The organism is Devosia ureilytica (assembly GCF_024273195.1).
Taxonomy (GTDB): Bacteria; Pseudomonadota; Alphaproteobacteria; order Rhizobiales; family Devosiaceae; genus Devosia; species Devosia ureilytica.
In genome coordinates this window covers 110,537-165,656 of the sequence record NZ_JAMZCU010000002.1, presented here as the reverse complement: position 1 = coordinate 165,656, position 55,120 = coordinate 110,537, and the positions used below count along the sequence as shown (strand labels likewise).

At 62.8% G+C, this 55,120-nt stretch carries 56 protein-coding genes and 1 tRNA gene (2 of these 57 cut by a window edge); 22 read left to right on the top strand and 35 right to left on the bottom strand.

What is annotated here, in order from left to right:
* A protein-coding gene (locus tag NIM87_RS04715; RefSeq protein WP_254673486.1) for a Gfo/Idh/MocA family protein crosses the window boundary here: on the bottom strand, positions 1 to 398 show its 5' portion. The gene continues 607 nt to the left of window position 1, outside the view; 398 of the gene's 1,005 nt are visible here — the first part of the coding sequence; the start codon lies at positions 396 to 398; its stop codon lies off the left edge, out of view.
* A 186-nt stretch (positions 399 to 584) separates the two neighbouring features.
* Between NIM87_RS04715 and NIM87_RS04710 the strand changes: the two genes are divergently transcribed.
* The 3 genes from NIM87_RS04710 to NIM87_RS04700 all read left to right on the top strand — a co-directional run bounded on the left by NIM87_RS04710 (position 585) and on the right by NIM87_RS04700 (position 3,316).
* Positions 585 to 1,922 carry a hypothetical protein gene (locus tag NIM87_RS04710; protein ID WP_254673485.1) on the top strand — a complete coding sequence of 446 codons (1,338 nt, stop codon included), beginning with the start codon at positions 585 to 587 and terminating at the stop codon, positions 1,920 to 1,922.
* A 172-nt stretch (positions 1,923 to 2,094) separates the two neighbouring features.
* A complete protein-coding gene (locus NIM87_RS04705) occupies positions 2,095 to 2,913 on the top strand; it encodes a COG3904 family protein (protein ID WP_254673484.1) in 819 nt (272 codons plus the stop codon).
* Between the two features lie 124 nt (positions 2,914 to 3,037).
* Positions 3,038 to 3,316 (top strand): hypothetical protein, encoded by a 279-nt coding sequence (locus NIM87_RS04700; RefSeq protein WP_254673483.1) that lies wholly within the window; start codon positions 3,038 to 3,040, stop codon positions 3,314 to 3,316.
* On the opposite strand, the gene NIM87_RS04695 is transcribed toward NIM87_RS04700, so the two are convergent.
* Positions 3,317 to 4,510: a GGDEF domain-containing protein gene (locus NIM87_RS04695; protein WP_254673482.1), complete on the bottom strand. Its 1,194-nt coding sequence runs from the start codon at positions 4,508 to 4,510 to the stop codon at positions 3,317 to 3,319.
* Positions 4,511 to 4,567: 57 nt separating this feature from the next.
* Positions 4,568 to 5,608 carry an LLM class flavin-dependent oxidoreductase gene (locus NIM87_RS04690; protein WP_254673481.1) on the bottom strand — a complete coding sequence of 347 codons (1,041 nt, stop codon included), beginning with the start codon at positions 5,606 to 5,608 and terminating at the stop codon, positions 4,568 to 4,570.
* Between the two features lie 221 nt (positions 5,609 to 5,829).
* Between NIM87_RS04690 and NIM87_RS04685 the strand changes: the two genes are divergently transcribed.
* Positions 5,830 to 6,390 (top strand): acyloxyacyl hydrolase, encoded by a 561-nt coding sequence (locus NIM87_RS04685; protein WP_254673480.1) that lies wholly within the window; start codon positions 5,830 to 5,832, stop codon positions 6,388 to 6,390.
* A gap of 202 nt (positions 6,391 to 6,592) precedes the next feature.
* On the opposite strand, the gene NIM87_RS04680 is transcribed toward NIM87_RS04685, so the two are convergent.
* Positions 6,593 to 7,783, bottom strand: coding sequence for a BaiN/RdsA family NAD(P)/FAD-dependent oxidoreductase (locus NIM87_RS04680; protein ID WP_254673479.1), 1,191 nt, complete (start codon positions 7,781 to 7,783; stop codon positions 6,593 to 6,595).
* Positions 7,784 to 8,212: 429 nt separating this feature from the next.
* Here NIM87_RS04680 and NIM87_RS04675 point away from each other — a divergent pair, with 429 nt between their 5' ends.
* Together NIM87_RS04675 and NIM87_RS04670 are read left to right on the top strand one after the other, a co-directional pair.
* On the top strand, positions 8,213 to 9,256 hold the full coding sequence (locus NIM87_RS04675; protein ID WP_254673478.1) for an aspartate-semialdehyde dehydrogenase: 1,044 nt from the start codon (positions 8,213 to 8,215) through the stop codon (positions 9,254 to 9,256).
* 188 nt (positions 9,257 to 9,444) lie between these two features.
* On the top strand, positions 9,445 to 10,326 hold the full coding sequence (locus NIM87_RS04670) for an EamA family transporter (protein WP_254673477.1): 882 nt from the start codon (positions 9,445 to 9,447) through the stop codon (positions 10,324 to 10,326).
* Positions 10,327 to 10,394: 68 nt separating this feature from the next.
* Here NIM87_RS04670 and NIM87_RS04665 read toward each other — a convergent pair whose 3' ends face one another.
* The 3 genes from NIM87_RS04665 to NIM87_RS04655 all read right to left on the bottom strand — a co-directional run bounded on the left by NIM87_RS04665 (position 10,395) and on the right by NIM87_RS04655 (position 12,152).
* Entirely contained in the window at positions 10,395 to 10,733 is a 339-nt protein-coding gene (locus NIM87_RS04665; protein WP_254673476.1) for an EF-hand domain-containing protein, read from the bottom strand.
* A gap of 166 nt (positions 10,734 to 10,899) precedes the next feature.
* A complete protein-coding gene (locus tag NIM87_RS04660) occupies positions 10,900 to 11,151 on the bottom strand; it encodes an EF-hand domain-containing protein (protein WP_254673475.1) in 252 nt (83 codons plus the stop codon).
* A gap of 362 nt (positions 11,152 to 11,513) precedes the next feature.
* Positions 11,514 to 12,152, bottom strand: coding sequence for a carbonic anhydrase (locus tag NIM87_RS04655; protein ID WP_254673474.1), 639 nt, complete (start codon positions 12,150 to 12,152; stop codon positions 11,514 to 11,516).
* Between the two features lie 72 nt (positions 12,153 to 12,224).
* Between NIM87_RS04655 and NIM87_RS04650 the strand changes: the two genes are divergently transcribed.
* Positions 12,225 to 12,431 carry a DUF1737 domain-containing protein gene (locus NIM87_RS04650; protein ID WP_254673473.1) on the top strand — a complete coding sequence of 69 codons (207 nt, stop codon included), beginning with the start codon at positions 12,225 to 12,227 and terminating at the stop codon, positions 12,429 to 12,431.
* A gap of 42 nt (positions 12,432 to 12,473) precedes the next feature.
* On the opposite strand, the gene NIM87_RS04645 is transcribed toward NIM87_RS04650, so the two are convergent.
* Positions 12,474 to 13,064 carry an NUDIX domain-containing protein gene (locus NIM87_RS04645; protein ID WP_254673472.1) on the bottom strand — a complete coding sequence of 197 codons (591 nt, stop codon included), beginning with the start codon at positions 13,062 to 13,064 and terminating at the stop codon, positions 12,474 to 12,476.
* 93 nt (positions 13,065 to 13,157) lie between these two features.
* A complete protein-coding gene (locus tag NIM87_RS04640; RefSeq protein WP_254673471.1) occupies positions 13,158 to 15,188 on the bottom strand; it encodes a methyl-accepting chemotaxis protein in 2,031 nt (676 codons plus the stop codon).
* A 285-nt stretch (positions 15,189 to 15,473) separates the two neighbouring features.
* On the opposite strand from NIM87_RS04640, the gene sdhC reads away from it, so the two are divergent.
* The 6 genes from sdhC (at position 15,474) to NIM87_RS04610 (ending at position 19,798) form a co-directional block, all read left to right on the top strand.
* On the top strand, positions 15,474 to 15,860 hold the full coding sequence (gene sdhC / locus NIM87_RS04635; protein ID WP_254673470.1) for a succinate dehydrogenase, cytochrome b556 subunit: 387 nt from the start codon (positions 15,474 to 15,476) through the stop codon (positions 15,858 to 15,860).
* Between the two features lies 1 nt (position 15,861).
* Entirely contained in the window at positions 15,862 to 16,254 is a 393-nt protein-coding gene (sdhD, locus tag NIM87_RS04630) for a succinate dehydrogenase, hydrophobic membrane anchor protein (RefSeq protein ID WP_254673469.1), read from the top strand.
* A 5-nt stretch (positions 16,255 to 16,259) separates the two neighbouring features.
* Positions 16,260 to 18,071, top strand: coding sequence for a succinate dehydrogenase flavoprotein subunit (sdhA, locus tag NIM87_RS04625; protein ID WP_254673468.1), 1,812 nt, complete (start codon positions 16,260 to 16,262; stop codon positions 18,069 to 18,071).
* 228 nt (positions 18,072 to 18,299) lie between these two features.
* Positions 18,300 to 18,611 carry a hypothetical protein gene (locus NIM87_RS04620; protein ID WP_254673467.1) on the top strand — a complete coding sequence of 104 codons (312 nt, stop codon included), beginning with the start codon at positions 18,300 to 18,302 and terminating at the stop codon, positions 18,609 to 18,611.
* 50 nt (positions 18,612 to 18,661) lie between these two features.
* The gene (locus NIM87_RS04615; protein ID WP_254673466.1) at positions 18,662 to 18,952 is read left to right on the top strand and encodes a hypothetical protein; all 291 of its coding nucleotides are present in this window, start codon (positions 18,662 to 18,664) and stop codon (positions 18,950 to 18,952) included.
* A gap of 63 nt (positions 18,953 to 19,015) precedes the next feature.
* Positions 19,016 to 19,798 (top strand): succinate dehydrogenase iron-sulfur subunit, encoded by a 783-nt coding sequence (locus tag NIM87_RS04610; RefSeq protein ID WP_254673465.1) that lies wholly within the window; start codon positions 19,016 to 19,018, stop codon positions 19,796 to 19,798.
* Between the two features lie 84 nt (positions 19,799 to 19,882).
* On the opposite strand, the gene NIM87_RS04605 is transcribed toward NIM87_RS04610, so the two are convergent.
* From NIM87_RS04605 to NIM87_RS04595, 3 genes are all read right to left on the bottom strand, one after another.
* Positions 19,883 to 21,181, bottom strand: a complete 1,299-nt coding sequence (locus NIM87_RS04605) for a hypothetical protein (RefSeq protein ID WP_254673464.1) — start codon at positions 21,179 to 21,181, stop codon at positions 19,883 to 19,885.
* 81 nt (positions 21,182 to 21,262) lie between these two features.
* The gene (locus NIM87_RS04600; RefSeq protein WP_254673463.1) at positions 21,263 to 22,201 is read right to left on the bottom strand and encodes a DMT family transporter; all 939 of its coding nucleotides are present in this window, start codon (positions 22,199 to 22,201) and stop codon (positions 21,263 to 21,265) included.
* An 87-nt stretch (positions 22,202 to 22,288) separates the two neighbouring features.
* Entirely contained in the window at positions 22,289 to 23,218 is a 930-nt protein-coding gene (locus NIM87_RS04595) for a tyrosine recombinase XerC (RefSeq protein ID WP_254673462.1), read from the bottom strand.
* 119 nt (positions 23,219 to 23,337) lie between these two features.
* On the opposite strand from NIM87_RS04595, the gene NIM87_RS04590 reads away from it, so the two are divergent.
* The 7 genes from NIM87_RS04590 to NIM87_RS04560 all read left to right on the top strand — a co-directional run bounded on the left by NIM87_RS04590 (position 23,338) and on the right by NIM87_RS04560 (position 33,239).
* Entirely contained in the window at positions 23,338 to 25,506 is a 2,169-nt protein-coding gene (locus NIM87_RS04590; RefSeq protein WP_254673461.1) for a primosomal protein N', read from the top strand.
* A gap of 379 nt (positions 25,507 to 25,885) precedes the next feature.
* Positions 25,886 to 26,446: a F0F1 ATP synthase subunit delta gene (locus tag NIM87_RS04585; protein WP_254673460.1), complete on the top strand. Its 561-nt coding sequence runs from the start codon at positions 25,886 to 25,888 to the stop codon at positions 26,444 to 26,446.
* Positions 26,446 to 27,981, top strand: coding sequence for a F0F1 ATP synthase subunit alpha (gene atpA, locus NIM87_RS04580; RefSeq protein WP_254673459.1), 1,536 nt, complete (start codon positions 26,446 to 26,448; stop codon positions 27,979 to 27,981). Before NIM87_RS04585 ends, atpA begins: the two co-directional genes overlap by 1 nt.
* 24 nt (positions 27,982 to 28,005) lie before the next feature.
* Positions 28,006 to 28,893: a F0F1 ATP synthase subunit gamma gene (locus NIM87_RS04575; RefSeq protein WP_254673458.1), complete on the top strand. Its 888-nt coding sequence runs from the start codon at positions 28,006 to 28,008 to the stop codon at positions 28,891 to 28,893.
* A gap of 24 nt (positions 28,894 to 28,917) precedes the next feature.
* Positions 28,918 to 30,357, top strand: coding sequence for a F0F1 ATP synthase subunit beta (gene atpD / locus NIM87_RS04570; protein ID WP_254673457.1), 1,440 nt, complete (start codon positions 28,918 to 28,920; stop codon positions 30,355 to 30,357).
* 85 nt (positions 30,358 to 30,442) lie between these two features.
* Entirely contained in the window at positions 30,443 to 30,865 is a 423-nt protein-coding gene (locus tag NIM87_RS04565; RefSeq protein WP_254673456.1) for a F0F1 ATP synthase subunit epsilon, read from the top strand.
* 208 nt (positions 30,866 to 31,073) lie between these two features.
* Positions 31,074 to 33,239, top strand: coding sequence for a methyl-accepting chemotaxis protein (locus tag NIM87_RS04560; protein ID WP_254673455.1), 2,166 nt, complete (start codon positions 31,074 to 31,076; stop codon positions 33,237 to 33,239).
* A gap of 15 nt (positions 33,240 to 33,254) precedes the next feature.
* On the opposite strand, the gene NIM87_RS04555 is transcribed toward NIM87_RS04560, so the two are convergent.
* From NIM87_RS04555 to NIM87_RS04470, 18 genes are all read right to left on the bottom strand, one after another.
* Positions 33,255 to 33,941 carry an aspartate/glutamate racemase family protein gene (locus NIM87_RS04555; RefSeq protein WP_254673454.1) on the bottom strand — a complete coding sequence of 229 codons (687 nt, stop codon included), beginning with the start codon at positions 33,939 to 33,941 and terminating at the stop codon, positions 33,255 to 33,257.
* A gap of 7 nt (positions 33,942 to 33,948) precedes the next feature.
* Complete coding sequence (locus NIM87_RS04550; protein ID WP_254673453.1) at positions 33,949 to 34,488, bottom strand: RNA pyrophosphohydrolase; 540 nt, start codon at positions 34,486 to 34,488, stop codon at positions 33,949 to 33,951.
* An 11-nt stretch (positions 34,489 to 34,499) separates the two neighbouring features.
* The gene (locus NIM87_RS04545; protein ID WP_254673452.1) at positions 34,500 to 35,639 is read right to left on the bottom strand and encodes a divergent polysaccharide deacetylase family protein; all 1,140 of its coding nucleotides are present in this window, start codon (positions 35,637 to 35,639) and stop codon (positions 34,500 to 34,502) included.
* A gap of 87 nt (positions 35,640 to 35,726) precedes the next feature.
* Positions 35,727 to 37,148, bottom strand: a complete 1,422-nt coding sequence (locus tag NIM87_RS04540; RefSeq protein WP_254673451.1) for a S41 family peptidase — start codon at positions 37,146 to 37,148, stop codon at positions 35,727 to 35,729.
* A gap of 7 nt (positions 37,149 to 37,155) precedes the next feature.
* On the bottom strand, positions 37,156 to 38,553 hold the full coding sequence (locus tag NIM87_RS04535; protein ID WP_254673450.1) for a murein hydrolase activator EnvC family protein: 1,398 nt from the start codon (positions 38,551 to 38,553) through the stop codon (positions 37,156 to 37,158).
* 97 nt (positions 38,554 to 38,650) lie between these two features.
* Entirely contained in the window at positions 38,651 to 39,133 is a 483-nt protein-coding gene (gene rlmH, locus NIM87_RS04530; RefSeq protein WP_254673449.1) for a 23S rRNA (pseudouridine(1915)-N(3))-methyltransferase RlmH, read from the bottom strand.
* Between the two features lie 18 nt (positions 39,134 to 39,151).
* Complete coding sequence (gene rsfS / locus NIM87_RS04525) at positions 39,152 to 39,544, bottom strand: ribosome silencing factor (RefSeq protein WP_254673448.1); 393 nt, start codon at positions 39,542 to 39,544, stop codon at positions 39,152 to 39,154.
* A 190-nt stretch (positions 39,545 to 39,734) separates the two neighbouring features.
* The gene (locus NIM87_RS04520; protein ID WP_254673447.1) at positions 39,735 to 40,367 is read right to left on the bottom strand and encodes a nicotinate-nucleotide adenylyltransferase; all 633 of its coding nucleotides are present in this window, start codon (positions 40,365 to 40,367) and stop codon (positions 39,735 to 39,737) included.
* A 64-nt stretch (positions 40,368 to 40,431) separates the two neighbouring features.
* A complete protein-coding gene (locus NIM87_RS04515) occupies positions 40,432 to 41,715 on the bottom strand; it encodes a glutamate-5-semialdehyde dehydrogenase (RefSeq protein ID WP_254673446.1) in 1,284 nt (427 codons plus the stop codon).
* Positions 41,702 to 42,865: a glutamate 5-kinase gene (gene proB, locus NIM87_RS04510; protein WP_254673445.1), complete on the bottom strand. Its 1,164-nt coding sequence runs from the start codon at positions 42,863 to 42,865 to the stop codon at positions 41,702 to 41,704. The genes NIM87_RS04515 and proB overlap by 14 nt, the downstream gene beginning before the upstream one ends.
* Before the next feature lie 148 nt (positions 42,866 to 43,013).
* Positions 43,014 to 44,057, bottom strand: coding sequence for a GTPase ObgE (gene obgE / locus NIM87_RS04505; protein WP_254673444.1), 1,044 nt, complete (start codon positions 44,055 to 44,057; stop codon positions 43,014 to 43,016).
* Positions 44,054 to 44,590: a GNAT family N-acetyltransferase gene (locus NIM87_RS04500; protein ID WP_254673443.1), complete on the bottom strand. Its 537-nt coding sequence runs from the start codon at positions 44,588 to 44,590 to the stop codon at positions 44,054 to 44,056. The genes obgE and NIM87_RS04500 overlap by 4 nt, the downstream gene beginning before the upstream one ends.
* A 136-nt stretch (positions 44,591 to 44,726) precedes the next feature.
* Positions 44,727 to 45,248 carry a GNAT family N-acetyltransferase gene (locus NIM87_RS04495; RefSeq protein WP_254673442.1) on the bottom strand — a complete coding sequence of 174 codons (522 nt, stop codon included), beginning with the start codon at positions 45,246 to 45,248 and terminating at the stop codon, positions 44,727 to 44,729.
* Entirely contained in the window at positions 45,239 to 45,766 is a 528-nt protein-coding gene (locus NIM87_RS04490) for a GNAT family N-acetyltransferase (protein ID WP_254673441.1), read from the bottom strand. The genes NIM87_RS04495 and NIM87_RS04490 overlap by 10 nt, the downstream gene beginning before the upstream one ends.
* On the bottom strand, positions 45,763 to 46,305 hold the full coding sequence (locus NIM87_RS04485; protein ID WP_254673440.1) for a GNAT family N-acetyltransferase: 543 nt from the start codon (positions 46,303 to 46,305) through the stop codon (positions 45,763 to 45,765). The genes NIM87_RS04490 and NIM87_RS04485 overlap by 4 nt, the downstream gene beginning before the upstream one ends.
* Positions 46,306 to 46,423: 118 nt before the next feature.
* Complete coding sequence (gene rpmA / locus NIM87_RS04480) at positions 46,424 to 46,690, bottom strand: 50S ribosomal protein L27 (RefSeq protein ID WP_254673439.1); 267 nt, start codon at positions 46,688 to 46,690, stop codon at positions 46,424 to 46,426.
* Between the two features lie 11 nt (positions 46,691 to 46,701).
* A complete protein-coding gene (rplU, locus tag NIM87_RS04475) occupies positions 46,702 to 47,241 on the bottom strand; it encodes a 50S ribosomal protein L21 (protein WP_254673438.1) in 540 nt (179 codons plus the stop codon).
* A 235-nt stretch (positions 47,242 to 47,476) separates the two neighbouring features.
* Entirely contained in the window at positions 47,477 to 48,250 is a 774-nt protein-coding gene (locus NIM87_RS04470; protein ID WP_254673437.1) for an MBL fold metallo-hydrolase, read from the bottom strand.
* Between the two features lie 204 nt (positions 48,251 to 48,454).
* Between NIM87_RS04470 and NIM87_RS04465 the strand changes: the two genes are divergently transcribed.
* A tRNA-Ser gene (locus tag NIM87_RS04465) sits at positions 48,455 to 48,544 on the top strand.
* A gap of 205 nt (positions 48,545 to 48,749) precedes the next feature.
* Here NIM87_RS04465 and NIM87_RS04460 read toward each other — a convergent pair.
* From NIM87_RS04460 to NIM87_RS04450, 3 genes are all read right to left on the bottom strand, one after another.
* A complete protein-coding gene (locus NIM87_RS04460; protein ID WP_254673436.1) occupies positions 48,750 to 49,397 on the bottom strand; it encodes a hypothetical protein in 648 nt (215 codons plus the stop codon).
* Positions 49,398 to 49,595: 198 nt separating this feature from the next.
* Positions 49,596 to 50,393 (bottom strand): hypothetical protein, encoded by a 798-nt coding sequence (locus tag NIM87_RS04455; protein WP_254673435.1) that lies wholly within the window; start codon positions 50,391 to 50,393, stop codon positions 49,596 to 49,598.
* A 287-nt stretch (positions 50,394 to 50,680) separates the two neighbouring features.
* The gene (locus NIM87_RS04450; RefSeq protein WP_254673434.1) at positions 50,681 to 51,316 is read right to left on the bottom strand and encodes a helix-turn-helix domain-containing protein; all 636 of its coding nucleotides are present in this window, start codon (positions 51,314 to 51,316) and stop codon (positions 50,681 to 50,683) included.
* Between the two features lie 595 nt (positions 51,317 to 51,911).
* Between NIM87_RS04450 and NIM87_RS04445 the strand changes: the two genes are divergently transcribed.
* Positions 51,912 to 53,669: a tetratricopeptide repeat protein gene (locus tag NIM87_RS04445; RefSeq protein ID WP_254673433.1), complete on the top strand. Its 1,758-nt coding sequence runs from the start codon at positions 51,912 to 51,914 to the stop codon at positions 53,667 to 53,669.
* Between the two features lie 168 nt (positions 53,670 to 53,837).
* Here the strand turns inward: NIM87_RS04445 and NIM87_RS04440 are convergent, their stop codons facing one another.
* Both NIM87_RS04440 and NIM87_RS04435 read right to left on the bottom strand, forming a co-directional pair.
* Positions 53,838 to 54,743, bottom strand: a complete 906-nt coding sequence (locus tag NIM87_RS04440; RefSeq protein WP_254673432.1) for a TolB family protein — start codon at positions 54,741 to 54,743, stop codon at positions 53,838 to 53,840.
* Positions 54,744 to 54,792: 49 nt separating this feature from the next.
* Positions 54,793 to 55,120, bottom strand: partial view of a cupin domain-containing protein gene (locus NIM87_RS04435; protein WP_254673431.1) — the 3' portion only. It continues 236 nt past the right edge of the window; only the last 328 of its 564 coding nucleotides appear in the window; its start codon lies off the right edge, out of view — the gene reads right to left on this strand; the stop codon is at positions 54,793 to 54,795.

The window sequence follows — 55,120 nt, the reverse complement described above, 5'->3', positions numbered from 1 at the left end:
TGCCATTGCGGGTGAAAGCGCACCATGAAGGCTTCCATGAAGACCACGCCCTTGGGGATGTCGCGCAGCTGCTCGGCCTCGGCGGCGCTGAGCGCTATGGGCTTTTCGCACAGCACATGCTTGCCCGCCCGGGCAGCGGCCAGCGTCATGGGTACATGCAGGTGATTGGGCAGGGGATTGTAGATGGCGTCGATATCGGGATCGGCGAACAATTGTTCGTAGGAGCCATAGGCCTTTTCGATGCCCAGCCGGTCGGCGGCGGCGCGCGCCTTGGCGCCATCACGCGAGGCAATGGCGGACACCACCGAGCTGGGGGACTTCTGGATGGCGGGGGTGACCTTCTGCATGCCGATATTGGCAGTGGACAGAATGCCCCAGCGGATTTTTGGCGATGTCATGGCGTGTTCCCTCCTAACGCTTGGCTGTTTGGGTAGCCCTGCGGGGCGTGTCGGCGCAAGAGGGTGTTCACCCAGATGTCATCGCCAGCCCGTTAACCCTGCCACATGCTGCCTCGGTTCTGCCGATTTGACTGTGTTAACGTGCCGTTAAGGCCCGGTGGCGGGCCATGCTTTCCGGGGCACATCATGCAGCTCAAGCCGAATGCCTTTCGCCTGCACGAAACCGCGCGCGGCGTTGAAACCATGAGTCGTTTCGCCCTGGCGGTGCTGGCGCTGGCCTCGGGTGTCTATACCTATCTGGGGGTGCGCGGACTGCTCGATGGGTCGGCCAGTTTCGTGTTCTTTGCCGCCATCATCTATTCGGCCGCAGTGTCAGTCGCGATCTATGCCTTCTGGACCTATATGATGCGCTTTATTCCGCTGGTGATCAGCGGCGTGCAGCGCCTATCCCTTTTTGCCACCATGCTGATCGGCTGCGTCATGATCGTGGCGATGAGCTCCTGGCTCAATGCGGCGGCGCTGGCCGGGTCGGCGGCACTGGAACAGCATATGGCGGTGACGCTGCAGGGCTATGCCGAAGACCTCGACAATGCCCATGCCAATGCCCTGGCGAGCCAGAGCCTGCTTCCAGACGTCGAGCGCGCCGCGGCGCGGTTTGCCGCCCTGGCGCAGGACGAACGCGAGAGTGGGGCGCTGACCGGCACGCAGGGCTCGGGGAGCGTCGTGCAATTGCTCAGCCAGATGAGCACCCAGATGACGCAATTGGCCGGAACCATTTCGGGCTCGCGCGAAGAGGCGGCGGCGCTGTTTGCGGACGGTTCGGACCGCCTCGCCACAATGCGTGAGCTGGTGTCGACGCCGGGCCAGATCGAGCCGCGCGCAGACGCCTTTCAGGCCGAGGCGGTGCAGCTTTCGGCGGTGATTGCGGCGCTGGAACAGACCGATATTGCCGCGTCGGTGAAGCGCGCCGCGACCGATCTCTCGGCCGGGTTCATTGCCCCGGTGGCCGATGGCCGGGTGGGTGACCTGGCGGTGCGGCAGAACCAGGTGATGGAGACGGTGCGCTCCTCGGTCGATGCGCAATCCATGGCGCTGGTGGCGGCGGCGGATGAAATCCTGGCCTCGCCCAGTGTCGAGCAGCGCCGCTTCGTGCCCCTGTCATCGGCCGAGGCGGTCATTCGCTATTGGAGCGATTTCATTCCCTCCTGGGCCGGGGCGATTTCCATCGACCTGTTGCCGGTGGTGCTGGTGCTGGTGTTGATGATTGTCAACGATGCCATGCGGCGTGAGGCGGAGACGCTCAAGGAGGCCGAGACGATCACCGCCGCCGAGATGCTGCGGGCCATGGCGCTCTACCGGCGCATGGAGGCAGAGGGCGCGGCTGAGGCTGCGGCGGCGCTTGGCCCGGCAATTGATGACCATGAAAAGCCTGCCTCCGAGGAAAAGACCGTCGCCGAGGACGGGACGGTAACCCCGATTGACGCGGCGCAGCGCAAGCGCGGCGACGGACCGCGTCCGGCATGAAAGCTAGTTTGACAGGACGCACCCTCGTGCGCGCAGCCCACCCCACCCTCATACCCTCCCCATCATGGGGAGGGATGCGCAGGGCCGAGCGGCCGGCGTTCATCGTCGCCGTGCCGCCTGTGGCGGAGCAAGGCTGCCGGTCCAATAAAGGCACTCCGGCGAGGCAATCCGCATGAAATCCGATGCCAATGCCAGGACCCATACCGATGAAGGGCCGTTTTATCGGCATGCGGTTGCGGCGCTGGCGCGGATCGAGGATGGCTCGATTTTGCGCTTTGCCTTTTTCGCGCTGCTGGCTGGCACGATCGGGGTGCTCTATGTCGATTATCGGGAGCTCAGTGCCAATGCCTCCGCAGCACTGACCTATACGCCCCAGCCCATCCTGCCGCCGGCGACCACCGAGGATGGTGGCGGGCGGGCACGCCCCGCATTGACCACAGCCCCCGAAATTCTCGATGAACCGCTGCGGATCGAACTGGGCAGCAATGGCACCTTGCAGCTGACCGGGACCATTGATCCGGGCGCGGCGCAACGCTTTGCCGACGAGATCGCCGCCCGCGGCGAATATGTGTCAACCGTGCTGCTGGATTCCCCCGGCGGGTCGGTGGACGATGCGCTGGAAATCGGGCGGCTGATTCTTGAAAAAGGCCTGTCGACCCAGGTGCGGGACGGCCAGCTATGTGCCTCCTCCTGCCCCCTCATCTTTGCCTCGGGGGCGGAGCGGCTTGCGGGGCGCGATGCGGCCATCGGGGTGCATCAGATCTACGCGGCGGCGCTGAGCGCTTCACCGGTGGATGCGCTCAGCGTAGCGGGCGTGGCGATGGCCGATGCGCAGAATGTTACGGCGCTGATCACGCGCTATCTGGGTGAGGCGGGGGTGGATGCGGCCTTGTGGCTGCATGCACTCGAGACACCGCCGGACAGGCTCTATTATTTTTCGCCCGAGGAGATGGAGCGTTATCGGCTCGTCACCGAGTGGTTGGATAGTTGATCGGGGGAAACGGAACCGGCGGAGGACCGGCCCGTTTTTCCAGATGGTGAGAAAAAGTCGCGTTTTTCAAAAAGCGAAGCGTTGCGACTTTGCTGGAAACGCAACCAGAGGCGAGGAGGCCAAAATGACGCAATCCCATTTGCTGACCCGGCATCGCGATATCCAGAACTGGGTCAATGATCGGCGGGGACGCCCGGCCATTGCCCGGGTTCGGAACCGGTTCGGTGATGAACGGGCCCAGCTCAAGCTGCGGTTTTCCCATAATGCGGAGGGCCGCGAGGACTTGGGAATGAGCCCGTGTTCCTGGACGGCCTGGCTGGCTGAACTGGACAGGCAGCAATTGGCGCTGCGGGTCGATCCAACCGGCGATTGTGCGCTGGTGTCCCGTCAGGTCATGAACTGATTACTGCTCTGACGACCCCCGGCGGCCCGATGAAAGCGGGTGTGCCGGGGCGCTCATGGCAAGGCGTACGCAGTCGCGGCCACTGGTCTTGGCCTGGTAGAGCGCAGCGTCCGCGCGGCGCAGCAGTTCGGACAATGGGTCAAAGGGCATGAGCTGGGCAACACCGAAGGACGCGGTGGCCGGCTCACTTGTATCGACATCAAGCGAGCGGAAAACATTGCGAACCGTCTCGGCATAAAGCTTGCCGGTGGTCAGGTTGGCACCGGGCAGGAAGGCGGCAAATTCTTCGCCGCCCAGTCGGCCGAGTACGGCATAGGCGGGCGCACTGTCGCGCATCACGGCGGCAAAACTGGCGATGACCTGATCGCCCACCGCATGGCCAAAGCGATCGTTGATCTGCTTGAAGTGATCAAGGTCGGCCACGATCATTACCGCGGGCACGCCCGAACGGGCCGCTAGCGCCAGGGCCTTGCCACCCCGATCCTCAAAGCCGCGCCGGTTGAGCAATTGCGAGAGTGTGTCGGTTTCGGAGCGGGCCGTCATATCGGCCATCACGTCGCGCATGATGACCAGCAGCATCATCAAGCCATTGGCGATGAGCAGCACGGCGCCCAACGTCTGCGAGACGGCAGCATAATTGGAGGCCATATAGCCCTGTGGTGCGGCGCCGGAACCGATGGCCATGGCGAGAAACGGCTTGGCCAGGAAATGCAGGGCCGAGAGCACGAACAGGGCCAGAAGCGCCATATCGAGGGTCCGCTTGCGTCGATTGGCGAGGACCACGCCCATGGCAATGATCTGCACCAGGGCATAGGGCGCCTGGTACAGCATATTGCGGGTGAAACTGGCCCGCTCCATGTCCAGGATGGCAATGTTGACCAAGAGCGATGCGATCACCACCGCAGCGAGGATGCGCCAGGGCGGTTGGAGCCGGTAGTGGTGTGCGAGCCCGACCACGCACAAGGCAACCGCGAAAAGAAACGCGGCGAAAATGCCGAAGCTGACCAGCCGGTGATCCTCCTGGAAGGGGAGGATGAATTCGAGCACCACATTGAAGACGCCAAAGCTATAGGCAATTGCCAGCCAGCGGGCGCCCATGGCCGAGCGCTGATAGGCCGCCACGACACCAAACGCGGTGGCAAAAATGCCGGCGACAAAAAGGTTGATGGCGAGCACATAGGCTGCGGCGCTCATGGAACCGGTCCGTTCTTCAGATGCGCCCGATCCTAGCCGCCACGGCAAAACGAGACGTTAATGGCGGGGCGGGATTCCCAGGGCATCTGCCAGCAGCGCAAAGGAGCGTCGGCGCAGGGCATAGGAATGGATGGTGGTGGTGATCATCACCTCGTCGGCCCCGGCAGCCTTGGCCTTTTCGCTGATGGTCTCAGCCATTTGTTCGGGGCTTCCGACCAGCCACAGGCTCGACTGGTGCTCGATGACCTGTTGCTGCTGCGGCGAAAGAACGCGGGCAGCGGCCTCATCGGGCGGCATCAGATGGCGCTGTTCGCCGGTGACAAACAGCGCCCAGCTCACCGCCTGTGAGGTGGCGAGATATTTGGCCTCTTCCTCGCTGGGTGCGCAGATGGCGGAGAGGCAGAGAATGGTCTTGGGTTCGGGAAAGTCGGCCGAGGGCTGAAAGGCCTGGCGATAAGCGGCAAAGGCGGGTGCTGCCGGGGTGTGGCTGAAATGGGCGGCAAAGGCATAGCCAAAGCCGAGCTGGCCGGCGGCCTGGGCACTGGCGCCGGAGGAGCCGAGGAGCCATTTGGGCGGCAGGGATACGCCGCCGGGCGAGACCGGCACGCGCGCATAGGGGTGGTCGGGCGGAAAACTCGCTTCGTCAAAGGCCATCAGCTCGGCCAGATAGGCCGAAAACTCCTCGCCGCCGCCGCTTCGCAAGGCACGCATGGCATAGCCATCGCCACCTGGGGCCCGGCCGATACCAAGGTCGATGCGGCCCGGATGGAGGGCCGCAAGGGTGCGATAGGCCTCGGCAATGCGGAGCGGCGCGTGGTTGAGCAGCATGACGCCGCCCGAACCGATGCGGATGTCCCTGGTAGCCGCCGCCGCGCTGCCGATCAGGATTTCGGGCACGGATGAGGCAATGGAGGGCATGCCGTGGTGCTCTGCATACCACAAGCGCTCATAGCCCAGCCGGTCGGCTTCCTGGGCCAGCAGCACGGTTTCCGCCAGCGCTTCGGGGGTGGAGCTGCCCTGGGCAATGGGGGCCAGATCCTGGAGCGAAAGGGCGAAGGGTGCGGGCATGACAATGGCTTTCGGGAACAAGAATTTCATCGTTAAATCACGATGAAGTGGCAAAAGGTCAAGTCCGGGCGGCTAAATTATGCGCCAGGCGGGTCGTTAAGGACCCATTGACGATGGAGCTGTGCTGGCGTGCAACACCGCGGGTGCGTTCGGCCTATGTTGGTGAGGCGACGCAAGAATTAGACTTGACCAAGTGGGGGCCGGTGCATGCTAGATGCGCCAATGGCATGGGGTTGGATGTGATGGCGCGGATGCAAAAGACGGTTTGGGCGCTGGCGCTCCTCGGCGCGACGGTGCTGGCACAAGGGGCGCAGGCGCAGGATTTCGGCATATCCGAAGTGCGCGGCGGCGTCTTTGCGCATAGCGTCGATGAGCCCGGCGCGTTTTTTGGCGTGTTCAACACCTCCCGCGTGCAGGACCTCAATGTCGAGATGCTGTTTGAGGTGCCGAGCCTGACCCAATGGGTGAGCTGGGGCGTGGTACGGCCGCATCTGGGCGCCACGGTCAATTTCGGCGGGCTGGAAAGCATGGTCTATGGCGGCGTCAGCTGGACGGTGCCGGTGTTTGATAGCCCGGTCTTTGTCGAAGCCAGCTTTGGCGGTGCGGTTCACAATGGCGCGGCTCTGGGCGCGGCGGCCCCGGCGCGCAACCTGGGCTGTTCGGTGCTGTTCCGCGAATCGGCCAGTGTTGGCGTCATGGTCAACGAGAACGCCTCGATCATGGCGACGATCGAACACGCGTCGAATGCAAATTTGTGCGCCGATAATCGCGGGATGACCAATATGGGCATCCGCTTCGGCTGGACGTTCTAGACGTCTCCTGCCAACAGAACGCGCGCCTTCGCTCCCTCGCTCGTCCAATTGCCTGAAGCCCCGCGCTTGATCCTTCTTCCCTCAGGGAGGAAGATGGTGGAAACTGCCACTCGGCCTTGCGCCTCCCTCCGCTTGATGGGGAGGGCTTGAGGGTGGGGTGGGCCGCGCACGGAAAGCGGGCCCTTGCGCCACAGGCGAAGCCTCAGGCCGCCTGGCCGGCGGCCCAGCCCGATGCCCAGGCCCACTGGAAATTGTAGCCGCCCAGCCAGCCGGTGACATCGACCGCTTCGCCAACAAAGAACAGCCCGGGCACGTCGCGGGCCACAAGGGTCTTGGCCTCGAGCCCGGTGGTGTCGATGCCCCCCAAGGTCACCTCGGCGGTGCGATAGCCTTCCGAACCCACCGGCTTGAGGCTCCAGCGTGCCACATGCTCGGCGGCGGCTGTCAGCTTCTTGTCCGAGAAATCGCCGATCATGCCGGGCTGGTCGATGAGGTCACCGACCAATTGGGCAAGGCGCTTGGGCAGCTTTTCGGCCAGAACCGTCTGCAGGTGCAGGCGCGGCGTCGCCTTGCGTGCGGCGCGGAAGAACTCCAGTGCATCCTCGCCGGGCAGCAGATCGACGCTGATGGCGTCGCCTTCGCGCCAATAGGATGAGATCTGCAGGATCGCCGGGCCGGAGAGGCCGCGATGGGTAAACAGCAGGGCTTCCTCAAAACGGGTCTTGCCGTGGCTGACCACGGCATTGGTCGAAACCCCGGCCAGAGGCGTGAGTTGCTCAAGGGCGCGGGGCTCGAAGGTGAGCGGCACCAGGGCGGGCCGGGTGTCGGTCACCTTGAGGCCGAACTGGCGGGCGATTTCATAGGCAAAGCCGGTGGCGCCCATCTTGGGAATGGATTTGCCGCCGGTGGCGACCACAAGGCTCGAACAGGTGACGCGCCCATCCCCGACCATGACGTCGAAACCGTCTGCGGTCTTTTCGATGCTGCCCAGTGTCCGCCCGGTCCAGATGGCGGCGCCGGCGGCCCGCAGGTCATTGGTCAGCATGGTGACGATCTGGGTGGCCGGGCCATCGCAGAACAGCTGCCCGAGGGTCTTTTCGTGAAAGGCTATGCCCTGCTTTTGCACGCGGGCGATGAACATTTCGGGGGTGTAGCGCGAGAGCGCGGAGAGGGCGAAACGCGGATTGCTGGACAGGAAGCGCTCGCGGCCCAGCTGATGGGTGGCGTTCACATTGGTGAAATTGCAGCGCCCGCCGCCGGAAATGCGGATCTTTTCGCCGGGGTCGCGGGCATGATCGACCACGAGAACCTTGCGCCCGCGCTTGCCGGCCTCAATGCCGGCCATCATGCCGGCGGCGCCGGCTCCCAGAACGATCACGTCAAAATCGGGCATTTGTTTTCCTTCTGGTGGTCCAGAGCGGACCTGGACACCGCGCCGACCCGGATTTGATCGGGGGCTCATCTGCATGCGGTATGCGCTGCAAGTGGTGCCCGGATCAAGTCAGAGGATGGGCGGGGGGCTATGAGTGCGAGCGGTGAATGCACCTCATTGACTAATTCCTATATGGGAGTATGAGAACTCCTGCTTTTTGTAGGAAGCGAAGTTTCGTCATGCACCGCCACCGCAGCTTTATCGCCGCTCTTGCCACCACCCGGCTTCTCGCCGGGGGCATGCTGGCCATGACCACGTCCACCAAAACCACCAAAACCGCCTGACGCTTTTCCCCGGGTCGCTCTCCCGACGGGGAGAGGCTCAAAAGCAAGACCGCGATGGCCAGCCCATCGCGCGGGGGCGGAAATGGTAACGGACCGGAGTTCCAAAATGGGTTATCGCGTCGCTGTCGTCGGGGCCACAGGCAATGTGGGCCGCGAAGTTCTCAACATTCTGGCCGAACGCAAGTTCCCGGCCGACGAGGTCTTTGCGCTGGCCTCTTCCAAGTCCATCGGGCGGGAGTTGTCCTATGGCGATAAGATCCTCAAGTGCCGGGACCTGCAGCATTTCGATTTTTCCCAGGTCGACTTCGCCATCATGTCTGCGGGCGGTTCGATTTCCAAGGAATGGGCGCCCCGCATCGCAGCAGCCGGCGTCGTGGTCATCGATAACTCGTCCTATTGGCGCTACCATTCGGATGTGCCGCTGATTGTGCCGGAAGTGAACGGGCATGTGCTCGATCGCTGGCTGGCCGACCCCAAGCGCACCAATATCATTGCCAATCCCAATTGCTCGACGGCCCAGCTGGTGGTGGCGCTCAAGCCGCTGCACGATGCGGCCAAGATCACCCGCGCGGTGGTCTCGACCTATCAGTCGGTGTCGGGTGCGGGCAAGGAAGGCGTCGACGAGCTCTGGAACCAGACCAAGGGCATTTTCGTCAATGACAGCCCGACCCCGGGCAAGTTCCCCAAGCAGATCGCCTTCAACGTCATCCCGCATATCGATGTGTTCATGGAAGACGGCTACACCAAGGAAGAGTGGAAGGTGCTGGCCGAAACCAAGAAGATCCTCGATCCCAAGATCAAGGTGACCTGCACGGCGGTGCGCGTGCCGGTGTTCGTGGGCCATTCCGAGGCGGTCAATCTCGAATTCGCCAATCCGATTTCGGCCGACGAGGCACGCGATATCCTGCGCGAAGCGCCCGGCATCTCGGTGCTCGACAAGCGTGAGCCCGGTGGCTACGCGACTCCGGTGGAATGCGTGGGCGAATACGACACCTTCGTGTCGCGTATTCGCGAGGACACGACAGTGGAAAATGGCCTCGTGCTCTGGGTAGTCAGCGACAATTTGCGCAAGGGCGCAGCGCTCAACACGGTGCAGATCGCCGAGACGTTGATCGAAAAGGGTTTCAAGGCCCGCACCCTGGCGGCCTGATCCTGCCTCTTCTTCTCCCTCTCGGGGAGAAGGTGGCGCGTAGCGCCGGATGAGGGGGATGCTTCCACAGGCACCAGCTTTGTGGTGACGTCCCCCTCATCGGTTCGGCTGTGCCGAGCCACCTCTCCCCGCGAGGGAGAGGAACAAGGCATCCGGCGCCGCAAGGCGGCCGCTTGAAAGTTTCGTGCATGCCGCTCCGCCACATCCTTCTTGCCCTTCTGGTCGTTGCCATCTGGGGCTTTAATTTTGTCGTCATCAAACTGAGCGTGGAAGCCATGCCGCCTATTCTGGCGGCGGCACTGCGCTTTGCCGCGGCGGCGTTTCCGGCGGTGCTGTTCGTGCGCCCACCCAAGGCGCCGGCCTGGATCGTGATCGCCTTCGGGCTTTCCCTTGGCGTGGCGCTCTATGGGTTTCTCAACCTGGGGCTGGCCTGGGGCATGCCGGCGGGCCTCAGCTCGCTGGTGCTGCAAACCCAGGCCTTTTTCACCATGGTGATGGCCTTTGTGCTGCTGGGCGAACGGCCCAGCCGTTATCAGGTGATCGGGGCCGCCATCGCCTTTGGCGGCATCGCCGTGATCGCCTCGGAGCGATTGGAAATGACCAGTCTGCTGCCGCTCGGGCTGGTGATTCTGGCGGCGATCAGCTGGGGGCTGGCCAATGTGCTGACCAAGAAGGCCGGCAAGGTCAACGCTGTCTCGTTCACCGTCTGGGGCGCGCTGGCGGCACCCTTGCCTCTCTTGGGCCTGTCGCTGCTGACCGAGGGCTGGCCGGCCATATCCATGGCATTGACACAATTCTCATGGAGCGATGCGGGGCTCATCGCCTTTCTGGCCTATCCGGCGACGCTTTTGGGCGGCGGCATCTGGAGCTGGCTCCTGGGACGGCATCCGGCGTCGGTGGTCGCGCCGTTCACCCTGCTCGTGCCGATCACCGGGCTGGCGTCGGGCTATCTGGTGCTGGGGGAGCTGATCACCCGGATCGAGGTTTTTGGCGCTCTCCTGGTGATTTGCGGGCTGATCGTCACGCTGCGCAAGGCCAGAAAAAGCGAGCCGCCGATCCGCTTCGACTAGGCCATTTCGCCCCGTCTCTGAGCGTTCCCGGCGGGAGCCGCCCCCGGCGTGGGAGCGGCCAGGACGGATCAATCACTGGAGTCGAGCAGCGATTCACCGGTGTCGGGCGCTGGCGCTGGTGCCGCCTCATCCAGGGGCGTCGGCACGGACATGGCATCACCCATGGGGGCCGGCATGGTGCTGGGCTGGAGGGCATTGAGCTCGTCGGCATTGAGGCCGCCACTCAGGTCGAGATCGACAGCGTTGAATTCGTCCTCGGTCAGGTCCGGCCAGACGGCCTGCAGTTCGAGGAAGCTGAGCTCGCCGCTGGCGTCGGTATCGACATCGGCAAAGGTCATCGGGGTCTGGGCCAGAGCGGGAGCGGCGGCCAGCGAAAGGGCGACTAGGCCCAGGGCAAATTTACGCATGGAATAACTTTCGTGTGGGGTGTCTTCACCCCGATTGGTGATGAAACAGGCCGCAGCCACCCCGGGGGAGTGGGGTGGCTGGCTGGTCTGCCCCCAGGGGGAGTTGAGCCAGGCCTTGTCGGGCTAGGGACCCAAAAGGCCGGGATCTGAGGGGCAGAAAGCTGGCTTACTGAGCAGCCGGGGCTTCGGACGCGGCGACAAAGGCGTCGTATTCCTCAGCCGAAAGCTCACCATTGCCGTCGGTGTCGGCGGCGGTGAAGGCCTCTTCGGTCAGATCCGGCCACGCCACCTGGGCCTCGACCAGCGAAACGCCACCGTTGACATCGGTATCGACCGAGGCAAAGTCGGTAGCGGCCTGGGCCATTGCGGCACCAGACAGACCAAGAGCGAACAGGCTGGTCAGGACGATCTTCTTCATGGGGTTTCTCCATGTTGACTTGGGAGGAAACAGAAGCGGCACGTGCCGCTGCCGACGGGTCGCTCTGTGGCGGCCCGTGACCAGAAGATCACCGGGGAATGTGGCTGGTGATGGCCCACAGATGGGCGCGGCTGGACCAATGTCGCGGCGTTTTCCGGGCGCCTCGAAGCCCTTGCGATCCGGGTGGTTGCAAATCACACCGGTTCACGGGCCGCGTTGGCCCAAGAATTGATCGCGTTTTAGTGATCACGATTGCGGCCGGCCCGGTACAAATTTGCGGCCAAAAGCGGGACGAGTGATCACGGGATAGTGATCAGAACCGGATCGGCCGGCTGGAGCCGCAAAAGGATTGTCAGGCGGCCCTAGAGCGCGGGGCGAATGAAGTCGCCATGGACGTCCATGACCCAGAGTTCGCCATTGGAAATATCGAACCAGGCGCCATGGACCGCCAGCTTGCCGTCGGTTTCCAGCGCCGCGACATAAGGGAAGGTCCGCAGGTTGCGGATGGAGTTGCGAATGGAGATGCGCTCCAGCGCCGTCTGCCGCTCCGCCGGGGTCATCAGGTCGTTCTGGCCCAATTGGGCGGGCAGGCCGCCCAGCATGCTCATCCATTTGCCGATGAAATCACCGCTATCAAGCGGCTTGCTATTGGGATCGAGCGCCGCCTGGATGCCGCCGCAGCGGCCGTGGCCCATCACCACGATATTGGAAATGCCCAGGCCCTTGATGGCAAATTCGATGGCCGCCGAGGTGCCGTGCTGGCCGCCATCGGGCTGGTAGGTCGGCACCAGGTTGGCGACGTTGCGCAATACGAACAGTTCGCCCGGCCCGGCGTCGAAAATCATCTCGGGGGCCGCGCGGCTGTCGCAGCAGGCGATGATCAGGGTCGAGGGGGTCTGGCCGGCCTCTGCCAGATCGCGAATGCGCTCTTTCTCCCGGGAATAGCGCCCGGACATGAAATTGGCGTGGCCATCGAGGAGATGCTGAGGAAAACTGTGCATGTCATGTCGATTAGCTGTAAGACGCGACAAGATCAATCACCGGCGTTGCGCGCCGGCACATGGGGGATATGCATGCTGATCTATCGCTTCCTCTCCGGCGAGGACGACAGCGCCTTCTGCCACAAGGTCACCAAGGCCCTTTCCGAGGGTTGGCAACTGCATGGGGCGCCGACCTATGCCTATGACGCGGTGAGCAAGAAGATGCGCTGCGGGCAGGCGGTGACGCGAACGGTCAAGGACCAGCCCTACGACCCCGACAAGAAGCTCGTCGACTACTGACTTCGATGGCGCTCTGCGCAGCAGGTGAGAAGGCCGCGGCAGCTATGCTGGCGTGGCGAGCCCGACCTTCTCAAGCGCCAGGTGCTGGAGCAGGATGATGGTCTTGGCGTCGGTGATGCGGCCATCGCCGATCATGGCGAATGCGGCGTCAAAGCCGAGTTCCACCAGCTCGATCTCCTCGCCCTCGTCCACGATGCCGCCGCCGGCATGGCGCAGGGTGGTCTCGTCATATTCACCCAGGAACAGGCTGACCTTTTCGGTGAGCGAGCCCGGGCTCATATAGGCGTCGCAGATGTGGCGGATGGCGCGGGCAGCGTGTCCGGTTTCCTCGAATGCCTCGCGCGCGGCCGCTTCGGCCGGTGGGTCGTCATCGAGGAGGCCGGCGCAGACTTCGAGCAGGTCGGGCTTGTCGCCATTGAGCATGAGCGGATAGCGGAACTGACGCACCAGGAGCACCGTGTCGCGCGCCGGATCGTGCAGCAGCATGGCGGCCGCATTGCCATGGTCATAGACCTCGCGGTCCAGGCGCTGCACGTTGCCATTCGCACGGCGGTAGTCGAGCGTGGTCTTGGTCAATCGTCCCCAATTGTCCGCCAGAATGCTGGTGGCGACGATTTTTATGCGGTCCGTCATGCTGGCCCCTTTGTGCTGGGCCCGGACATAGACCGGAGCGGCCCTGAGGGAAAGGGCCGCCCAGCAAAGGCTGCGTGATCGGTGGGGCCGGCGCTAGAACTCGTTCCAGTCTTCGGCTGCCGCCCCGCCGAAATAGGCCTTGGCGGCTTTTTTCACCTTGCCCATCAGGGCGCGGGCGCCCGGCTCGGCCGGCGCCTGAACGGGCGTCCTGGCCGAGCGGGCCGGACGCGAGGCTGCGGCGGCTTGCTGGTCGGCCAGGGTGAAGGTTTCGACAATGGTGTCGAGTGTGCCGGCCTGGCTTTCAGTCTGCTCGATGGAGGCATTCATCTGTTCGACCAGGGCGGCATTGTGCTGGGTCATCTCGTCCATCTGGCGGACGGCGACATTGACCTCGCTAAAGCCCGAGGCCTGGGCCTGGCTATCGCTGGCAATGGTTTCCATGACCGAGGCGGTCTGGCGGACACCCTCGATGATTTCACCCAGGCGCCCGGCGACGTCGGAGACAAGCTTTGTGCCATTGCGCACTTCGCTGGCACTCTGCTCGATCAGCACCTTGACCTCGGAGGAGGCCTGCGCGGCGCTTTGGGCCAGGCGCCGCACTTCCACGGCCACCACGGCAAAGCCCTTGCCCGCTTCACCGGCCCGCGCCGCTTCCACCGAAGCATTGAGCGCCAGCAGATTGGTCTGGAAGGCGATATCGTCGATCAGCCCGATGATGTTGGAAATCTTGGCCGAGGAGGTCTCGATGGCGGTCATGGCGCTGGTCGCCTCGTCCATGACGGCGCTGCTGGCCTCGACCACACGGGTCACCTTGTCAGTGCTGCCGCTGGCGGTTTTGGCGCGTTCGGCGTTGAGCGCAACCGTCGAGGCCATCTGCTCCATGGCCGCCGACGTTTCTTCGATGGTTGCCGCCTGGCGGGTGGTGCGTTCCGAAAGGTCGTTGGCCCCGGCAAGAATTTCAGCGGTCGCAGTCTTGAGGGCGCGCGAGGTCTGACGCAATTCGCCCACCATTTCGGCCAGCTTGTCGGCCACATTATTGGTGGAGGTCTTGAGGCGGTCGAAGGCCCCGGCATAATTGCCGCGCATGCGCTCGCGCAGGTCGGCCTGTGCCATGGCGCCCAATACGGTTTCGGCTTCGCCCAGCGCCGTCTCGACCGAGACCAGCATGGCGTTGAGGTTGTCGGCGATGCGGTCGATTTCGGGGTCGCCCTGATTGGGATCGAGGCGGGCCGAGAAATCGCCCTTCATGGCGCCGGCAATGACGGTGTCGAAGGCGGCCTGGAAGCGCGCCATCAGTTCGGCCCGGGCCTGGGCGCTGGAATCGCGGGCCAGTTTTTCGACTTCGGCCTGCGCCACCTGGCGGCCATTGTCGCGGAAGGTCTCGAGGGCCCTTGCCATGTCGCCCAGTTCGTTGCGGACGTCGGTGCCGGCGATGGCCACGTCATAATTGCCCTGCGAAAGGGCGCGCATGGTCGCCGTCAGCCCGACAATGGCGCTGCCCAGCCAGCGAGCGGTGATGGCAGCCAGGGCGATGCCGGCGATGAGACCGATCAGGCCGACCGTTGCGATGATATAGAACTGAAGGCGCTGCTGATCGACGATCTGCGGACCAAGCGCGTTCTGGGTTTGCTTGGCGCGGTCGCTCATGGCGTTATAGAGTTCGCTCATGCTCAGGCCCAGGGCGCGGATCTCGGCAGTTTCGGGAGCGGAATCGGCGGCCGTGCCGGCAGCGATGGCTGCCATCAGCTTGGTGAAGGCGGCGTCATACTGCTGGGATTGCAGAGTGACCGTTTCGATGGCTTCGAGCGAAACCGGATCGTGCAGGAAAAACGCCATGCCGTCGGCGTCGGTCGTGCCGACATCGAGGATCATTTCGCGGACGCGGGCGCCCTTGCGGGCATCGGGTGCCTGCAGGTAGTCGGCGAAATCCTGGCGCAGCGTTTCAACGTCGCGCACATAGTCGTTGATTTCCAGCGATTGCCGCGCCGCCTGCCGGTATTGGGCAAACAGGGTTTCGGCTGAATACATCATGCCGATGGCCGTGGCGGCCACCACCAGGATGATGGCTGCAACGCCGGCGAAGGCGGCGTAAATGCGGGCTTTGACGCTGGAAAGGCGCTTCATGGTAAATCTCCGTACGAATCATAACTTCGGCGGAGGAAGCTAATTTTTGTTTACTATGCTCAATATTTGCGCATGAAGCCGCGTTCGTGGGCGCTGATGGCCCCCACGACCTGTCGCCACCCGAACAGTCTGTGCGCTATACGAACAAAGTGCGGAATGCGCCGAAAGTTCGAGGCCCGTAGCGCCCGGGGGCTTTGATTTCGTAACCATTGGGCGCTAAAGACTCGAACCATTCCAAACTGGACGTGGCACCACGCCGCATCAGGAAAGGCCCCGGATAGCCCCATGTCGGTCAGAGCCCGCCCCACATCTCCCCATCTGCAGATCTATCGCTGGACCATCACCATGGCCATGTCGATCATCCATCGCGCAACCGGCATCGCCAATTATGCCGGCATGGCGCTGCTGGTGATCTGGCTGGGCGCCGCCGCCTTTGGGCAGGATGCGCTGACCAGCGTCAATTTTATCTATGGCAGCTGGTTCGGCCAGCTGGTGCTGTTCGGCTTCACCTGGAGCCTTGCGCACCACATGCTCGGGGGGCTCCGGCACTTCGTGTGGGATTTTGCCGTGATGATGGAGCCGGGCCAGCGCGAGGCGCTCGCCTGGGCCAATCTGGCCGCTTCGGTCGTCATCACCCTTCTGATCTGGACCCTGTTCGTGTGGATGGTCTGATATGCGCGATACCGTGATCACCAAGGACATGATTGCCAATCCCACGTCTCACTATGGAAACGCCAAGGCCTCGACCCGCCATTTCATCACCCAGCGTGTAACCGGCGCGATCAATATCGTGTTCCTCGGCTTCCTGCTGTTCATCGTGGTGCGGCTGGCCGGGCAGGACCGTGCGGATATTGTCGGCGTGCTCGGCGCCTGGTGGGTGGGCGTGCCGTTCGCCGTGCTGATCGGTGTCGTCGCCGTGCATATGCGCAATGGCATGCGCGATACGCTTGAGGACTATATGCACGGCTCGGTCTATCGGCTCGCCATGCTGCTCAACACATTGTTCTGTCTTCTCATTGCCCTCGCCGGTGCCGGCGCGGTTCTGAAAATCGTCTTCTGGGGTTGATCAAGATGGCTGAATACGAACTGATCGACCACGAATTCGACGTGGTGGTTGTCGGCGCCGGTGGCGCTGGTCTGCGCGCCACCCTGGGCATGGCCGAGCAGGGGTTCAACACCGCCTGCATCACCAAGGTGTTCCCGACCCGCAGCCATACTGTTGCAGCGCAGGGCGGCATTGCCGCTTCGCTCCAGAACATGGGTCCCGACAGCTGGCAGTGGCACATGTACGACACCGTCAAGGGGTCGGACTGGTTGGGTGACAATGACGCCATGGAATATCTGGCACGCGAGGCCCCGGCGGCGATCTATGAGCTGGAGCACTATGGCGTGCCGTTCAGCCGCACCAATGAGGGCAAGATCTACCAGCGCCCCTTTGGCGGCCATATGACCGAATTTGGCGATGGCCCGCCGGTGCAGCGCACCTGCGCCGCGGCCGACCGCACCGGCCACGCGATCCTGCATACGCTTTATGGCCAGAGCCTGCGCAACAACGCCCAGTTCTATATCGAATACTTCGCCCTCGACCTGATCATGGGCGAGAACGGCGAATGCCAGGGCGTCATCGCCTGGAAGCTTGACGACGGCACGCTGCACCGTTTCCGTGCCAAAATGGTGGTGCTGGCCACAGGTGGCTATGGCCGATCCTATTTCTCGGCCACTTCGGCCCATACCTGCACGGGCGACGGCAATGGCATGGTGGCGCGCGCCGGCCTGCCGCTCCAGGATATGGAATTTGTGCAGTTCCACCCCACCGGCATTTATGGCGCAGGCGTTCTCATCACCGAGGGTGCGCGCGGCGAAGGCGGGTATCTGACCAATTCGGAAGGCGAGCGCTTCATGGAGCGCTATGCCCCCAATGCCAAGGACCTGGCCTCGCGCGACGTGGTCAGCCGCTGCATGACGCTTGAAATTCGCGAGGGGCGCGGCGTTGGTCCCAAGAAGGATCATATCTACCTGCACCTGGATCACCTTGACCCCAAAGTGCTGCATGAGCGCCTGCCGGGCATTACCGAGAGCGCCAAGATTTTCGCCGGTGTGGACCTGACGCGCGAGCCGATCCCGGTGCTGCCGACGGTGCACTATAATATGGGCGGCATCCCCGCCAATTATCATGGCGAAGTGCTGAACCCGACCGCCGAGGATCCGACCCGCATCGTGCCGGGCCTGATGGCTGTGGGCGAAGCGGCCTGTGCCTCGGTGCATGGCGCCAATCGCCTGGGTTCCAATTCGCTGACCGACCTTGTGGTGTTCGGCCGTGCGGCAGCGCTGCGCGCCGGCAAGGTGATGGACAAGGCTGCGCCGGTGCCCGGCATCAATGCGGCCCAGGATGCAAAGATCCTGGCCCGCTTCGATCGGCTTCGTAACGCCAACGGCTCCCAGCCGACCGCCAAGCTGCGTGACGAGATGCAGCAGACCATGCAGGCCGAAGCGGCGGTGTTCCGCACCGATGCCTCGCTCAAGAATGGCGTCAAGGCGATGAGCGAAATCTACAAGCGCCTGCCCGACGTCAAGGTCACCGACCGCTCGCTGATCTGGAATTCGGATCTGGTGGAAACGCTCGAGCTTGAAAACCTGATGACCTGCGCCATCGCCACGGTGGTGTCCGCAGAGGCGCGGCATGAAAGCCGCGGCGCCCATGCGCATGAGGATTTCCCCAATCGCGACGACCAGGAATGGCGCAAGCACACGCTGGCGAGCGTCAATGTCGATACGGGCAGTGTGGCGCTGAGCTATCGCCCGGTGATTGTTGACCCGCTGACGCCGCAGGACCAGGGGGGCATTGACCTCAAGAAGATCGCGCCCAAGGCGCGCGTCTACTAGGACAGAAGCGATGTGCCACCTTTGCGAAGAGCGCAGTTACGACGGGTTTCGGGCCCATGCCCCGGCGGCGCTGGTTCCGCCCAAAGGCGGTACGCAACAGTCAGCCAGCGCCAGTCCGGCAATGGAAATCGAGCTTTCTGGCAGCAACCAGAGTGATAGGGTGCCGGGGACGGACAAAAGTCCGCCACGTTAGTTTGGACCGTCAATCAAGGCTTGGGAGATACCCATATGAAGACCGTGATTTCGACTACCTTTCTTGCAGCCGTGCTTTGCGCATCCGCCGCGCTGCCCGCTTTTGCGGGCCCGGTCGGCGATGCATACGACAAGTGGACCATTTATTCCGACGAGACTGTTGCGTGCATCGAGGCTGATTCGATGAAACTGAGCGCCGGCCAGCAGGCCTATCTCGTCTCCATCCTCGACAATAAATTCGCCAATGAGCCGGCAACGCGGGCAGCGGCGGGGCTGGGCCTTGACGATATCGTCAAGGTGCATGGCTTTGTCTGGGCCGCCGGCCCGAGCTGCGCGCTCAAGAGCTGATATTCATCGGCCGGACGGGATAACCGCCCGGCCTCATCCCGGAGCCGATCATGCGCAGACTTGTTGTTGTTCTGAGTGTCCTTGCAGCAAGCGCCGCCCCCGTGCTGGCCGCTGCGCCGACAGCGGCCCAGAAGGACGAGTTTTACCAGGTGTGCATGGGCATTGCCCAAAATGCCACGCTGTGCGGCTGCAAGGCGGACGCGGCGATGAGCCTGATCGACGAGCGCTTCATGGGCGTGGTCATTGCCTCGATGAAGGGCGGGTCGCCCGCCGCCGGGGACTATGACGCCTACAATACCTACGTCGCCAAATCGAACCAGGTCTGCAAGCCGGACTATTGATCGGGCGAGAACACAATTGCCTTGGGGCTGCAGGCCCCGATGTTGAGAAGGAAAGAGCGAAACATGGCCGAACTGACTTTGCGCAAGGCCGACCAGCCGCAAAAGGGCAAGACCTGGCCCAAGCCGGAAGGCGCCACCCGCCTGCGCGAGTTCCACATCTATCGCTATGACCCGGACAAGGCCGATAATCCGCGCATCGACACCTATTTCGTCGATCTCGACGATTGCGGCCCGATGGTGCTTGATGCCCTGCTCTATATCAAGAACCGGACCGACCCGACCCTGACGCTGCGCCGAAGCTGTCGCGAGGGCATCTGTGGCTCGTGCTCGATGAATATCAACGGGCTCAATACGCTGGCCTGCACCAAGGGCATGGACGAGAGCGCCGGGCCGATCAAGATCTATCCGCTGCCGCATATGCCGGTGGTCAAGGATCTGGTGCCGGACCTCACCAATTTCTACGCCCAGCATCGGGCCATCGAGCCCTGGCTCAAGACCACTTCGCCCACCCCGGCCAAGGAATGGACGCAGTCGGTGGAAAGCCGCGCCAAGCTCGACGGGCTCTATGAGTGTATCCTTTGCGCCTGCTGCTCGACCTCGTGCCCGTCCTATTGGTGGAATGGCGAAAAGTACCTGGGTCCGGCGGCGCTGCTGCAGGCCTATCGCTGGCTGATCGACAGCCGCGACGAGACCCAGACCGAGCGCCTCGACAATCTCGAGGACCCGTTCAAGCTCTACCGCTGCCACACTATCATGAACTGCACCAAGGTCTGCCCCAAGGGGCTGAACCCGGCCAAGGCCATCGCGCAGATCAAGAAGATGATGGTGGAGCGCAAGGCCGCCTGATCGGTCCACAATCGCGGGAAACGATAGAACGGCGGAACCTCGATTCCGCCGTTCACTTTTGAGACCCTGGACCCGGTCCCGGCGTTAGCGCAGGGTGATCTTGCCCTGTTCGTAAAGTGCCTGGCAGTCCACTGCGTCCTTCTCAAGATCACTATCGAGCAAGGTCGTGGCGGAGCCGGGGCCCTCGAAACGCGGGTCGTCGCAGATGTTGTCATTGGCGTAAGACGATGAATTGTCACCGAAATAAACGCCGGAAGCATCATAGGGCGCGCCCAGAATGTGCTCGGGCAGATAGACTGGCTTGATCGAAATTTCGCCCGTCGATTCAAGGGCTTGGCAGTCGCTGGCATCGCCCATGACATCAACGCTGGAGAGCTTCTTGGCCATGCCCGCGCCGGTAAAGCGCCAATCATCGCACTGCCCGTCATTGGCCCATTCGGAGGTGTCGCCGCCATAGTCGAAGACGCCACCCAGGTCGGAGGCCGACTTGAGCGAGGCCTCGCCGGCAAGGAAAGCGGCGCGACAATCGCTGGCGTCCTTGAGCCGATCAGTATCAGAAGGATCCGAGGCCACGCCCGGGCCGACGAAATCGGGATCATCGCATTCATTGTCATTGGGCCAGCCGCCGCTGTCGTCACCAAAGTCAATGCGTGCGGCGAGGGCTTGGAGAACCGAGCTTGAAACCGTGCTTATTCCGGGATCTTGTGGGCTGTCCTGGGCCAGGGAGATCGTGCCGTCCTCGAAGGCCTGGCGACAATCGCTGGCGTCGCGCATGATATTGGCATCCTCAAGCTCGCTGGCCATGGCGGACCCGGCAAAGCGTGGGTCATCGCATTCCTGGTCCTTGGCCCATTCGGAGGTGTCATCGCCAAAGTCGATGTCCGCAAGGGTTGACGGGTCGCTGTCGCCCACAAGGGTGATTGTACCGGCCTCGTAGGCGGTACGGCAATCGGTGGCGTCGCGGGCGGTGTCGATGTCTTCCAGCTCGGCGGCCATGGTGGCGCCGGCAAAGCGTGGATCATCGCACTCGCCATCATTGGCCCAATTGGAGGTGTCGTCGCCGAAGTCGATCTCGGTAGAAGGGGCCGCCGCAACCGGCGGCGTTGCTTCCGTGGTTGCACTTTCGGCCAGGGTGATGTTGCCCGCTTCAAAAGCTGTGCGGCAATCGGTGGCGTCGTGGCTGATGTCAACATCCTCCAGTTCGGCCGCCATGCTCGCGCCGGTGAAACGCGGATCATCGCATTCGCCGTCATTGGCCCACTCGGAAGTGTCGTCGCCAAAATCCACCGCAGCGCTGTCCTGAGCGAATGCCGGCATGGTCAGGCCCGCCGCCAGGATCAGGACCAGGCCGGTTGCACCCAGCCGCCTGTTGAATGCACGCATCTCTTGTTCTCCCTCAACTTGGATGTCGCCCCACGCGGTCACCACCTTACAGCGGCTTTATGGCGGCCAGAAGTGGGAAAGCTAAGAGGGCTCGGCGCGGGATGCTGACTCGCGGTGGGCGAACAGCCAGGATCCAAGCAGCACCATGGCGGTGCCAACGGCATGGAACAGGGTGAAGTCCTCGCCCAGGATAAGCACGGCCAGAGTGATGGTGATGATTGGTCCGAAGGAGGCGGTGGACGAGGTGCCACGTGGCCCGATGCGGGCAATGGCGGTGTTGAGCAGGAACGATGGCAGCACGGTGCAGAAAATGCCCAGTGTCAGGCCGATCAGCCAGACTGATGGGCTAAAGCCGGCATAGGCCTGGGGACCATCGACGATCAGGCTCTGGGCAATGGCGAGGGCCGCGGCGGTGGACATGCCGATGCAGGTAAAGAGTGCGGAACCCAAGATTAGCATCTGTCGCCGCGCCAGGTGCTGGTAAAAGGCGAAGGTGATGGCCGAGCCGAGCACCAGGGCGGTGCCGATGAACAGCCCTTGGGGGCGGATGCTCATATTCCAGGTGAAGATGACAAGCAGCCCCCCATAGCTGATGAACATGGCCGGGAGCAGCCGCCAGTTCATCCGGTCGCCGAAAAACCAGACGCCAAACAGCAGCACGAAAAACGGATAGGTAAAGAGCACCAGCCGTTCGTACTGGGCCGAAACGAAGGCCAGGCCGGCAAAATCGAGATAGCTTGAGACATAATAGCCAAGAATGCCGACCCCCATGGTTGCGAGCACCTTGCTGGGGGTCAGCAGAGTTCGCAATTGTCCGTTGCGCTGCAGCAGCGAGACCAGGATGACCAGATAGACCGGCAGCGCCACCAGCATGCGCAGGGCAAGCGTCGATTCAATAGAAATCCCCTCCGCCAGCGCGAGCTTGACGAAAATGCCCTTGGTGGAAAACAGCGATGCTCCGCCCAGGGCAAGCGCATAGCCAAGGGTGTCGATGGGTGGTGCAATGGGACTGGTGGTCATGAGGGGTCCTCTGCCCCAGCATTAGGCCGCCAAATCCGCCATTCAAAGCCGCCGACCGGCGAATCCGTCCACTTGATCTTGTCGGGGTCAGCCGCGCGGATGCGCCTTGGCATAGCTGTCGAGCAGGCGCTCGGTATCGACGGCGGTATAGATCTGGGTGGTGGAGAGGCTGGCGTGGCCCAGTAGTTCCTGGATGGCGCGCAGGTCGCCGCCCTTGCCCAGGAGGTGGGTGGCAAAGGAATGGCGCAGCGCATGGGGCGTGGCCGAAGGCGGCAGGCCGAGCGCGCTGCGCAGGTCCTGCATGCGCAGCTGGATCAGGCGGGGCGAGAGGACGCCGCCGCGCACGCCGCGAAAAAGCGGCTCCTCGGGCCAGAGCTTGAAGGGCGTCAGGGAAAGATAGGTATCTATCGCCTGTCGCACCGGGGCGATCAGCGGCACCATGCGTATCTTGCCGCCCTTACCGGTGACCCGAAGCGTATCGGCTTCGAGGTCGGTGCGGGTCACGGCCAGCGCCTCGGATATGCGCAATCCGGCCCCATAGCAGAGGGAAATGACGGCCATGTCGCGGGCGGCGATCCATGGACGATCTTCCATCGCGTCGGTTTCGCTGATGGTATTCCTGGCTTCGACGATGCTGAGGGCCTTGGGCAGGCTGCGCGGCAGCTTGGGTGTGCGGATGACATTGAGCGCGTCGGTGGCCAGTGTGCCTTCGCGTTCGAGAAAGCCGAAAAAGCTCTTGAGGGCCGAAAGCACGCGGGCCAGCGAGCGCGAGCCGAGACTTTCGCTGCGGCGCTGCGCCATGAAGGCGCGGATATCGGCGCCCCGCAGGTCCTTGAGCGATTGCAGGGTCACTGGTCCACCCATGTGACCGGCCAGAAAGCTCATGAACTGGCCCAGGTCGCGCCCATAGGCCTCGAGCGTCTTGGGGGCCAGACGCCTGACCGAGCCAAGCTCGCGCAGCCAGGCATCGCGCTGGGAACGGACAAAACCATCGGTGGCAAAGGCGCTGTCGGTCATGCCGTTACTGTAGCCGGGTATGATGAATATTCTCTAGCCGAACGGATCGGCCAGTGGTGGTCGAGCGTGGCAGAATCGCTTGCAAAGACGGAGCAGCGATGCGAACAGAACAAGCACAAATGATCAACCGTCCTGACATTGTCGCGGTAATGGTGGGGGTGGCCGTGGACGGCCCCTATAGCTATCGCGTGCCCGAAGGCATGACTGTCGAGCGCGGCTCGATTGTGGCGGTGCCGCTGGGACCCCGATTAATCCTGGGGGTAGTCTGGGGACCGCCCAAGGACCTGATCGCCCATAACCGGCTGCGTGACATCGCCCAGGCCTATGATGCGCCGCCGCTCTCTGAAGAACTGCTCAAACTGGTTGAATGGGTGGCGCGCTACACGCTGACGGCGCCGGGCCAAGTGCTGCGCGGGGTGCTGCGCTCGCCCGAAGCGCTGGATGCACCAAAACCGGTCATTGCCTATCGGCGCACGGGTCATGAGCCGGAAAAACTGACGCCGGCCCGGCTGCGGGTGCTTGATTGCCTGATGGACGACATGGCCTGGCCCAAGCCGGCGCTGGTTGGGGCCAGTGGTGTGTCCAGTTCGGTCATCGACGGACTGGAGCGGGCCGGGGCCATCGAGAAGCTCGAAATGCCGCCACCGCCCGTGGTGATGCCCCCGGACCCGGAGGACAACCCGGCCAGGCTGAACCCGGAACAACAAAAGGCGCTCGACGATATACGGGCGCTCGACGTCGGCGCTTTTGGCGTCGCCCTGCTCGACGGGGTGACGGGTGGCGGCAAGACCGAGGTATTCTTCGAGGCCGTGGCCGATACCCTGCGTGCCGGACGGCAGGCGCTGGTGCTGCTGCCCGAAATCGCCTTGACCAACACGTTCATCGACCGCTTCACCCGCCGGTTTGGCACACGGCCGGCGGAATGGCATTCGGACATGACCCCGGTGCAGCGGGCCAAGGTTTGGCGCGGGGTGCTTGATGGCACGGTGCGGGCGGTGGTTGGGGCGCGTTCGGCGCTGTTCCTGCCGTTTCGGGAGCTGGGCCTGATGGTGCTCGATGAAGAGCATGACGGCGCCTATAAGCAGTCGGACGGCTTTACCTACCACGCCCGCGACATGGCCATTGTTCGCGCCAATCTGGCCGAGGCGCGAGTCGTGCTATCGTCGGCGACGCCCTCGGTGGAATCGCGCAACAATGCCAATGTCGGGCGCTATAGACATGTGACGCTGGAAAGCCGGTTCGCCGAAGCGGCAATGCCCGATGTCAGCGCCATCGACATGCGTATCAATGGACCCGAAAAGGGCGAATGGATCGCCCCGGCGCTGGCGCGCGAAGTGTTTGCGGCGCTCGACCGAGGGGAACAGGCGTTGCTGTTTCTCAACCGGCGAGGCTATGCCCCGCTGACCGTCTGCCGCTCCTGCGGGCATCAATATCAATGTCCCGACTGCTCGACCTGGATGGTTGAGCATCGCTTCCGCGGCGTGTTGATGTGCCACCACTGTGGCCATGAAATGCGCACCCCAAAAGTGTGTGACGAATGCGGGGATACCGAGAGCCTTGTGGCCGTGGGGCCGGGGGTGGAGCGGGTGGCGGAGGAAGCAGCAGTGCGCTTTCCCGATGCGCGGCGGGTGCTGCTTTCCACCGACATGGGCAGCCACGCGCAGTTGCGCGAACGCTTTTCCGAGATCGAGCGCGGCGACTATGACCTGATCATCGGCACTCAGTTGGTCTCCAAGGGCCACCATTTCGAAAAGCTCTCGGTGGTCGGGGTGCTTGATGCCGACCTGGGCCTGGCGCATGGCGATCCGCGCGCGGCCGAAAAGACTTTCCAGATCCTGACGCAGGTGGCCGGGCGGGCCGGTCGCGCGTCCCGGCATGGCAAGGCGTTTCTCCAGACCTACCACCCCGATCACCCGGTGATGAAGGCCATGGTCAGCGGCGACCGGGAAGCGTTCTATGCGCAGGAACTTTTGGCCCGCGAGGCCGGTGGCATGCCGCCGTTCGGCCGGCTGGCGGCGCTGATCATTTCGGCCAATGAACAGCAGACGGCCATGACCTATGCCCGTTCGCTGCTGTCGGCGGCGCCAATGGCCGAGGGGGTGCGGCTATTCGGGCCGGCCGATGCACCCATTGCCATGATCCGGGGGCGGCACCGGGTGCGGCTCCTGGCCCAATCGGGCAAGGATTTTGATCTTTCGGGCTATATGCGCTTCTGGCTGGCCAGCGGTGAAAAGGCCAAGGGTGACCTCAAGGTGCAGGTCGATATCGATCCGATGAGTTTTATGTAGCGGCTATTCTTTCGCGGCCGGTCCCTTTCATTGGAGCGTAGCATCGCCTTGTGCGCACTCACCGCGCCACTGGCGCGTCTCGGGCGGTGCGGCCGCACCTCGTGCCATTCGAGCGTAGCTCTCATGGCCTTCTCGGCTCAAATCAGGCCACTGGCATGATTTGCCCCTTAGGGACGCTTCGAAGTGCGACACTTTCGACATGGTTGAATCACCCCGGGGAGCCTTGCATGGCCGGCTTGGGCTGTGTTAGAGCGAGCGCGACTTTAGAGGGGTCCGGCTCGCGGCCCGTTTCCGAGCACGTCCAAGCGTTCATAACCCGCCCGGGTTCCGGTCAACGGAACCACATAAGAGGGTCGGCAAAAAAGAGGGTGAAGCGGCATTGGCAGCGCAGAATTCAGTGCTTACCCAGATCGCGCGGCCATATGCGTCGGCGCTGTTCGATCTCGCCCAAAGCGAGAACCAGATGGCCCAGGTCGAAACCGGGCTTTCCGATATTTCCAGCCTGATCGGTGAGAGCGACGATTTCTCGCGCTACCTCCGGTCTCCGGTCATCTCGGCCGATGCCAAGGCGTCGGCTCTCGAGGCGATTCTGGCAAAGGCCAAGGTTAATCCGCTGGTGGGCAATTTCCTGCGTCTGGTGGCCCAGAATGGCCGTCTGTTCGCGCTCGATACCATCATCGCCGTGTTCCGTGAGCTGGCTGCTGCCGCCCGCGGCGAAGTCACGGCCGAGGTGACTTCCGCGGCGCCCCTGAGCGATGCGCAGGCCGAGGCATTGGCCGCCACGCTCAAGACCAAGCTGGGCAAGACCGTGACCCTCAACCAATTCGTTGATCCCTCGCTGATCGGCGGCCTTCAGGTGAAGGTTGGCAGCCAGATGATCGACTCATCCCTCAAGACAAAACTCGCTGCGATGAAGATCGCCATGAAAGAGGTCGGATAATGGACATCAAAGCCGCGGAAATTTCTGCGATCCTCAAGGACCAGATCAAGAATTTCGGCCAGGAAGCCCAGGTTTCCGAAGTTGGTCAGGTGCTTTCGGTTGGCGACGGTATTGCCCGCGTCTATGGCCTGGACAAGGTGCAGGCTGGTGAGCTCGTCGAGTTCCCGGGTGGCATCAAGGGCATGGCGCTCAACCTTGAAACCGACAATGTCGGTGTCGTGATTTTCGGCAACGACCGCTCCATCAAGGAAGGCGACGTCGTCAAGCGTACCGGCTCCATCGTGGATACCCCGGTTGGTCCGGGCCTGCTTGGCCGCGTGGTCGACGGCCTGGGCAATCCGATCGATGGCAAGGGTCCGATCGAGCACACCGAACGCCGCCGCGTTGACGTCAAGGCTCCTGGCATTCTGCCGCGCAAGTCGGTGCATGAGCCGATGTCGACCGGCCTCAAGGCCATCGATGCGCTGATCCCGATTGGCCGTGGCCAGCGCGAGCTGATCATTGGTGACCGCCAGACCGGTAAGTCGGCCATCATCCTGGACACCTTCCTCAACCAGAAGCCGGCTCACGACGCTAATGCTTCCGATACCGAGAAGCTCTACTGCATCTATGTCGCTGTCGGCCAGAAGCGCTCGACCGTGGCCCAGTTCGTCAAGCAGCTCGAAGAATCGGGTGCGCTGCCCTATTCCATCGTCATCGCTGCAACCGCCTCGGATCCGGCGCCGCTCCAGTACATCGCGCCGTTCACCGGCTGCGCCATCGGCGAGTGGTTCCGCGACAATGGCAAGCATGCCGTGATCGCCTATGACGATCTGACCAAGCAGGCCGTTGCCTACCGCCAGATGTCGCTGCTGCTGCGTCGTCCGCCGGGCCGCGAAGCCTATCCCGGCGACGTTTTCTATCTGCACAGCCGCCTGCTCGAGCGTGCCGCCAAGCTGAACGAAGACCATGGTCTGGGTTCGCTGACCGCGCTGCCCGTGATCGAGACCCAGGCCAACGACGTGTCGGCCTATATCCCGACCAATGTGATTTCGATCACCGATGGCCAGATCTTCCTTGAAACCAACCTGTTCTTCCAGGGTATCCGTCCGGCCGTGAACGTTGGCTTGTCGGTGTCCCGCGTGGGTGGTTCGGCTCAGATCAAGGCAATGAAGCAGGTTGCCGGCTCGCTCAAGGGTGAGCTGTCGCAGTACCGCGAAATGGCCGCTTTCGCCCAGTTTGGTTCCGACCTCGATGCCTCGACCCAGCGCCTGCTGAACCGTGGTGCGCGCCTGACCGAGCTGCTCAAGCAGCCGCAGTTCAGCCCGCTCAAGACCGAAGAGCAGGTTGCGGTGATCTTTGCCGGCGCCAATGGCTATCTGGACTCGGTGCCGGTTTCCAAGGTTGGCGATTTCGAAAAGACCGTGCTGTCTGCCCTGCGTGGCAAATATGCCGATCTGCTTTCGACCATCGCCGCCGAGAAGGCGCTGAGCGACGACACCCGTGCCAAGCTCAAGTCGGCTCTGGACGAGATCAAGAAGACCTACGCGGCCTAAGGGCTAGAGGGAGACGACAGGCCGATGCCTTCGCTAAAAGACCTCAAGAACCGGATCGACTCGGTCAAATCGACCCAGAAGATCACCAAGGCCATGCAGATGGTCGCGGCGGCCAAGCTCCGTCGCGCCCAGGAAGCTGCAGTGGCAGCTCGCCCCTATGCCGAACGCATGGGCAAGGTGCTGGCGGCGCTTGGCGCGGTTTATGACGGGCAGGAAAACGCCCCCGTGTTGCTCGGCGGCACGGGCAGCGACAAGGTGCATCTGCTGGTGGTTGCCACCGGTGAGCGTGGCCTTGCCGGCGGTTTCAATTCCTCGATTGCCCGCCTGGCGCGTGAACACGCCACCAAGCTGATCGGCCAGGGCAAGACCGTCAAGATCCTGACCGTGGGACGCAAGGGCCACGACATCCTGCGCCGGCAATATCCTGAACTGATCGTGGATACGTTCAATTTCCGCGAGATCAAGCAGGTTGGCTTTACCCAGGCCCAGCAGGTTGCCGACAAGGTCCTTTCGATGTTCGCCGCCGGCGAATTCGACGTGGCCACGCTCTATTTTGCCAAGTTCGGCTCAGTGATCAGCCAGGTGCCGACGGCCCAGCAGATCATTCCGGCCAAGTTGGAAAAGGTCGAAGGCCAAGGCGCCGCCGAAGTTTCGGCTGTGCCCTACGAATACGAGCCGAGCGAAGAAGCCATCGTCGAGGATCTTCTGCCGCGCAATATCTCGGTGCAGGTGCTGCGTGCCCTGCTCGAAAACTCCGCTTCGTTCTACGGTGCGCAGATGTCCGCGATGGACAATGCCACCCGCAACGCCGGCGAAATGATCGGCAAGCTGCAGCTGAGCTACAATCGCCAGCGCCAGGCCCAGATCACCAAAGAACTCATCGAAATCATTTCGGGCGCGGAAGCGCTCTAAGCAATCCAAGCGAAGGACGAACAAATGGCAGAGAAAAAGGCCGGTCGCGTATCGCAGGTCATCGGTGCCGTCGTGGACGTCGTGTTCGACGGCCACCTGCCCGCCATCCTGAACGCTCTCGAAACCACCAACAATGGCCAGCGCCTGGTGCTCGAAGTAGCCCAGCACCTGGGTGAAAACGCCGTGCGCACGATTGCCATGGACACCACCGAGGGCCTGGTTCGCGGTGCCGAAGTGACCGATCTGGGCACTGCCATCACCGTTCCTGTCGGTGAAGCGACCCTGGGACGCATCATGAACGTCATCGGCGAGCCTATCGACGAGGCCGGTCCGATCGTTGGCGAAGCCAAGCGCGAGATCCACCAGGAAGCCCCGGCTTTTGCCGAGCAGAACCCTGAGTCTCAGGTTCTGGTGACCGGCATCAAGGTCGTGGACCTGATCGCTCCTTACGCACGCGGCGGCAAGATCGGCCTGATGGGCGGTGCCGGCGTGGGCAAGACCGTTCTCATCCAGGAACTGATCAACAACGTCGCCAAGGCGCACGGTGGGTATTCAGTGTTTGCGGGCGTGGGTGAACGCACCCGCGAAGGCAATGACCTCTACCACGAAATGATCGAGTCGGGCGTGAACAAGGACCCCAAGGAACATGGTGGCTCGGCCGCCGGCTCCAAGTGTGCCCTGGTGTTCGGCCAGATGAACGAGCCCCCGGGCGCCCGTGCCCGCGTGGCCCTGACCGGTCTGACCGTCGCCGAGAACTTCCGCGACCAGGGCCAGGACGTGCTGTTCTTCGTGGACAACATCTTCCGCTTTACCCAGGCCGGTGCCGAAATGTCGGCCCTGCTTGGCCGCATCCCCTCCGCCGTGGGTTACCAGCCGACGCTGGCGACCGACATGGGCGCGATGCAGGAACGCATCACCACCACCAACAAGGGTTCGATCACCTCGGTGCAGGCTGTGTATGTGCCGGCCGACGACTTGACCGACCCGGCGCCTGCGACCTCGTTCGCCCACTTCGACGCCGTGACCGTGCTGAACCGCGCGATCTCGGAAAAGGGCATCTACCCGGCCGTGGATCCGCTGGCTTCCAACTCGCGTATTCTGGACCCGCTGACCGTTGGCCAGGAGCACTACGAAGTTGCTCGCCGCGTGCAGGAAGTGCTGCAGAAGTACAAGGCCCTGCAGGACATCATCGCCATCCTGGGCATGGACGAGCTTTCTGAAGAGGACAAGCTGGTCGTGGCTCGTGCCCGTAAGGTCGAGCGCTTCATGAGCCAGCCCTTTGACGTGGCCGAAGTGTTCACCGGCTCGCCGGGCGTGTTCGTGTCGCTCGAAGACACCATCAAGGGCTTCAAGGGCCTGGTGGCGGGCGAATATGACCACCTCCCCGAGGCTGCCTTCTACATGGTTGGCACTATCGAGGACGCTGTTGCCAAGGCACAGAAGCTGGCTGCCCAGGCCGCCTGATTTTGCAACTCGGGCTCGTCGTGCGCGACGGGCCCCCTGCCCAGGCCCGGTACGTTCGGGTTCGCTCCGCTAAGGGACCAAAAATATGGCTGAAGGCCTCAAGATCGAGATCGTGTCGCCCGAGCGGCTGGTGCTGTCCGAAACCGTGGTTTCGGTCACTGTGCCGGGCACCGAGGGCTATTTCACCGTGATGGACGACCATGCGCCGTTCATGACGACGTTGAAGCCCGGTTTCATCACCGTGACCAAGGATAGCGGCTCGACCGTCTATTTCGTCAAGGGTGGTTTTGCCGATGTGTCGGCCACGGGCCTGACCATTCTCGCCGAGCAGTCGGTGCCGTTCTCCGAGTTCGACCATGGCGACCTGCAGGCGCAGATCAAGGCAGCTGAGGAAGAACTCAATCGGGCGACGACGCCCGACGACAAGTCCTATGCCCAGGAAGTGGTGTCGGGCCTGTTGAACCTGGCCATTGAGGCCCAGCATATCGACGGCGCCCATATCCATTGAGCGCTTCGATAGTGCTATCGTCTTCAAAGGCCGCCCCATGGGCGGCCTTCTTGCTTTCAATTTGAGCATTGAGCACATCATTTGTGCAAGTGTTTGATTTTCAATAGCAATTTACGCCCATCAACCTGTGCTTAACCCTTGAAGGCCATGCTGCCGCCCGGGAACTATTGAAACCGGCCAACGGCGGTCGGAATTCGGGGGCACGATCATGGGTTCATTCCTGCGCAATATCCGTCTGACCTTTGCCATTTCGAGCATGACCATCGGTGCGATTGCCGTCGCTATCGTGGCGGTGATGTGCGGGCTTTATGTCAGTCTGGGTGCTTCGGTGGCGCGCGACGAAGAAAAGGCGCTCACTGACACGACGCGCATTGCGGCGCAGATCCTGCAGGTCAATCTCCCCAACCTGGAAGTGGGTGTCGATGAGAACGGCAGCGTGGCGAGCCTGACGGCCCGCAGCATGCCTCGGTTCCGTAGCCATGACGTGATCGATGCCGTGGCGCAGGTCGCCGGCCAGGATGTTGCGGTTTATGTCTATGACACCGAGACCAGCCCGGACATGGTGGTGGGCAGTACCAGCCTCCTGGATGCCGCAGATGAACGGCGTCTGGGCCAGGTTCTGGTGCCCGGCACGGCAGTATTCGAAAGTCTCGTCAGCAATCAGCCGGTTCGGGCCGAAGCCGCGTTTGACGGCAAGGCCTATCTCCTGAGCTATAAGCCCATCGCGACCGCCGAGGGCGCGGTGATTGGCGCATTGATGGTTGCGGTTGACCGGGGACCGCTCGAGGCCGTGCTGGGGCGGACCATGACGGTGCTGGGTGCGATTGCCCTTCTCGGCATGCTGGTCACGGGCGTCTTGGCAGTGCTGCTGGCGCGCAAGTTGATGCGGCCGATCCCGGATCTGGCCCAGGTCATGGGTGCGCTGGCTGATGGCGCGCTCGATACGGCCGTGCCCTATACGGCTCAGCGTAACGAGATTGGCGCCATGGCACGCGCCGTCGAAGTGTTCCGCGCCAATGCGGTTGAAAAGGCGGCGCTGGATGCGCAAGCCCGTCAGCATCTGGCCGAGGCGGCCGATCACACCGGGCAATTGCAGGCCATTTCGCGCAGCCAGATCGTGGTCGAATTCGAACTCGACGGCACTGTACAGACGGCCAATGAGAATTTCCTGGCGCTGCTGGGGTATGAGCTGGACGATATCGTGGGCCGTCCCAATGCGCTGTTCCTGTTTGACGCTGACCCGGCCAGCTCCAGCTACAAGCAGTTCTGGCAGGATATGGCAGCGGGTGCCTTCAAGAGTGGCGAATATCGCCGGCGTTGCCGGGATGGGCAGGAAGTGTGGATCCAGAGCACGTTCACGCCGATCTTTAATGCCGATGGCGTGCCCTACAAGGTGGTGCAGTTTGCAACCGATGTGACAGCGCGCAAGCGCTCGGTCGCCGCCATTGGCGCTGGGTTGCAGCAATTGGCCGGCGGCGACCTGACCAGCACCATTGCTTCGCCCTTCCCGCCCGAGTTCGAGGACCTGCGAGTGGCGCTCAACGGCACGGTGGAACGCTTTGCCGATGTGGTGGGGCAATTGCGGCTCACCACGCGATCGCTGCGTACCGCCAGCGGCGAATTGCTGTCGGGTGCCAATGATCTGTCGGAACGCACCACCCGCCAGGCTGCGACCATCGAGGAAACCTCGGCTGCCATGGAAGAGCTGGCCGCCACGGTTGCCAGCAATGCGGGCATGGCCGAACAGGCCGCCGGCAGGGCCGAGACTGTATCCAAGGTCGCCGCCGAAAGCGGCGCGGTTATGGGCGAGGCCACTGGCGCGATGGAGCGGATCACCCAGTCCTCGGCTAAAATCTCCAACATCATCGGCATGATCGACGACATCGCTTTCCAAACCAATCTGCTGGCGCTCAATGCTTCGGTCGAGGCGGCCCGCGCCGGCGACGCCGGCAAGGGCTTTGCCGTGGTGGCCGTGGAAGTGCGGCGCCTGGCCCAGAGCGCGGCGCAGGCCTCGTCCGAGGTCAAGGCGCTGGTCGAAAAGAGCGCCGATGAGGTCAAGGGTGGGACAAGTCTGGTCGCGGCTGCCGGCGACAGGCTCAAGGCCATGCTTGATGCAGTCGAGGAAAACAGCGCCCTGGTGCGCTCGATTGCCCGGGCCAGCCGCGAGCAGGCCGCGTCCATCGAGGAGGTTAATTCGGCGGTGCGCACACTCGACCAGATGACCCAGCATAATGCGTCGCTGGTGGAGGAGACCAATGCGGTGATCGAGCAGACCGAGGGCCAGACCCAGGCGCTCGATCAGATCATCGAGGTGTTCAAGCTCGAAGAGGCCGCCGAGCCGGTTGCCCGGGTCGCGCGGCAACGCGCGGCCTGAAGCCAAAGCCCGGAGTTAGTCCAATGCCGCGCTCACGAGAGCCCGGGCATGCAGATCGGTGGTGTCATAGGTCGGCAGTGAGCTGGTGCTGTCATCGATCAGCATGCCGATCTCGGTGCATCCGAGAATGACCGCCTGTGCGCCGCGTGCCGCCATGCGGTCTATCGCCGCCTGATAGACGCGCCGCGACTCGTCACGAACGATGCCCTTGCACAGTTCCTCATAAATGATGCCGTTGAGATTGGTGTGATCGACTTCGGGGACGAGGACGGAGAGGCCATGGCCGGCCAAACGGTCCTTGTAAAAGCCCATTTCCATGGTGAAGCGGGTGCCCAGCAGTCCGACGGTGTCAAATCCGTCCGCCAGAAGAGCCTTGGCGGTCGGATCGGCAATGTGGATCAAGGGCAGGCCAATGCCCTCCATCATGGTGGCGGCAACCACGTGCATGGTATTGGTGGCAAGGCCCAGCAGCTGGGCGCCAGCGCCTTCCAGAGCGCGGGCGGCGCCATTGAGCTGATGACCGGCCTTGTCCCATTCTCCGGCCGATTGCAGCGCCGCAATGGGGGCAAAATCCACCGAATGCAGGATTACCGGGGCCGAGTGCAGACCGCCCAGCCGCCGCGCCGTTTCCTCATTGAGGATGCGGTAGTAATGGGCGCTGGATTCCCAGCTCATGCCGCCGATCAGGCCGATAGTCTTCATGGTCGTCTCAGACGTGGGTAAAGCGCTGCGGGATGTCGCCGAAGGCCTCGGCCACCTTTTCATAGGCGGGCCGCTTGAACGGCACGATCAGCGCAGGGGCGCGGCTGAGCTTTTCCCAGCGCCAGCCGTCGAACTCGGGCTTGAACTTGCCGCCGCCGGGTGCCTCGACGTCGATCTCGCTGTCAGGGCCGGTGAAGGCAAAGGCGAACCAGCGCTGACGCTGGCCGCGATATTTGCCCTTGAAGGCCTGTCCCAGCACGTCGTCGGGCAGGTCGTAGTAGATCCATTCGGGCGCCTCGGCGAGAAGGCTCACCGAAGTGATGCTGGTTTCCTCATAGAGTTCACGCAGGGCAGCGCGCAGCGGGTCCTCGCCCTTGTCTATGCCGCCCTGGGGCATCTGCCAGGCCGAACCATGGGCCGCCGACTGATCGGGATCGCCCTCGGACTTGCGGTGCCCAAGGAACACGTTGCCATGGGCATTGAACACGGCAATGCCCACGCAATCGCGATAGGGCATGGCGTCACGGTCGGGCCGGCTGGTGGTCATGGCTCAGGTCTCTATTTCATCAGGGCGCTGGCCGGGACCAGTACAATGCCCTTGGCATCGAGTTCGCGCGCCCATTCGGACACGGCCTGCACCGAAATGGGCAGTGCGCTGACAATACCTATGGCGCTGCCGGTTTCCATGGCCTGGGTCTCAAGGCTGGCAAGCGCTGAGAGAATAGATGCGCGTGCCGGATTGGCGTCGATCACCTGGCTGGCGCGGCCAAAGGGCACGCGATTGGCCGTGGCCAATTGGGCAGCCACGGAGCGGTTGGACGAACCGTCATCGAGATAGCCAAGACCGCGGGCGCCGAATTCTTCCATGATGGGGGCCATGTCAGCGGCCGATGCGGTGAAGCGGGCGCCCATATTGTTGATGATGCCGAAATAGCCGCCAAACCGGGCCATCAGCCAGAACAGCTTTTCAAGATTGGCGCGCGGCGCCTCGCCAGTGAGGATGGTGTGCGGCCCCGGATCGTTCTGCGGGTAGTCGAAGGGCTCGAGCGGCACTTCGAGCATGACTTCATGTCCAGCGGTGCGCGCTGCCGCGACGCTGTTGGACAAGGAGCGTCCATAGGGGGCAAAGGCCAGCGTCACCTCGTCAGGCAATTGATCGATGGCCTCGAGAGATCCCTGTTCGTTGATGCCGAGGCCGGTGACGACCACGGCAATCATCGGCGCTGCTCCCTCTACGGCACCGCTGGCCGGCCGGCGATAGGCGGCAAACGGCGTCAGGCCGGTGCCCGACATGCGCGGGATGGTGCCGGCGGAGGTTTCCTCGCTCAGGTCGGGCAAGGCGCCAAAGCGGTCCGGGATTTGGCCGGTACCCGTGCCGGGATTGCTGGAAGTGGGCGGCGGCACCGCGATCACCGAGCCGTTCGCTGGCACCTGTCCGGGGTCGGCAGTGATGGTTGCCGGCCGGCTCGCCGCCGAATTGGCGACGCTGTTGGTGTCGCGGGTGGAGGTGATCGCCACCTCCTGGCTGGGGCGGCCCCCATTGGGGTCTTCAACCAGAACCAGGCGCAATGCGACGCCGCCAATGATCAGGAAGATCACAATGAACAGGAGCCGAGCCAACGGAAAGTGGAAGCGTCCCGACCGGGCCGCGTTTCGGCGACGGCGTCCGGTCAGCGGCGTGGAAAGGTCATTGGCCATTGGCGGTAAGCTCATTCCCGGCTGGGCAGGTGTGGCATGCGGCGCGAATCACGCGCGCCGCATGCCCAGTCTATCATGGTCCCCAGTCTATTCCGCCTTGGGCGGATAGGCCGGATCGGTCTCCTCGCCCCGGATCAGGCGAAGGGCATATTGCAGCTGGGTGTCATCCGCCTTTTCTGCGGGCACATAGACCGAAGAACCCACGGTGGATTCTTCCTGGCCCTCGATGGTGATGTGACCCTCAAGCCCGGCTTCACCGATGATCTCGTCTCGGCCCTGAAGCTCCTCGGGCACGACCTGGCGGATTTCGATATCCGGGTTGATGCCCAGAGCCTGGATGGAGCGGTTGTCAGGGGTGTAGTAGCGGGCCGTGGTCAGCCGCATGGCGCCATCGGGTCCAAGCGAAATGATCGACTGCACCGAGCCCTTGCCGAAGGAGCGCGTACCCACCAGCGTGGCGCGCTTGTGGTCCTGCAGTGCACCGGCGACGATCTCAGAGGCCGAGGCTGAGCCGCCATTGATCAGCACCACCATGGGCACATCGGCCAGCTTGGCGTCGAGTGGATCGGGTACGGCGTCATAGCGAGCGCTTTCGCTTTCGCTGCGGCCGCGGGTCAGCACCACGGCGCCCCGATTGAGGAAGGCGTCGGCGACGTAAACCGACTGATCGACCAGGCCACCGGGGTTGTTGCGCAAATCGAGGATGATGCCCTTGGGCGCAAGACCGTCGCGTTCGGCGTAGATGGATTCCACAGCACGTTCGATGCCGACAAAGGCCTGTTCGGAAAAGCGCGACAGGCGCAGCACGGCAATGTCATCTTCCATCGACCAGCGTACGGCGCGCATGGAGATGATGCCGCGGGTGAGCTTGAATTCGATGGGGTCGGTCACGCCTTCGCGCAGCACGGTGATGGTCACCTCGGTGCCGACGCGGCCGCGCATCTTTTCGACCGCCTCGTCCTGGGTCATGCCCTGCACCGCCAGCCCGTCGATCTCATAGATGAGGTCATTGGCCATGATGCCGGCGCGCGCGGCCGGTGTGTCGTCGATAGGCGAGACGACGCGGATCAGCTCGTCTTCCATCATGATCTCGACGCCCAGGCCACCGAACTGGCCCGACGTATCTTCACGCATATCGTCATAGTCGGCGGGCGGCAGGTAGCCGGAATGCGGATCAAGCGAGGTCAGCATGCCCTGGATGGCGGCGCGGATCAGCTCCTGCTCATCGGGCGGGTCGACATATTCGGCCCGAATGCGGTCGAAGATTTCGCCAAACAGATTAAGGTCGGCATAGATTTCGAGGGGATCGCGGGCGGCGGCAGCGCGCTCAGCGGCTGTCGGCTCGGGGCTTTCGCCACTCGGATTGGGCTCAAGCTGCTCCTCGACAGGCGCCGGTGCCGGGTCTGCCGGCGCCTGAGTGGTTGGCGCCTGATCCTGGGCGATCAGTACGGTGGCGGGCACCAGCACTGCCGCACAGATGGCAGCAAGGCGAAGGGTGGTCAGGCGCATGGGTTTGTTATCCCGTCTGTTCGTTACTGGCCCACCACCCGGCCGGGTCGAAAGGCTCGTTGTCTTGTCTCAGCTCAATATAGAGGGTCGGCTGATCGTTTCCAGCGCTCGTGGTCACGGTTCGTCCACTTGTGCGTGATCCCATGGTTCCGAGCGGTTCGCCCATCTGTACGAACTGGCCGATATCGGCGGTTATCGCCTCAAGGCCGGCGAGCAGGGCGGTATAGCCACTGCCGGTATTGAGAATGACGATCTGGCCATAATTGAGGTAGGGGCCCTTATAAAGCACCCAGCCATCGGCGGGGGCGACCACCTGGGCTTCCGCCCGGGTCATCACCGACTGGCCCTGGGCTATGCCGCCCCTGCCGTCATTGGCGCCAAAATCGACCACGGTTACCCCATTGGCCGGCAGAGCCAGATAGCCACGACTGAGGGCGAATGGCACGGCGGGCTGCGTGCGGGCCGCATCGGCAAACGCCAGTTCTATGGCCTCGGGCGACAGCTGAGGCAGAGCGGGATCGGTGGGGGCCGTGTTGGCGCCGTTGGCAACGCGTTCGGTGAGCGCATCGATCAGTTCCCGTAGCGAGGTGGCCCGTTCGGCCAGGGCCACGGCTTCGGCCTCTTCTGCCTCAAGCGCGGCGCTCATCTGGGTAATGCCCTGCTTGCGCGCCGCAATCAGGGTTGCGATGCGCAGCTGCTCTTCCTCGAGCACGTCATAATTGGCCTTGAGGGTCTGCTCTTCGGCCAGGGCCGCGATCTTGATGTCGGTCAGGGCCTTGAGGTCACTGGCGACGGCATCGGCCCGGTCCCGCAGCTGGGGCAGGATAGCGGCAATCAGCATGGCGCCGCGGGCTGAGCCCAGCGCATCATCGGGGTCAACGATCAGGGCCGGTGGCGGGTTGAGCGAAATGCGCTCGAGCGCCGCCAGCACATTGGCAATCTCGGTATCGGCGCCATCGAGGCGGCCGCGCACCTCCAACTCGCGCACGATCAGGTCGGAAATGCGTTCTTCGACATCGGCAACTTCGATTTCGGCCAGCTTGACGCGCTGGGCGGCGGCGATCAGGGCCGCGTTCTGCTGGGTGCGATCGCCTTCCATGGCCGCGATTTCGGCCTTGAGTGCGTCAATGCGCTCCCGGCTCATGCCAAGCGAAGCCTCAACCTCTTCGAGATCGATGACATTGGCATTGGCGGGTTCGGCGGCAACGTCCTCGACGACCGTCGGCGTGGATGTCTCAGGTTCGGTGGCATCGAGGGGGGCAATGGGCAGGGCCGGGCGCAATTCCACATCCTGTGCCGGCGGGGCCGCGGTCTCGGTTTGTGCCAGCAGCGGCCAGGCGGCAAGGCCCGTCAAGAGACTTCCCGCCAGCAGGGCTTTGACAATGCTTGCCGGCCGCAGGGGCATGGCGTCTCCTCGAAAAAGGCAAGGACCTCGAATCAATTCGGGCACTCTAGCAAGCCCGTGGCAAACCGCCGGTTAACATTGCTTAACCATGATGAGCTCAATCGCCACGGTGATAGGGGTGGCCGGAGAGAATGGTGGTGGTGCGATAGAGCTGTTCGGCCAGCATGATGCGGACCAGTTGATGCGGCCAGACCATGGGTGAAAAGCTCACCACAAGGTCAGCGGCGCGGACGAAATCGGGGTCAATGCCATCGGCGCCGCCAATGACGAAGCCCACACCCGGGCGGCCATCGTCGCGCCAGCGCGCGATCTGTGTCGCGAAGATTTCGGAATTGAGCCCCTTGCCCCGCTCATCGAGCATGACGATAACGCCCTCGGGCAGGGCGGCGCGCAGGGCCTTTGCTTCATCGACCTTGCGGGCCGCGGCCGAACCGGCACGCGATTCATTTATCTCGGTGACATCGAAGCCGGTGAGCGCTAAGGGCTTGCCGCTGGCGCTCGCCCGCTCAAGGTAACGGGCCACAAGCTCGCGCTCTGGCCCGTTCTTCATTCGGCCAATGGCCGCAATCGATATGCGCATCGTGACCTAACCGAAGGGTCAGTGCTGGTCAGCAGCGAAATCGGCCTGCCACATCTTTTCGATATTGTAGAACTCGCGCACTTCCGGGCGGAAGACATGCAGGATCACATCGCCAGCATCGACCAGCACCCAATCACAATGGGGCAGGCCTTCGACGCGCGGCTTGCCATAGCCGTTTTCGCGCAGGGCGGTGATCACCTGGTCGGCCACGGCGCCGACATGGCGCTGCGAGCGACCGGAGGTGACGATCATGTGGTCGGCCAGAGACGACTTGCCGGTGATGTCCACCGCGACCGTTTCTTCGGCCTTGGCGTCATCGAGCGTATCGAGAATGAGGTCGATCAGGGGCTTTTGCGTGCCGGCCACTGGGGCGGACGAAGCGGAGGGGGAGTTATCGGGCAGCGCGGCCATCAGAAACGGCCTTCCGCCCATGCGCGGGCATGGGTCATGCGAGAGTTCAGCATCCTAGGTTGTTGATCGGAATGTAGCGGCGTCGTGTAAACGGCAAGCCGTCTGTTCCTGTTCCGGTGACAATGATCACTGTTGGTGCTGAATATGCGCTTTTGGCAGGGATTTCGCAAGCGCGGGGCTTGCCAGAACCTTAATTTCTGTTCCGTGACGCCCTGATGGCGGTCGATGAGAGGGCCGATTGGCGCCCTTGAAGGTAAATCCAGGCCGGGGCCGCAGAGCCGGCGAGCAGCGCGGCATCGGTCTCATCGAGCTGGGCATGGTCGAGCACGGCGGCGGCGCGAGAGGCCAGAGCCCGCCGGGCGGCGCCGGGGCGTACATAGACGGCGATGGGTATCTTGGCGGCCATATCACGCCAGCGCTGCCAACGATGGAAATCGGCGAGGCTATCGGCACCCATGATCCAGACAAAGCGTCGGTCCGGCATGGCTGACGTCAGGAAATCCACGGTCTGCCAGCTAAAGGCAAAGCCCTTGGCGGCCTCCAAGCCAGTGACGCGAATGCGCGGATCGGTGATCAATCGGCGCGCGGCTGTGACCCGGCTGGCGAGCGAGGGCAGGGTGGAATTGTCCTTGAGTGGATTGCCCGGGGTTACCAGCACCCAAAGGGCATGCAGGTCCAGGCGCCGCAGGGTCTCCTCCATGACGAGGAGGTGGCCTTCGTGCATGGGGTTGAAGCTGCCCCCGAAGAGGCCAATACGCATGCCGGGCGCCGAGGGTGGCATTTCGGTGATGCCGGGTATGCGGCGTGGTGGGCGCAGGGTCATCCTTGCCTCTCCCACTGGGGGAAAGGCCGGCGCAAGAGCCGGTGGGATTGGCCCAGTGAAGCCTTCAAGGCCGTGTCTGGCCGTTGCCGCGGACGCGGTATTTGAAGCTGGTGAGCTGTTCGACGCCTACCGGGCCGCGAGCGTGCATCTTGCCCGTGGCGATGCCGATTTCGCCGCCGAAGCCGAATTCGCCGCCGTCGGCGAACTGGGTCGAGGCATTGTGCATGAGGATGGCGCTGTCGATCTGGTTGAAGAATTTCTCAACGGCATCAGCATCTTCGGCGATGATCGCCTCGGTGTGATGGCTCGAATAATGCTCGATATGGGCGATGGCCGCTTCGAGGCTGTCGACGATCTTCACCGAGATGATCGCGTCCTCATATTCGGTCTTCCAATCCTCCTCGGTGGCCTGGATGGCCTCCGGGATTATCGACATGAACGACTTATCGCCGCGAATTTCGCAGCCTTTTGCCACCAGCGCATCGATGATGGGCCGCAAGTGGGTGTCCACGACATCCTTGTGCACCAGCAGGGTCTCGGCGGCCCCGCAAATGCCGGTGCGGCGCATCTTGGCGTTGAGGGTAACGCTGACCGCTTTTTCGAGGTCGGCGCTCTTGTCGATATAGACGTGCACGAGGCCCTCAAGGTGGGCAAAGACCGGCACCCGCGCCTCGGACTGCACGCGGGCCACCAGCGTCTTGCCGCCACGGGGAACGATGACGTCGATATTGCCATCGAGGCCCTTGAGCATTTCGCCCACGGCGGCGCGATCGGTGGTGGGCACCAATTGCACGCATTCCACCGGCAGGCCGGCCAGGTGCAGCCCATCGAGCAGGCAATCAACGATGGCGCGGCTCGAATGAAAGCTGTCGCTGCCGCCGCGCAGGATGACGGCATTGCCCGACTTGATGCAGAGCGCACCGGCGTCGGCGGTGACATTGGGGCGCGATTCAAAGATCACGCCGATGACGCCGAGCGGGGTGCGGACGCGTTCGATATGGAGGCCATTGGGCCGGTCCCATTCGGCAATCACGGTGCCGACGGGATCGGGCAGTTCGGCAATGGTTCTTACAGCCTCGATGATCCCGTCGATGCGGGCGTCGGTGAGCAGCAACCGGTCGAGAAAAGCCTTGGAGATGCCCTTTTCTTCAGCCGCTGCCATGTCCTTGGCGTTGGCGGCAAGGATCTGCTTGCGGTGCGCATTGATTGCGCCGGCGGCAGTCAGAAGGGCCGTGCGCTTTTGTTCGGGCGTGGCAATGGCCAGCGCCTTGGCGCCAACGCGGGCATTGCGACCGATGTCGGCCATGATCGCGGTGATGTCGGTGCTGACGGCTTCAACCTGGCTCATGGTGGGTCTCCAGATGCTCCTGCTCGGTGTGGGCGCCGGTCAGCACCAGATTGTCGCGATGGACCATGGCGCCGCGATTGCCCGATCCGAGCAATTCAATGACCGCATCGCTATGCTTGCCCAAAACCAGCAGCGCGTCGGCGCTGTCGAAACTGGCGAGGCCTCGAGCGATTTCGCGCCCGTCGGGATTGAGGATGGCCACGGTATCACCGCGCTCGAACGCCCCGGTGATCTGGGTGACGCCTATGGGCAACAGGGATTTGCCCAGAGTGAGGGCACGGGCGGCACCGGCATCGACGCGAATGGTTCCGGCCACTGCCAGCGTCCCCATGATCCAGCGCTTGCGCGATTGGGCGCGGGTGGTTGCGGCGCGAAAGAGGGTGTGGCGGCCGCCTTGGGTCAGGGCGCGAAGGGGATGTGCTTCAGTGCCCTTGGCGATGATCATGGCGGTGCCGGCCAGGGTGGCGATCTTGCCGGCCTCGACCTTGGTGGTCATGCCGCCGCGCGACAGATGGCTGGCCGCGCCACCGGCCATGGCCTCGATGGCAGGCGTAATCGCCTCGACCACCGGCAGGTGGGTGGCGTTGGGGTCCTTGGCGGGAGGCGCCGTGTAGAGACCGTCGACATCGGAGAGCAGCACCAGCAAGTCCGCTTCGATCATGGTCGCGACGCGGGCCGAGAGGCGGTCATTGTCGCCATAGCGGATTTCGGCAGTGGCGACGCTGTCATTCTCGTTGATGATGGGAATGGCGCCGAGGCTCAAAAGGGTCTGGATGGTGGTGCGGGCATTGAGGAAGTAGCGCCGCTCCTCGGTGATATTGGGGGTGATGAGGATCTGCCCGGTGACAATATCATGGCGCCCCAATGCCTCGGCCCAAGCCTGTGACAGCGCGATCTGCCCGGCGCTGGCAGCGGCCTGGGATTGCTCGAGCGTCAGGGCAAGCGCCGACAGGCCCAATAGGCCACGCCCCAGCGCAATGGCGCCGGAGGAGACGATCACAATCTCGCAGCCCCTGGCCTTGAGCGTGGCAATATCCTGGGCCAGTTCGGCAAGCCAGCTGGCGCGCAGCTTTCCGGCGCCGTCCACCAGCAGGGCGGAGCCGATCTTGATGGTGATCCGGCGATAGGGGGCGAGGGGATTGGTGGTCAATTGCGGCCTCCCCCTTATCCGGCGCTGCGCGCCACCTTCTCCCCGATGGGGAGAAGAATGGACCGGCGCACGCCCTTATTCCTCTCCCCGTCGGGGAGAGGGTGGATCGCCCGAGGGGCGAGACGGGTGAGGGGGAAGGCCCGACCGATCAAGGCGTCCATTTCTCTTCCGTCTTCTTGCGCTCGGCTTCGGCAATGGCGGCCTTTTCGGCGTCCAGAATGGCGAGCACGTCATAAAGGATCTGATCGACGCCCTGGCCGGTGACGCCCGAGACCTGGCGGACGTCGGCCTTGGAGACCTTCTTGAGCGCCTTGACCTTGGCCTTGAGCTCGTCCGGGGTCAGGGCATCGACCTTGTTGAGCACCACGATTTCGGGCTTGTCCGCCAGGACGTCGGCATAGGCGGCCAGTTCGTAACGCACCGCCTCATAGGTATGGGCGACATCCTCATTGGTGCCGTCGATGAGGTGGATGAGAACACCGCAGCGCTCGATATGGCCCAGGAACCGGTCACCGATACCCACGCCTTCGCTGGCGCCTTCGATAAGGCCGGGAATATCGGCCAGCACGAATTCACGCTCACCAATGCGGACCACGCCCAGATTGGGGTGGAGCGTGGTGAAAGGATAGTCGGCGATCTTGGGCTTGGCCGCCGAGACGGCCGCCAGGAACGTCGATTTGCCGGCATTGGGCTGGCCGACCAGGCCCGCATCGGCAATCAGCTTCAAACGCAGCCAGATGCCCTTTTCGGTGCCTTCCTGGCCCGGATTGGCGCGGCGGGGCGCCTGGTTCGAGCTGGTCTTGAAATAGGCATTGCCAAAGCCGCCATTGCCGCCCTTCAAGAGCACGACGCGCTGGCCGACATGGGTGAAGTCGGCGATCAGGGTTTCCTGGTCTTCCTCAAAGATCTGGGTGCCCACCGGCACGCGCAGCACAACGTCCTGGCCATCGGCGCCGGTGCGGTTCTTGCCCATGCCATGGACGCCAACCTCGGCGCGGAAATGCTGCTGGTAGCGGAAGTCGATCAGCGTATTGAGGCCGTCGGCGCATTCGGCGATGACGTCGCCACCGCGCCCGCCATTGCCGCCATCGGGGCCGCCGAATTCGACGAATTTTTCGCGCAGGAAGCTGACGGCGCCGGCGCCGCCGGAACCGGACTTGATATAGACCTTGGCCTGGTCGAGAAATTTCATGCCTGTCGTGCCTTCCAGACGCTACGCGTCAATTTTGTGTCGATATGCTCCAGCTCGACGCCGCGCGCAAGGCAGAGCAGGGTGGAACGACCAGTCTCGGTAAATCCCAGCCGCCGCTGAATGGCCAGCGAGGCGGCATTGAAGTAAAACACACCCGAATAGATGGCCGGTGCATCGGTCGTCGAAAAAAACCAGTTTATGGCCGCCGCCGCTGCCTCGGTCATGATCCCGCGCCCCCAATGGGGCTTGCCCAGCCAATAGCCGATGACAGCGTTTTCGCCTATGGGCTGATAGCCGATATGGCCAACATAACCCGCGCCGGCAAGCTCGATGGAGAAATTGGCCTGCTGGGGCAGTTGATCAGCCTTCTGGGTGCGCAGCCAGGCATTGGCGTCGGACAGGTGATAGGGAAACGGCACGCGGGCCAGGTTCCCGGCCACGTCCATGTCATTGAGGAAGTCGGCGATGGGCTGGGCATCACCCAATTGGGGTGGGCGCAGGATCAAGCGCTCGGTCATCAGGGTCGGGGTCATGGGCAACGCTCCACCTGACTTTTCCCGGCCTGCCGCCACCCCACCCTGGGAGAGAGGCGCAGGGCCGAGGCACCAGTGTTCATCGCCTCCTTTCCCATTGTGGGGAGGGTAGCGCAGCTCGGGTGGGGGCGATGCGTCATCCCTGCCACTCCAAAACCAGCAGCGGCTTTCCCTTGTGCCGTTCCACAACGCTCACGGTTTGTTCGATCACGCTAAAGCCGGTTTTCTCCAAGACCCGAATGGACCCTTTATTGGCGGCCAGCACACGGGCGCGAACCGGCGAAAGCCCGATGGTGGCGCAGACCGCGAGCAGGCCGGAAACGGCTTCGGGCGCATAGCCTTTCCCCCAATAGTCTTCCCCCAGCCAATAGCCCAACTCAATGGGGCTGTCGGGGTGAAGATAAAGCCCGGCAATGCCCATCAGCCGGTCAGAGGTTTTTTCGGCAATGACATAGGGGTGCTGGACCGACCGCTGCTGTTTTTCGAGAAAGGCGCGGCCATGCCCGGCCTCGTAAGGAAAAGGCAGGCTGGCAGTGGGTTCGAGCACCTTCCAGTTGTTGGCCTGGGCCACCAGGTCATCAAGGTCGGCGACGCGCGGCCCGCGCAGCACCAGGCGTTCGGTCTCGATGGTTTCGGGGAGATCGGTCCTCAGGCGCATGCTCGCCCTTCCTGTTGCATCCAGCGCTCCCGCGTCAGCCGGGTCAGAATATGTTGCACATTGTGCTGCAAGGCGTGGGAAAAACGCATCTCCTGCCCCACCTGTTCAAAGCCCAGCCGCGATTTGACACGCAGGGAAATGCTATTGTCGTGCTGCGCGCTGGCCGAAATGTGGCTCCCGGTGCCGCTGGCAAAGTGCCAGTCGATAACAGCGCGGGCCGCCTCGGTGGCAAAGCCCTTGCCCCAATGCGGACGGGCAACCCAAAAGCCCAGCTCCTCGGCCAGCGCGATGCCGCCGATCAGCCCGCGCCCGGGCAGCTCGATGATGAACATGGCCTTTTCGCTCGTACCGGCGGGCGCTCCGCGCAGCCAGTCGCTGGCCATGGCCAGTGTGAAGGGAAAGGGCAGCGGCGTCAGCCAGCGGGCGACGGCGAAATCGCTGACTCCAAGGGCAAAGCAGGGCGCGTCATCGGGCCGGGCCGGACGCAGAACCAGGCGAGAGGTGTGAAGCTCGGTCATCTCTGGTCGAGCTCCAACCGCATGAGGATCATGGTCTGGCCCGCCAGATTGCCGTTGGTCTCGGTCTCTTCGCCGATCTCGATAAAGCCGAGCTTATTGAGCACATGGCGCGAGCCGGCATTGTCCTTGCGGGCTCGCGAGCGAAGCGCGGTGGCGCCTGCCGCTCGGGCCGCGGCCACCAGAGCCTCCGCCGCCTCGGTGGCATAGCCCTGTCCCCAATGCGACTCGCCCAGCCAATAGCCGAGCTCGGGCAAGTTTTCGGGATGCAGGTGCAGGCCCACGACGCCGATATAGTCGTCATCGTGCAGGATGGAGAGGCAGAACTCTTCGTTGCTGGGCACGATCTCGTTGACGAAAAACTCGGCGTCGCTCAGCGCATAGGGAAAGGGCAGCCGCGCCATCCATTTATGCACATTGGCATTGTTGGCGAGGCGGGCGATGGCAGGAGCATGGGCAAGCGTCGGGGTGACCAGAACCAGGCGCTGCGTGCGGATGGTGGTGGGCAGGCGGTGCTTGAGAGTGGTCGCGACGATGGTCATGGCAATGCTCCAGAAACGAAAAGGGGAACCGGCTGACCGGTTCCCCTCTGCATTTGCTGTGTTTGCCAAACGCCAAGCCGGGGAACAGGTCTCCGGCGGGTTTGTCAGGCCTGCCGGGTTATTCGGCGGCCTCTGCCGGGAGGACAGACACGTGTACTTTGTTGTTCGCGCGGGTGCGGTACGCGACGGTGCCGTCGATCAGCGCAAAAATGGTGTGATCCTTGCCCAGGCCGACGCCGGTGCCGGTCGCCCACTTGGTGCCGCGCTGGCGGATGATGATGTTGCCGGCGATCACAGCTTCGCCGCCAAACTTCTTGACGCCGAGACGACGGCCAGCGGTATCACGACCGTTGCGGGATGAACCGCCTGCTTTCTTATGTGCCATGGTCTAGCTCCTTATTCCTTGTCGGCCTTGTCGGCCTTCTTGGCCGGGGCCTTCTTCGCCGGCTTTTCAGCGGCGGTGTCTTCAGTCTTGGCAGCGGCCTTGGTCTCAGCCTTCTTGGCCGGAGCCTTCTTGGCCGGCGCTTCGGTGGCCTCGGCCTTGGGGACAGCAGCCTTCTTGGCAGGGGCCTTTTCGGCAACGGCTTCGGTCTTTTCGGCCTTGGCAGCAGCCTTGATCGTCGGCTTGGCGCCGCCGGTCAGGATCTCGGTGATGCGCACCGTGGTCAGCAGCTGGCGGTGACCATTGCGACGACGCGAATTGTGGCGGCGGCGCTTCTTGAAGATGATGACGGTCTTCTGCTTCTTGGTCTCGACCAGTTCCGCAGCAACCAGAGCGCCTTCCACCAGCGGAGCGCCGATGGTGTCGCCAACCATGAGAACCTGGTCGAAGGTGACGATGTCACCGGCCTCGGCCTCGAGCTTTTCAATCTTGATGACGTCGTTGGCAGCAACTTTGTACTGCTTCCCGCCCGTCTTGATAACGGCGAAAGTCATAGTTTACGCCGCGTGGTTTTCACGCGGTCCCTTTTTCTGTCGCGCTCTGCGGCGCCGCGGATTTCATGCCAATCCACGGGCTTTGCGATAGATGGGGTCGAGATCGTCTTCGACCGGCAGCCTCGAGCAGCGTTTTCAAACAAAACCAGCGCACCGGACGGACCAGTGCGCAGATTGGTGGGCTTATCGGGGCAAAGGGCCCAAGAGTCAAGCCACTTGGACGCCGGCCTCCGCTCTAGCCGCCCTTGGGGTACCAGTTGCGCAGGCGCACGTCCACGGCGCCGTCCACATCGGTTTGGAGCGGGCCAAGATCGCTGTCGCCATAGTGATAGGGATAGACGATCCGCGGCTTGAAGGTGTTGATCGCCTCGACCGCCTGGGCCGGGGTCATGGTATAGGGCAGGTTCATGGGCAGGAAGGCGACGGCAATGTCAGTCAGGCCCAGCATGTCCTCGGTCGGTTCGGTATCGCCGGCGATATAGACCTGGCTGTCGCCAAAGCCCAGGACATAGCCATTGCCCACCCCCACCGGGTGATAGCGCAGGCGATCCTCGGTGGTGTTGTGGGCAGCGATGGCGCGAATGGGCAGGTCGAGGATCGTGCCGGTGTCGCCGTTGGCAAGCGATGTCGCATTGGCCTTGAGCCCCGCGGGCAGCTTGCCCAGCACATCGGCATTGGTGACCAGCGCTGCGTCCCCGGCAATGGCCTCAAGCGTGGGCACATCGAAATGGTCGCCATGACCATGGGTGATGAGAATGGCCGAGGGGGCGGGCAGTGCTGCATACCGCCCGGCGCCGCCGACCGGATCGATGTAGATGGCCTTGCCACCCCATTCGAGCACCAGGCTGGCGTGATCGACCGGATGAATGACGAGATCGCCGGCACTGGTGGCGAGCGTGTCGGCCATGGGCATCTCCTGGGCATGGGCGGAACGGGCCGCAAGATTGGTGGCAAGGCCGAGGAAGGGCAAGCCGGCCATGCCGGCAACGAGCGTACGACGGGTAACCATGGTCAAGTCTCCCTTCTTGCAATCAGAAGGGCAGCTTAACGCCTCAAACGCGGCCCCGATGGGGCAGCACGCAATTGTGAGCGCCCGAGCGGGGCAGAATTGAGCGGCAATGCATGCAAAAGGGGAGTTGCAGGCCGGATGAGGCTATGCCATAAGCCGCCCCGTATCGACCAGCAGCGTCCGTTCCGGGCGTTTCGATCTCGCGGAGAGATGGCAGAGCGGTTGAATGCACCGCACTCGAAATGCGGCATAGGGGCAACTCTATCGGGGGTTCGAATCCCTCTCTCTCCGCCATTCCTAAATCATTGAATTTGCTAGAGTAGAGTCCGAGCCAAGGGGCGGATTTTGTCACAGCATCCCGTTGCATCCGACGGGAGTGTTTGTTGCTTGCTTAGATCCACATCATCCTTGGTGCACCGGCGAGGTCCGGTCTTCCTGTTCCGCACATCGGTGCCGGCCGACCTGATTGATCGCCTTGGCAGTTCGGACATCCGAATTCTCAGCAGTTGATTTGAAGCTCGCCAAATCCCGCGAGCCAGGCGGCATTGGCCGAGCGGACCATCACCCTACAGTTTGTGCCATCGAGTGGGACAGAGCGGCCCACATAGGCTGACCGTCCATCGGCGAAGGAGATTCGTTGTGCGCCGACATCTGAAACGGCGATCCAGCTGTTCGTACCGCAGACCAGAAAAATGTCGCCAGCCGCGACGAGGAAATTGCTATTCCTCGAAACGCAATCGGCGCTGCCAGTTGTGGCCCTCGGCTGTGGGGTCGATGCCGGTTCGGGGAGTGTCGCCTGCTCAATTGACACCTCAACGTCCAACTCGTCTGAATCGGGTGGTGCATCCTGGTCGACGCCCGGAATTTCCCTGGTCGCGGTCGACATCTCGGCGAGACTTTCCTCAAGACCTGCGAGGCGCGTTTCGAGCCCTCTAAGGGTCGCATTCAATTCGGCCAGCGAAGTGGCTGACGCTGTGTACTGCCGGCCATAGAGCTCGATACTCAATTTGAGCTGAGCCATCTCCGAGACCGACTTGTCGCGCGAGGTGCGGGTTTCGCTGTAGAGCCATGCCATCATCGCCGTTACCGACAGGACAAGCGCGCCCAGAACAACGACGAGAACGGTGATTTTGCCGGTTCCGTTCATGGCCGGCCCCGGCGCGCGAACCGAGGGGCCATCATCTGTCGGGACATGCACGGGCCACCGTTGCATTCCAGGTGCCAAAGGACAGCTTGCAGGAACATTTCTTCGCTTTCCGGGATGTTTGCGGAGACTGTGGTGGAGGTCGACTGGGTCGACCTCGCGCCAGGGACGGCGCGAGGCCGATTACTGACTCGGGGCGGGTCAGTAGACGTAGACGGTCACGCGATTGAAGCTGCTAACAACAGCAAATGCGTCTCGCGCGGTATAGCCCGACCTGCTGAGTGCGGAGGAAATTGCGGGCGCCGACATCAGTGAGCTTTGCAGAACGCCCAACTTGGGTTGGCCGGCCAGAGTTGCAGCCAGCTGGCGCCGCTCAGCGTCGCAAAGCTTGACCGGGAAGATCTGCACGTCGCCGGCACCATACCAGTTGGACACTTCCCGGCTGGTCACCGGTGTCCGGCTAAAGAGGGCAAGGACCGTGGAGGGGTCTGCGCCAACGCAACGAAGCACGTTTGCGCCCGAACCACCTGAACCCGCCGCGCTTCCGATGGCTCCATTGGTGCCCGGCACACCGGGGCGGCCAGGGCCAGTCGGGCCGCCGGGTGTGCCCGGACCACCAGGGCCGGTCGGCCCCCCGATACCGATGTCGATAACAACTGGACCGCTGGATCCCCCGATGCCGATGTCCGCCATGACGAGGTCATCGCCGACATTTGCATTGACGTCGAGAAGACCGTTGTCGCCGCCAGTACTGACATTGGCGCCAATCAGTTCTCCACCCGAACCGCCGCCGATATTGGCATCCAGCACGTTGCCGCCGCCTCCGCCCAGGCCCACATTGACGAGTCCACTGCCGCCTGCTTCTCCAGACCCAAGTGTAATCAACGCCCCGCTGTCACTCCCTCCGACAAGACCCAGTAAAGACTGCCCAGAAGCGGCTGACGTCAGCAGAAAAGTTGTAACCAATGCACCTGCAAATATTGTGTGAGACGGTTTCATTTCTGGCCTCCAGTTGAAACTTAAAAATTACGCGGAAGCACATTTGTTGAAGACAGCCCCAAACCAGCTGTTTTCCCTGCGCCACACAGCAACGCTAGGACCCCATGCCTGGGCACCACCAGTAACTAACGGTATCATCTGGGGGAGTTTCAGGCCTGGAGCGCCTGCAAAATGCGCCCTCTCCAACCATTTCTTGTCTCCATCTCGAACGGATGGAGGCTGAACAGGAACGGCGCGGCGAGGGGGTGGCGTAACTTACCTAAGGGGCCCAAGAGGCGGCAACGTCATCAGCCATTGGCATCGTGTGTTTCACTCTCGAACCAATAAGTCCTGAGCTTGTTTCTGACCGTGCGAAGCGAGACACCAAGCATTCTGGCCGTTCGGGTCCTGTTTCCGCCGCAGTGGCGTAGCGTCTGCAGGATGACGTGACGTTCGATCTCGTGGAGGGTTTGTCCGACCAGGGTGCGGGCAGCTCTGCTGGTGCGATGCGGCGTATCGCTGCGGTCGTGGCCGGTGAAATGCCCGAGAATGTGGTCGATCAGCCGGTCGTCGTCGGCCGTGATCACTGTTGTGTCCGCGGGACCGGCGGTTTCAATGAAAACGAGTTGTCCGGTTTGTTCATCCACGGCCACCAGAGCGCTGCGACCGATGAGTAGCCGGGGCGTTTCGCCGGCTTCAACCAGCACAATATCGGGCGTTTCCTCGGGAAATGCGGGATCTTGGAAGACCTCGATCAGCTGCGCCCGAAGCTGGATGAGGCGGACACGTTGCATCGATAGTCGCTCACCCGGGCGACTTCTGCGCTTGCCAAAGGTCGAGGTCCGGACGGTCGGTGATGGCGCAGTATCGGCATTGCGGCGACCGAAGACACGTCCTTCTGCTTGCGGGCCATAGGATCCAAATACGGACAGGTTTTCAGCCACGGGCAACGCCTCCTTGTCGTCATGAAACCGAGGTTGGCACAGAACAGCCAAGGCAAGGCCAGGTGCTGCGCACACTTCAAGGTGACGGGAAGTCAGCGTTCCGCAAACGTTATAGCCGGTTATGAACGCAGGTAAGCCCAGGTTTCATGGACGATGCGGTGGAGCTGTCGATACGCACGCAAGATGCACGGACAGATCCAGATGTTGATCCACATAGGGCGCAAGTCAGACGGAGCCGATGGGCCGAATCCATTGAAATGTCTGGCTAGTTTTGCGGTGGTGTAACGGTAACGCACTCGACGAAACGCCAGGGCCCTGACAGTTATTTGCGTGTTGCTTTCGAAGGGTGCGGGGTCAAAATCTTGGTAAATATCCGTAGTACTGGACTGTTTGCCCAGACATGATCTCTGTTTATATTTTTGTCTGACCAATTCTATTTGTGTTTAATGATAATTTGCAGAACCAAAGAAACGACAGTTAGATTTTGGAGTCGTGTTCTATGTGTCTATTAGCAAACGATTTTTTCCGAACCGTCCTCTCCGGAAAGAGGGAAGACGTCTTCACGATGGGAATCGGCTTAGGATAAGGGCGACGAGTGACCCATTCCGATCTAGAGGCAGACAGCGTTGGCGACATTCGCGAGGCGTTGAGCCGTATTTGCGCCTCGGAGTATTTTGCGGAGGCCGAGCAAATAAAGCGGTTTCTGCGTTATGTTGTTGAAGAGGCGCTGGCGGGGCGCGCGGAGAGGATCAAATCCTATTCCGTGGGCGTCGAAGCGCTCGGTAAGGACACGGATTTCGATCCCACGCAGGACCCTATCGTCAGGATTACAGCCAATCGCCTCCGGAGCGCGCTGGCAAAGTACTACAACGAGTCACAGGACGAGCATCGGGTCATCATCCGCCTGCCGAAGGGACATTATTTTCCCGAGTTCGATTTTCGGCCGGAGCGCGATCGACCCGACCACCTCAGTACCCAACGACCGGCGTCACCCCCATCAGCCACGCCATCTCCGGCCCGAGGGCGGCTCGCGGTCGCTTTCCTGGCGGTCGCAGTTCTTGCTATTGCGGTCTTGATTTTCTGGTCCCGTCTTTCGGTTGCGGACAGCGATGGCGATATCGGGCGCGTATGGATCATCGTGCAGCCTGTCGAGACGGGGGGGAGCACGGATCGTGACTTCGCCCGAGTTCTGGGCGATCAAATCATTGCGCAGGTGACCCGCTATGACGGCGTCAGCATCATCGACGCTCTTCGATCACCGAATTCACAAAGATCAGCAGATCAGATGTCGGGGAGTGGGTGGACGGAAAAGCACGTCTTCTCGCTGGCGACCTATGTCCGCATAGAGGACGGACGGGCTGCGCTGCGCTGGTATCTGACGGACATGCACTCCAATCAGGTGATGTGGGCGTCGGATCGCAACATTGGCTTTGAAACGGGCGATGGCGCTGCGGCGATCGTGCAATCCATCTCCGCAGAATTGTTGGGGCTTGAAGGGGCCGTTCCGGTGATTCTTGATCGCTCACAACCGACGGATCTCGGCGATGACAGCGTTTGCATTGCGCGCGCGCAACGCAATGCATTCACGGACGACCTGATGTTGCTTGGAGGTGTTGCCGATTGCCTGAAACGGGTCGTCGACCATCATCCGCAAAACGGACAGGCCTGGGCGTTGCTTAGCCTGGCTTATCACCGGCAGGGGCGGTTCGCCGCCTCACAGGGCGAAGATGCATCCGCATACCGGGTGCAGCAACAGGTGGCTGCGGACAGGGCCAGCGCGCTGTCGCCAGAAACCTTCTTTCCGCATCTGGCGCGCCTGGCTGCAGCCTACGACGCGGGGCAGGGCACTGCGCTGCAAAATTTGGCGGACAGGATGTTGCTGCGCTATAGCGGCGACGCGCGCCTCAAGGTGATGATCGGCAAAGCATTTGTGTCCCAGGGCCTACCCGAGCGTGGCCTGCCATTGATCGAGGCCGGTTTGAACCAAATACCATCGCTTGGCCCCCTGGGCTACACGATGCTGGCTCTGGAGCGCTACGTGGCCGATGACCTGGAAAGGGCCGTGCAATATATCGACGAACAGAAGTTGCCGGATGACTATCGCTACTGGCTCATGAAGACAGTCATCGATGCCCGTTCCGGCAACCTGCAGGAAGCTCGTCTGGCTTGGGCCGGCGTCATCCGGCTCAAGCCCGGCTACAGCGAATTTGTCTGCGGCGACCTACGGGCGTCCAATATTCACAATTCGTATTACAACCGGATTGTGGAGGACCTGAACAAGGTTGTGCCAGATCTGCCCCCAGATACTTGCGGGCCATCCGCACGGACCCAGCTGGTGCAATCCGATCCGTAGCATCCCTAAGTCAGCAATTGGTCGCCGCGCTTCGGGCAAGCAGATTTCAGCGATTGCGGCTGCGATAGTTAATCCGGCCAGATTGAGGACGCCCCCAAATTCCTGGGCTTCAAGCCATTCACGTCCGCCAGCAGACGCCACGCGATCATCAACTCATTGCGGCGCAGGCTATTGGGGCGCGGTTGCAATGGGATAGGACACAAAGGCGAGACGCCGGCTGTCGGGCGCCCACGAGTTGACGTTGATGGTCCCCTGCCCACCGAAGAACTGTGCCAGCGTACGATATTTGCCGCCCTCGGGCGAGATCAGGCGCAATTCCACGTGCTTGTCGGCCGGGTGTCCGATGGTGCCGGAGGGGTAGCTCAGGTAGACCAAGTGCTGGCCATCGGTGGAAAGGTGCGGGAACCAGTTGACCCGCTCGTCGAACGTCAATTGTTCCACACCGCTGCCATCAGCAGCCTTCATCCGGAAAATCTGGGCATGGCCGGGGTAGGATGCGGACAGCTCCGAGTTGAAATAGAGCCACCGGCCATCCGGCGAATATTCAGGCCCGTCGTTCGGCATGGTCAGGTTCGTCAGGCGGGTATCGGGCCCGCCGGATGCGGGGATGGTGAACACATTGACCATTCTAGCGCCTTCGGGCGCCTCGACCGCAACATAGGACAGGGTCGCTCCGTCGGGCGAGATGCCGTGCAGGTAGTAATGGTGCGGCGTAACATGATTGTTCGAGACACGGCGTGGTGCGCCCCCGGAAATGGGAACCGCGTACAGATGCCCATCATCCGAACTTACATAGACCGTCGAGCCATCCGGCGACACAACGTGGTCGTTGTTGAGATCATCCAGATGCCCGGTGTCGATCTGCTCGGGCGCGCCGCCCAGGCTGGGCAGGCGATAGAGTTTCCCCCCGGCATTGAACACCAGCCATTGGCCATCGGGCGTCCAGTTCGGGGCTTCAATCACCTCGTTGGCTGTGAAGATAACCTCTTGCCTGCCATCAAGATCGATGATCGTCAGGTGTGATATCTGGCCGCTGGCCAGGCTGCGCCCGCGTCGCGGGAATTTAAAGCTCATAGCGTGTCCTTGTAGAACTTGAGGCCCAGCATGCCGCACGGCTGCCTGGTCAAATCGGGTCGAGACCGTCCCGGAAATCATTGAGGTCTGCATCCACTGACGAAGGCGCCTCGATCCAGTCTTGCATCGCGCTGCCGGTGACCGGATCGCGCGTCGGGATGGGCAACATCATGATCCGCTTGGCCGCGGCCCGGCGACCTTCTTCGGTGATGTGATCCTCCTGCATGTTGTCCCAGTCACGGCCATCGGGGTAGCCGCCCACCATCATGATATCGTCCGAGTGTCCGACCATGCTGTGCGACACGCCGGCGGGCATGACGATGACGTCGCCGGCAGAGACGCGAAGGGTGATGCCGCCCTTGCCGAACAGCGCCACA

Excerpts from the sequence above, each read along its gene's own strand:
- NIM87_RS04710 (WP_254673485.1), top strand. The coding sequence starts at position 585 with ATGCAGCTCAAGCCGAATGCCTTTCGCCTGCACGAAACCGCGCGCGGC.
- NIM87_RS04705 (WP_254673484.1), top strand. The coding sequence starts at position 2,095 with ATGAAATCCGATGCCAATGCCAGGACCCATACCGATGAAGGGCCGTTT.
- NIM87_RS04700 (WP_254673483.1), top strand. The coding sequence starts at position 3,038 with ATGACGCAATCCCATTTGCTGACCCGGCATCGCGATATCCAGAACTGG.
- NIM87_RS04695 (WP_254673482.1), bottom strand. The coding sequence starts at position 4,510 with ATGAGCGCCGCAGCCTATGTGCTCGCCATCAACCTTTTTGTCGCCGGC.
- NIM87_RS04690 (WP_254673481.1), bottom strand. The coding sequence starts at position 5,608 with ATGAAATTCTTGTTCCCGAAAGCCATTGTCATGCCCGCACCCTTCGCC.
- NIM87_RS04685 (WP_254673480.1), top strand. The coding sequence starts at position 5,830 with ATGCAAAAGACGGTTTGGGCGCTGGCGCTCCTCGGCGCGACGGTGCTG.
- NIM87_RS04680 (WP_254673479.1), bottom strand. The coding sequence starts at position 7,783 with ATGCCCGATTTTGACGTGATCGTTCTGGGAGCCGGCGCCGCCGGCATG.
- NIM87_RS04675 (WP_254673478.1), top strand. The coding sequence starts at position 8,213 with ATGGGTTATCGCGTCGCTGTCGTCGGGGCCACAGGCAATGTGGGCCGC.
- NIM87_RS04670 (WP_254673477.1), top strand. The coding sequence starts at position 9,445 with ATGCCGCTCCGCCACATCCTTCTTGCCCTTCTGGTCGTTGCCATCTGG.
- NIM87_RS04665 (WP_254673476.1), bottom strand. The coding sequence starts at position 10,733 with ATGCGTAAATTTGCCCTGGGCCTAGTCGCCCTTTCGCTGGCCGCCGCT.
- NIM87_RS04660 (WP_254673475.1), bottom strand. The coding sequence starts at position 11,151 with ATGAAGAAGATCGTCCTGACCAGCCTGTTCGCTCTTGGTCTGTCTGGT.
- NIM87_RS04655 (WP_254673474.1), bottom strand. The coding sequence starts at position 12,152 with ATGCACAGTTTTCCTCAGCATCTCCTCGATGGCCACGCCAATTTCATG.
- NIM87_RS04650 (WP_254673473.1), top strand. The coding sequence starts at position 12,225 with ATGCTGATCTATCGCTTCCTCTCCGGCGAGGACGACAGCGCCTTCTGC.
- NIM87_RS04645 (WP_254673472.1), bottom strand. The coding sequence starts at position 13,064 with ATGACGGACCGCATAAAAATCGTCGCCACCAGCATTCTGGCGGACAAT.
- NIM87_RS04640 (WP_254673471.1), bottom strand. The coding sequence starts at position 15,188 with ATGAAGCGCCTTTCCAGCGTCAAAGCCCGCATTTACGCCGCCTTCGCC.
- sdhC (WP_254673470.1), top strand. The coding sequence starts at position 15,474 with ATGTCGGTCAGAGCCCGCCCCACATCTCCCCATCTGCAGATCTATCGC.
- sdhD (WP_254673469.1), top strand. The coding sequence starts at position 15,862 with ATGCGCGATACCGTGATCACCAAGGACATGATTGCCAATCCCACGTCT.
- sdhA (WP_254673468.1), top strand. The coding sequence starts at position 16,260 with ATGGCTGAATACGAACTGATCGACCACGAATTCGACGTGGTGGTTGTC.
- NIM87_RS04620 (WP_254673467.1), top strand. The coding sequence starts at position 18,300 with ATGAAGACCGTGATTTCGACTACCTTTCTTGCAGCCGTGCTTTGCGCA.
- NIM87_RS04615 (WP_254673466.1), top strand. The coding sequence starts at position 18,662 with ATGCGCAGACTTGTTGTTGTTCTGAGTGTCCTTGCAGCAAGCGCCGCC.
- NIM87_RS04610 (WP_254673465.1), top strand. The coding sequence starts at position 19,016 with ATGGCCGAACTGACTTTGCGCAAGGCCGACCAGCCGCAAAAGGGCAAG.
- NIM87_RS04605 (WP_254673464.1), bottom strand. The coding sequence starts at position 21,181 with ATGCGTGCATTCAACAGGCGGCTGGGTGCAACCGGCCTGGTCCTGATC.
- NIM87_RS04600 (WP_254673463.1), bottom strand. The coding sequence starts at position 22,201 with ATGACCACCAGTCCCATTGCACCACCCATCGACACCCTTGGCTATGCG.
- NIM87_RS04595 (WP_254673462.1), bottom strand. The coding sequence starts at position 23,218 with ATGACCGACAGCGCCTTTGCCACCGATGGTTTTGTCCGTTCCCAGCGC.
- NIM87_RS04590 (WP_254673461.1), top strand. The coding sequence starts at position 23,338 with ATGATCAACCGTCCTGACATTGTCGCGGTAATGGTGGGGGTGGCCGTG.
- atpA (WP_254673459.1), top strand. The coding sequence starts at position 26,446 with ATGGACATCAAAGCCGCGGAAATTTCTGCGATCCTCAAGGACCAGATC.
- NIM87_RS04575 (WP_254673458.1), top strand. The coding sequence starts at position 28,006 with ATGCCTTCGCTAAAAGACCTCAAGAACCGGATCGACTCGGTCAAATCG.
- atpD (WP_254673457.1), top strand. The coding sequence starts at position 28,918 with ATGGCAGAGAAAAAGGCCGGTCGCGTATCGCAGGTCATCGGTGCCGTC.
- NIM87_RS04565 (WP_254673456.1), top strand. The coding sequence starts at position 30,443 with ATGGCTGAAGGCCTCAAGATCGAGATCGTGTCGCCCGAGCGGCTGGTG.
- NIM87_RS04560 (WP_254673455.1), top strand. The coding sequence starts at position 31,074 with ATGGGTTCATTCCTGCGCAATATCCGTCTGACCTTTGCCATTTCGAGC.
- NIM87_RS04555 (WP_254673454.1), bottom strand. The coding sequence starts at position 33,941 with ATGAAGACTATCGGCCTGATCGGCGGCATGAGCTGGGAATCCAGCGCC.
- NIM87_RS04550 (WP_254673453.1), bottom strand. The coding sequence starts at position 34,488 with ATGACCACCAGCCGGCCCGACCGTGACGCCATGCCCTATCGCGATTGC.
- NIM87_RS04545 (WP_254673452.1), bottom strand. The coding sequence starts at position 35,639 with ATGGCCAATGACCTTTCCACGCCGCTGACCGGACGCCGTCGCCGAAAC.
- NIM87_RS04540 (WP_254673451.1), bottom strand. The coding sequence starts at position 37,148 with ATGCGCCTGACCACCCTTCGCCTTGCTGCCATCTGTGCGGCAGTGCTG.
- NIM87_RS04535 (WP_254673450.1), bottom strand. The coding sequence starts at position 38,553 with ATGCCCCTGCGGCCGGCAAGCATTGTCAAAGCCCTGCTGGCGGGAAGT.
- rlmH (WP_254673449.1), bottom strand. The coding sequence starts at position 39,133 with ATGCGCATATCGATTGCGGCCATTGGCCGAATGAAGAACGGGCCAGAG.
- rsfS (WP_254673448.1), bottom strand. The coding sequence starts at position 39,544 with ATGGCCGCGCTGCCCGATAACTCCCCCTCCGCTTCGTCCGCCCCAGTG.
- NIM87_RS04520 (WP_254673447.1), bottom strand. The coding sequence starts at position 40,367 with ATGACCCTGCGCCCACCACGCCGCATACCCGGCATCACCGAAATGCCA.
- NIM87_RS04515 (WP_254673446.1), bottom strand. The coding sequence starts at position 41,715 with ATGAGCCAGGTTGAAGCCGTCAGCACCGACATCACCGCGATCATGGCC.
- obgE (WP_254673444.1), bottom strand. The coding sequence starts at position 44,057 with ATGAAATTTCTCGACCAGGCCAAGGTCTATATCAAGTCCGGTTCCGGC.
- NIM87_RS04500 (WP_254673443.1), bottom strand. The coding sequence starts at position 44,590 with ATGACCCCGACCCTGATGACCGAGCGCTTGATCCTGCGCCCACCCCAA.
- NIM87_RS04495 (WP_254673442.1), bottom strand. The coding sequence starts at position 45,248 with ATGCGCCTGAGGACCGATCTCCCCGAAACCATCGAGACCGAACGCCTG.
- NIM87_RS04490 (WP_254673441.1), bottom strand. The coding sequence starts at position 45,766 with ATGACCGAGCTTCACACCTCTCGCCTGGTTCTGCGTCCGGCCCGGCCC.
- NIM87_RS04485 (WP_254673440.1), bottom strand. The coding sequence starts at position 46,305 with ATGACCATCGTCGCGACCACTCTCAAGCACCGCCTGCCCACCACCATC.
- rpmA (WP_254673439.1), bottom strand. The coding sequence starts at position 46,690 with ATGGCACATAAGAAAGCAGGCGGTTCATCCCGCAACGGTCGTGATACC.
- rplU (WP_254673438.1), bottom strand. The coding sequence starts at position 47,241 with ATGACTTTCGCCGTTATCAAGACGGGCGGGAAGCAGTACAAAGTTGCT.
- NIM87_RS04470 (WP_254673437.1), bottom strand. The coding sequence starts at position 48,250 with ATGGTTACCCGTCGTACGCTCGTTGCCGGCATGGCCGGCTTGCCCTTC.
- NIM87_RS04460 (WP_254673436.1), bottom strand. The coding sequence starts at position 49,397 with ATGAACGGAACCGGCAAAATCACCGTTCTCGTCGTTGTTCTGGGCGCG.
- NIM87_RS04455 (WP_254673435.1), bottom strand. The coding sequence starts at position 50,393 with ATGAAACCGTCTCACACAATATTTGCAGGTGCATTGGTTACAACTTTT.
- NIM87_RS04440 (WP_254673432.1), bottom strand. The coding sequence starts at position 54,743 with ATGAGCTTTAAATTCCCGCGACGCGGGCGCAGCCTGGCCAGCGGCCAG.